We start from the raw sequence: 57,671 nt of genomic DNA, 5'->3' as shown, positions 1-57,671 counted from the left end.
TTTATAAACACGGGGATTCTAAGGACATTTTTCCGAGCAGAAACGGGAGTAGAAACCACTTATTGCATCACCTTTCCAGGTGCATTAATGACTGCCTACGCTTCTTTTATCACTGGAAAGCCAACTATTGAAAACATACAGGCTTTGGCACCAACAGACTTGCTTTTGATTCAAAAAAGAGACTTGGACTATTTATCGGCAACGAATCCCAACTGGAGCCAATTTCTGAGAATTATTGCTGAGCAGCAATATCTGGAATTGGAAAAGCGGGTTTTTCAATTTCAACAGGAGAAGGCGAAAAAAAGATACTTAGACTTATTAGAAAACCAATCGACTTACGTTCAACAAATCCCTTTACAATATCTGGCCTCCTATTTAGGGATTACGCCAAGGCACCTCAGTCGCCTGAGAAATGAAATTTCTTTATAGACATTTGTCCTAAAACGACCTCCTTGTTCCAACTACTTTTGTGAGATACCATTTCATAATCGTAAAAATGACCAAAATCCTCCTTATAAACGGACATCCTAATCCGGATAGTTTTAATCATGCACTAGCGAAAGCCTATTTTTCAGGTGCACAGAAAACAGGTGCGCAAATTAGCCAGATTAATATTGCAGAGCTCCAATTTAACCCAAACCTCGCTTTTGGGTATACTAAAAGAATGGAACTAGAGCCAGATCTCCTCCGTAGTTTAGAAATGATCAGATCTGCAGATCACCTGGTATGGATTCATCCGGTTTGGTGGGGAGGCTTACCTGCCATTATGAAAGGGTTTATCGATCGATTATTTCTTCCAGGCCTTACCTTCCAGTATCGAGAAAACTCCATTTTCTGGGATAAGTTATTGACCGGAAAAACAGCAAGAATCATTACCACTATAGATCAACCTGGTTGGTATTACCGTTTCGCTTATGGGAGTCCTAGCATTAGACAATTGAAAAAAAGCACACTGGAATTTTGTGGAGTAAGCCCTGTGAGGTTAAGTACCATTGGTATTATTAAGACAGCAACGGCAAAACAGCGACAAAAATGGCTCGACAAGATTCATCTTATGGGTCAACACCAAAAATAAGGTAGTCCGTTTTTATCTAAACCGCTTCATTAAGCCACAAAGTGTAGAGCATCTCTACAGTTTAAATTCGACACATTCTCATAATTGACTGAATATCAGCTGTGTGCCAAAAGTGAATCGCCATGGCATCATTATTAACCATTCCTAATCAGAATTAACAAGAATATTTAACAGTAACACAATAGATATGAAAAAGATCATTTTATCAGCAGCATTTTTAGCTTTCGCAGGAATCTCAGCAGCAAACGCAACAGAAGTAAAAAATCCAGTAGCTATTACAGTAAAACAAGATAGTACTACTAAAGTTCCTGTAGAATTGAAAGATTTACCTGAAGCAGTAAAAACAACTTTACAATCAGAGCCTGTTAAAGCATGGACGCCAACAGCTGCTTTCCTGGTTACTAATGCAGACAAGACACAATATTATCATATAGAAGTTAAGAAAGATGCAGAAACGGCGGCTATCAAAATCGGAGCTGATGGTAAAGTAATTCAATAATACGTATTCAAAAGTATAAGTGTATGTTTAAAAAGGGCTGGAGAAATCCGGCCCTTTTTCTTTTTTAGGCATTAAAATCAAAAACTGTACTTATAAAGGTGCCATATATAATGTAGCTTTGCCTGAAACATCATTATGGCGACAACACTTCAACAATTGACTCCTGGGAAATATTTATTTTTTGGAAGTCCTTCACAATTGGAAGGGCAAAACCACCTGGTTGTTGGATTTAGCGCGAAGGCGCTGGGTATCACCAAAAACGAATCCGGTATCCATGCTGCCATTCAACAGTTTGACATTAGTCCCCTGATCTCTAAAATATCAACACATATACTGGAAGAAAAGTCAATTGAAGCCCATAAATTGTATACCTGGCCGGCAAATCTTGGGGACCCTAAAGCCTGGGCATCCAGCAAACAACTATTTTTTGAGCAACATTTAATGAATCAGGCTATAGAAGTATTAAAAGTGTTGGAAGACCAGCAGATTTCCTGGAAATTTATACCTATTTCCTCCTTCCGAACTTTAGCAGAAGAGGCTCAAGCAGTTAACCTACTTTCTGATATTACTACCAATTTGTAATTCTTTTGAGTTTGACAGAAATGTTAAATTAATGCCATTTAACAGTTATAGGAATGCCATAACGCATTAATAGATGTTTAAACTCTTTGTTTAAACCTTAGGTTTGCGAAAACATCGGGATTTTCTATGAACAAATTTATACTACTAGGGCTTGTTTTAAGTGTTGGTTTGGGGAGCTGTAACCGTTTTGAATACAGCACAGATCAGTCATTCGACAGAAACTCTCCCAGAGATCTTAATGCCACCAATTTAAAAAAACTTGGAGAAGGCAAAAACGACAAAACTGTCCGATTTATTTTAACAGGTGATACGCAAAGGTCACGTGACGAAACGGTTAGTTTTGTTAAAAAAGTGAATGAAATGACAGACATTGACTTTGTGCTTGTTGCTGGTGATTTCACTGAATTTGGCGTATTAAAGGAAATGGAATGGATTGCCAGAAGTCTGGCGAAGTTAAATGTTCCTTACATGGGCGTTATTGGTAATCATGATATGACTGGTCGCGGAAAAAAAGTTTTCGAACGCATGTTTGGTGCTTTAAATTATTCATTCAGCTACGGTGGAACAAAATTCGTTTGCCATGACACCAACAGCAGAGAATATAGTTTTAATGGAATGATTCCTAATATCCCCTGGTTAAATTCAGAATTACAACCGGAAGAAGGCGTTAGTAATTATCTGGCTGTTTCTCATGTCTCTCCCATATCAACCGACTTTGACACGACTTTAGTTAAAGATTATACCGGAGTTTTTGCACAAACCCCTGGATTTTTAGCCTCTTTACATGCCCATTCTCATGTTTATGACCTTTTTTACCCTGACGATTCCAAAATCCCGTATGTCGTAACCAGTGCCATGGGTAATGAAGAGTTTTTATTAGTTGAAATCATTAATCATAAAATAAGTTTTGAACGGATATCATTTTAAACGCGCCTATATATCATTAGCAGTACTATTCATTTTTTCTGGGAAAGCATCTGCCCAAAAGCTAAATTTCTTGGTTCCAGATAATGCAATTGTACAGTTTGCAGGAAGCATCGGCTATTTCAGTGTTGGTGCAGGCTATGATCTTTTTAAGAATAAAAAAGGAATTCTAGATTTCAATTATGGTTATGTTCCCGCTTCGAAAGGCGGCGAACTACATATTGTTACCGCAAAATTTGCCTATAAATTTTATGAAATAAAGTTGAAAGACTGGGGGAAATTCTATCCATTTAATCCAGGATTCTTTGCGACCTATACTTTTCATCCGGAACTTTCTTTTGCTTTCGATAAGGAGCTTTATCCCGATAAATATTATTATTGGTCTGAAGCATTAAGGCCACACCTATCAATCGGCAATGAGCTGGAATTCGATATGAAAAAAATCTGGAAAGATTCTGGGGTCAAAGCCATCAGCATTTATTCAGAAATCAATACCAACGATTTTTACCTCATTAATTATTTCCAGAATACCTCTGCCCTTACCCTTGCAGATATATTTCAACTGGGAATAGGTTTACGGGTCAAGTTTTAACAAATCCATCCAAAGTTTGTAGTAAGAAAATTTCCTTTTTTTTAGATTTTTTTAAACTTGGCTAAACATTTTGAGAGTTTTATTGTAATACTATTATTAGGTATAAAAAATTGGTTCTGTGGTCATTTACAACCAAAATAACCTATAATAAAAAAGCATTAAAATTTATCCTACTCTAAAAAACGTTTACCATGAAAAGACAACTATTATTATTACTCCTGACCGCAGGGATGCTGTCAGCCTGCTCACCGTACAACTACTATGCAGTTGGTAGTAAACCGGTTGGAACCGATTTCAAAACCTATGCATGGCTTCCACCAGAGGATGGACAAACCAATAACATTTACAACAATGACATCGTTACTGATAAAATTGTACAGACTACAGAAACAGAACTGACTAAAAAGGGTTTAACAATAGATAACAAAAATCCTGATCTATTGATTCGTTATTCTGCCATTGTGAGTAAAGCCATGAAGGTCTATGATGAGCCAATCTATTATAATCAACCACCAATGCTAAGTCCTAGGGTTGCTTATTACAGAGGTCGTGCCAGGTTCTTCTATGTGTATGACAATCCATTTCCTGTATATGTAGGTAGCAGAGAGCGTAGAATGCCTATTAAAGAAGGCAATATTATGATCGATATCATCGAGCGTAGTAGTTCAAAGGTAATCTGGAGAGGTTGGGCTGAAGGTGAATTGACAGATCCACAAAAAGCAATTGATGAAATTCCAAAAATAGTAGAGAATATCTTCAAAAAATTGCCGTAATTTTTAGCATACTAAAAAAAAAAAAAAAGCCTCCTAGGGGGCTTTTTGTTTTTTATCAAAATATTGGCATGGATTTTAAAATTTTGTCTATATTATCCTTTACCTACAAATAACACGTTTAACTAATGAAAAACATTCTGAGAATCCTTATTTTGGGAGATCCAGCTAATGATAATAGTTTAATAAAAAACACTTTAGATCAGTCAGAGTTTAAATGTCAACAGCTAAAAACATCAGACCTATCTGATTTTAACCTTACTTTAAAAAGCTTCGTTCCCAATGTGGTACTTGGATTTTGTGATGGAGAACACTCCATTGGTCACCAGGCCTTAAACAGGCTGCAGGAGCTTGATCATCAAGCTGTTTTTATCTGTATCATCAAGCCAGCATTTGAAGAGGAAGCCCTTAAAATGCTGAGTTATGGTGCTGCTGACTACCTTTTCGAAGACCGCCTAAGAAGATTACCCAATGCCATTTCACAAGCTTTAGAACGATGCGCTTTGAATGATAGTTTCAAAAAAATTGCGGTACTTCAAGAAATCCCTTCTGCCATAGCCATCCTCAAGAAGCCTCAACATATTTTTACTTTTGTAAACACTTATTTTCAAAATAACATTGGAAATAATCTAATGATAGACAAAACTTTAAAGGAGGTTTATGGAGGTACTGACCTTGCTTTTTTAAATGAAAAAGCAGATCTGGTATATGAAACAGGAAAGACTTTTATCATTAAAGAAGTCAGCCCTTCCTTATCAAATGGTGCTTATTTTAATTTCACGATTCAAGCTTTACGCGATTCAAAGGGGCTGATCAATGGTCTACTCCTCTCCGGAATGGAAGTCACGGAACAAGTACAGTACAGAAAAGAAAAAGAGCAGGTAAGCCATGAAATTGAAAAATTATTGGATGCCGTAAATGAGGGGTTCTACCTAAAAGATATCCGCCAAAATAGGTACATGAAGTTGTCTGCGGGTTGTTCCAGGATTTATGGTTACAATTTAGAGGAATTCCATGAAAATCCTGATTTATGGTACGATGTGATTCACCCGGAAGACCGCCATATTGCCCTGCGTGATGGGGTGCTATTGGAAAAAGGGGAACAAACAAAAAGCCAGTATCGGATTATTGGAAAGGACAATAGCATTCGATGGATTGAGATAAAAGCAGTCCCACATTTTCTCGATGGGGGAATTCACACAGTAGATGGTGTAATCAGTGACATTACGCAATGGAAAGAAACTGAAAAGCGGATCAAACAGGCAGAAGCTGTCCTTTCTGAAGCACAAAAAATGGCGCAGATTGGGAATTGGAATTTCGACCTGATCAAGCAGGAATTAACCTGGTCCGACGGGTTAAAAGAGATTTATTGGGCAGATGAATCATTAGTTCCGATAAATGAATATTTTGATAACCTTATTCATCCGGAAGACAAACTCCGGGTAGCGTATGAAGTCGATAAATTGATCCGCTTAGGAAAAAACATGAAAACCAGCTTCCGCATTAAAAATGCGAAAGGAGAAGTGAAAATACTACAGGGAGAAAACCGGATTGAATTTAATAAAGATGGAGTCACTACCCGCCTGTATGGTACGCTTCAGGATGTGACTGCCGTAAAAGCTGCCGAGGATACGCTTAAAAAATCTGAAGCCAATCTCCGTACTTTATTAGACCATACTGACGCCGCTTACATTTTGGTGGATCAACAACTAAACATCATCTCCTACAGCCAAATGGCAAAAGAAATTGCAGAATTCCGTGGGCACTTTAAAGAACTGGAAGGGAATAGTATATTCGATTATTTTGCTAAAAACAAAAGAGGAAGACTTCAAAAGATTGTCGATGATGTGATCAAGGGGCAGAACATGTCCTATGAAACAAATGTCATTGAAAAAGATGGATCAGAAAAATGGTATGCTTTAAAGTGGATTGGAGTAAATGATGAAGACCAGCAATATTGGGGATTCATATTATCCATCAAAGACATTACCGAACAGAAAAATATTGCCAAAGCACAGCATGCCATGACTTCTGAATTGATTCGCAGAAACAAAGATCTGGAACAATTTACGTACGTGGTTTCACATAACCTACGTGCACCAGTTGCGAATATCATGGGGCTTAGTGATTTATTAAGTGATATGGAATCTGACCCATCTGCAGTTGCTGAACTTATGCGTGGATTACGTACTTCCATCAAAAACCTGGATACCGTAATCAAGGATCTTAACTATGTACTCACCGTAAAAAAAGATGCGCCAGAGCGCATGAAAGAGCTCGTAGAACTACAAGTTCTTGTGGAAGAAATCAAGGACAGCATCAATAATCTGATTGTAAGTGAAAATATGACTTTTGAATATCAACTGGAAGAAGAGAAGATTTTTACGGTCCGTGGTTACCTATACAGTATCTTTTATAACCTGATTCTGAACAGTATAAAATATAGGCAGCACCATACCTCCCCTAGAATGATCATTAAAACTTACCTCAGCGGAAAACATTTGAATATTGTATTTGAAGACAATGGGAAAGGGATTGACCTAAAGAAACATGGCAGTCAGCTATTTGGCCTTTATAAAAGGTTTGATGTAGCTGTTGATGGAAAAGGAATGGGTCTATTTATGGTTAAAACACAAGTAGAAGACCTTGGAGGCACGATCCAGGTGGAAAGTGAACCGGGAAAAGGGACTATATTTCATATCCTTCTCCCGATCCATGAGCCACCAACTGCCCTCTCCTTGAGGTAATAACTACCAGGGGGAATTATTTGATAATTTCCCCTGTATAATATTTAGACAGGAAAAAAGCCAGGTCTTCTTTATAACCTCTACCAGAAGCTTCAAATTTCCAGCTACCATTTCTCTTATAAAGCCTACCAAATTCGATCGCTGTTTCAATAGAGAAATCTTCATCTAACTCATATTTAGCCACTTCATCACCATTGGTATCGTCTACAATTCTTATGTATGAACTGCGTACTTGTCCGAAATTCTGTCTCCTGACTTGTGCTTCATGTATGGTCACTACAAACAGGATTTCTTGAATCCGTTCATCTACCAGAGAAAGGTCAACCTTAACAATTTCATCGTCACCAGTCGCACTATTACCACCTGTAGGATCGTCACCTGTATGGAACAATGCGCCATCAGGCGATTTATCATTTCCATAAAAAACGAAATATTCTTCAGCGGGAATCATTCTCGTTCCATCCACCATAAATGCAGAAGCATCCAGATCAAAGTCATGCCCTGTCCCTTCATTTGGATCCCAACCTAAGCCTACACTAATTTTTGTGAGACCAATGTTAATTTTTTCGCCTTTACGTAAGTTAATTGCCATAATTTCTTCATTTGAACTTTCTAAAGTTAGTTTGTTTTGCTACAATGGCAATTTTATTTTGATATCTTGGCAGAAATATTACAAGTGTCCTAAAAGACGCTTTTCAGGATTAAAATAAATCATGTCATTACTTCAAGATATTGCAGGGAACTACAAGAGATCGTTCTCAGGACTGAGTCGGGAAACCTGGATTTTGAGCATTGTGATGCTCATTAACCGCAGTGGTTATATGGCCGTTCCCTTTATGGGATTATATGTTACCCAATCTTTGCACCGCTCCCCTTCCGATGCCGGATTGGTCATTACGCTATTTGGCGTGGGTTCAATTATGGGATCTGCGGCGGGTGGTAAATTAACGGATATGATTGGTTTTAGGCCGGTTCAAATCCTTTCGGCTATCATCGGAGGTAGTTTTTTTCTTTTTTTTGCCAGCATTACACATTTTCATACACTTTGCATTCTGGCGGTCGTAATCAGTTTCTTCGCGGAAGCTTTTCGTCCGGCAAATTTCGCGGCCATCGCTGCTTATGCCAAGCCTGGTTTGGAAACAAGATCATACTCTTTGAACCGTTTGGCCACAAATATTGGCTGGGCCTTTGGAGTAAGTATGGGTGGTTTGATTGCGTCCTATAATTACAGACTATTATTTTATGTGGATGGTGCAGTAGGCATCTTTGCCGGATTGGCGATTTTATGGTTCCTGCCAAAAATCAAAGGTTACAGAAAGACCATTAAAGAAAAGGTGAAAGGCATCGTAGTGCGCAAACCATGGGAAGATGTGCTGTTTATCAAGTTTCTACTCCTGAGTACCATTTTTATCATCTGTTTTTTCCTGATGTTTAGGGTCGTTCCAGTGTTTTTTAAAGAATCCTGGAAGATTGATGAATTTATGATTGGTCTGATTTTAGGCCTTAATGGAGTGATTATTGCCCTTTTTGAAATGGTAATGATTCATAAAATTGAAGGAAAAAAATCTTCAGTATTTTTTATCACCATTGGCGTCCTATTAATTGCAGCTTCCTTTCTGGTATTGATGTTGCCTTTTGGATCACCCCTAGTATTAGGGGTGCTTTGCATCGTATTTTTCACTGTTGGTGAAATGTTTGCCCTACCCTTTGTCAATACGTTTGTAATGAGTAGGGCAAATGAATTTAACAGGGGACAATATGCAGCCGGATACATGTTAGTATGGTCTGTTGCACAAGTTGTAGGTCCATCTGCTGGATTTTATATCGCCGATCATCATGGTTACAACACCCTATGGTTGATCCTGACATGCCTGTTACTGGCTTGTGCTTATTTATACAAATTTATGAAGGCTGTAGACGAGCCTACTTCAAAAAATCTTCCCGAGCTGGACTAAAAGAATCTATCAGTGTTCCTGCCGCGATACATACACAACCGTGGATCGTATGCGGTGGGACATAAAACCCATCTCCTTTTACAAGTGTCTTTTTCTCTGTTCCAATGGTCATTTCAAAGATTCCGCTATCTACATAAGTCACCTGCGTATGATGATGTTCATGTAAGGTTCCTATTGCGCCAACCTCAAATTTAGCTTTAACCAACATGATCTGGTCATTGTAGCCAAACACCTGTCTTTTTATTCCATCGCCAAGGTCTTCCCAGGGCATTTCTGCTTCTATTTGAAACAATTCGCTTTGCATATCCATAGATTTAAACTCAAATATAACAAAAGCGCGGAATTGCCAAATACCAGAATGCTATTGCAATGAAGGTTTGAAAAAAATTACAAGAAACATAATATGGAAGAAGTGTAAAGGGGTGTTACCCCCTTTTGGGTATGATTTGAGTGCGTATAGATCTCTTTTAATTAAAATCCCTGATGCACCTCCATGCACCAGGAATCTTGTTTTATAGGGGGGATGGTCTAAAAGTAATCAAGGCTTTTATATTCACGAATTCTTTTACACCAAATACAGGTTTCACGTGGTGAATGATTGGATTTATGTGGTTAATGAAATAATTGCCTTTATAGTCAGTCTAAGCTAATTTATGAGTTATTTAAGTCCAGAATCCTGCAACCTATGCTCGAAATGTAGTTTTATCCCCAAATTTGATTTATCTTTACAGATCCTTAATAAATTTCATGTAACAAAAAAATGTATTACGTCAAATGTGGTTTTTACGTTGCGAATATATTTTTTGATTAGATTTATTAATAAGTATTTGAATTATAGGAGGAGATCAATGGATAAAAAATTAAACTGCGTCATTATTGACGATGAGAAGCATGCTGTAGAACTCCTGGCAGATTACATTGAAGCCATACCTAATCTACAGCTGCTAAAGTATTTTACTGATCCTTTACAGGCATTAATGGAAATTTCTGAGGAAGACAACATTGATATTGTCTTTATGGATATGGATATGCCTGGTATATCCGGATTAGATCTTTCCGTAGCGATTAGAGCGAAAACAAAATACCTGATTATCACCACAGGTCATTCCAAATATGCTTATGAAGCTTTCGGAGTACAAGCCAATGAGTATTTATTGAAGCCAATCTCGATGAGTAAATTTGCGCTAATGATCAAAAGACTAATGAGTTTGGAAAACACAAGTAAAACCATTGTCCCTGCCGATGATTTCTTCTTTATTAAAACAGATCAAATTCAGAAATACACAAAAATCAATATAAAAGATATCATTACCATTGAAGGTTTGAACAATTACGTAAAAATTCACACCAACACAGAAACGCATGTCGCTTATTTGACCATGAAAGAACTGGAATGCAAGTTACAAGACATCAACAATTTTGTGCGGGTACAACGCTCCTTCATTGTTGCTGTAAATTACATTCAAAAAGTAGAAGGAAATACAATTGTACTGAGTAACAAGATGGAGATTCCATTGGGTACAACATACAAGAAACAATTCCTGATGTTCCTAGCGGAGAAAACGATGAAATCTAACCGAAGTATCTCTGAATAGATTTCATCGTAAGGGCTGAATTATTCAGCATCTGAAATGAGAAATGTACAAGTATGGGATATTGCAGTTCCATTGGTTGGATCGGTTAAAGTTGGAAAAAGTCTTGATTTACTTTTTTTTGATTTGAATACAAATAATGTACTTTTTTTTAGATCGAACGAAACGATGTCTTTTTTCATAATAATAAGTTTTTTTATGAAAATTAGATCGGATCAATGGTCAATAAAAAAGTATTACGCTAACGCCTTTTTTTTTTACACGAAATGAATATTTTCCCTCCCTTCCTGATTAACTTCTTACGTAAATACAAGATCCATTTCATTGGATGGTTTATCTTTATTTTTTACGAAGTAGTCATCATGGGACTCATAAGAAAACAATTTGCTCCAGTTGGAGTATATGCTTTCTTTTATTTTTTTAATATTATTCTATTTTATTTTCACGCGCATTTTGTTATGCCTGCCGCAAAGATGAAGACCGTTCAAGCACTCTGGAGGCTACCTCTCTTCATCGCATTAGAAGTCGCAGTCTACGTTTACTTTACGCTGAATCTTACAGATTTCCTTCATCGAAATGGATTTTTAGTTTTTACCAATCCACCACAACTGAGTCTAGATGCTTACCTTGGAACTTCCTATCGCGTTGTGTATTTCATCCTTTTTTCCAGCGCCTATTATTATATCCTCCGCTATTTTGAAGAAAGAAAACGTGCTGAAGAAAAAGAAAAGGAAAGGCTGTTGATTATTATTGAGAATCAAAGAATTTATGCCGATCTGATCAAATCTCAACATGCACATTTAAAAGCACAAATCAATCCGCATTTTCTTTTTAACACTTTGAACTTCATTTACACAAGCACCAGGAAAGCAGCCCCAGATGCTGCAGAAGCTATTATTACGTTGTCAGAAATGATGAGGTATTCTATTGAGGAAGTGAGCCATTCCACCGGCCCTTTGATTGGAGAACTGGAACAAGTGGAAAATCTGATTAAACTGCATAAATTGAAATCACATCAGCAGCTTTTTATTAGCTTGGAATATGAAGATGAGGTTGCAGAACTCGAAATCATTCCACTTTTGGTAATGACCCTCACCGAAAACATGTTTAAACACGGTGACCTGCTCCAGGAAGCCCACCCTGCCTACCTTAATTTAAAATACGAGGAGGGTGTATTACGGGTGGAAACTAAAAACCTCATCAACAAAAACCAATTGCATCCGAGCCATCATATTGGCCTGGATAACATAAAAAAACGATTAAAAGCAGCGTATGGAGACCATGCAGCACTCCATACGTCCAAACAGGATGAGCAGTTTATCCTTTCCCTGGAAATCCACCTTGGCGCAAATTAGGGGAAGGTAATTTTAAATCGAGGTCGCCTTTTGCAGATCCATTTGCATTTGCTTGTATAAGAAACTATAAATGATGAGCTCATGTGCCCTTTGATGATCAGAAAATAGCCGGTTGATGTGCATATGAAACAGGCTACAGTACAAGCTTCGCCTTTGTCCCACCGCAGTAGCCTCAAGGGTACTCAGGAAAGACTGCTTAAGCTCCCTGAATTGCAATTCATTTTGAACTCCATTTTCTTGAGGCTGGGCTTTAAAATTAGTCCATTCCCGGTTCACCATTTTGAAATCTTCTGTTTTAAGGTGGTGCTCCTGCTCAAAAGCACGCTGCACCTTTCTGACAAATCCCAGTATTTCCTTCTTTTCCAACTGCAGAGCTTCCAGCGCGGCTTTCATCAGACTGATGCAATTTGTATAAATTGAAAAATCCTCTGGATGGTTTGCAAGAAGCTCCAGCGCATAAAGACTATCCCTACTGAAGTGCTGTTCTGTAAGTAGCATTTGAGGCCCACCATAACGGGCAAGCTCCCGGTAATAGGTTTTCAACTGGACATCTTTGATCAAGCCTTCCAGGAGATCTGGAGCAAACAGCTCCATGAGTTTAGTCATGTATATATATCCCGACTGTTGATCCTTCAGTTGAATCCTCAATCGAAGATGCGGGCTCGGATCATTATACCTGATAAAAAACCAAGTATGGAAAGCAGCACTATAGGTGTTGATAAACCCTCTGATCCGTTCTGATAAAAGGAAATTACTCCTGTCCGAATGACAATAAATCTCATAACACAACCAATCTTTCCCAGGCATGATGACCGGTTCAGTCAATGAATCACGGCTGACATCTCGGGAAATATAAGCCGGATACATTTCCTCCTGGTGACTTATTGCCAACAAAATCTGAGTAAAGTAAAACTTACCATACTCATCCTTAAACACCTGACTATCTACACCAATAACCTCTGTTATAACGAAATCGTCATATTGATTTAGGTAGTATTTAAAGAATGTAAGATCGATAGGATTAGCTTTGTCGAAACACAAAGTCTGATCTCCGGATCCAACAGAAAAGTAACGAGGCACCCCAATTTCATCCAGAGCCCCGACCGTACAACCTCCTTTCAGTCTCGCTCCTTTTACCCGCCATTTGGCGGCAGATAATACCAGATTTTCGTATTGAATTCTCGGGTAATAATCCAGCCCCGGTAACAGCTGCTGCACATCAAACAAGACCTGAGACTGGATTCCCTGATGCTGCAAATCACATAAAAACCGATACACAGACAGGTCTGATCTGCTGTAATTGTAGGCAGAAGCTAGTCTTGGAATCAATCTTTTTCCATATTTCTTTGAAAATAGAATAACTTCGTCACCTTGAACCCGTATTAAAATATCATCTAGGCCAATCAGCGCCTCGCTACAGGAGTAGTTGAGAATAGGTAATTCATAGGTATAAATCTGCTTTCTACGATTGATGTTATCTACTCTTCCTTCCGCCATATAAGCCATATCAAAGAAAATCACCGCTGGATTTGCTTCCGCCTCTGCTGCCGCGATTGTTTTACAATGTTGAGTACAAGATTCACTTGCCAGCGTAAAGCGCCCAGCCAAAGCATTTGCAGTGCAACCACCAATACTATCCAAGACGACTAAATCCCCTGCAAACCTCGCTAGTACACTAAAGCTATTTGCAGGTTTCACACTATTTTCCTCTTGCTGGGCAGGGATTAAATCTCTCAACTGCAACACCTCAGTCTGACCACGATCACCTTTAAGCATGGCTTTCATCAATGCCTTGGTTAAACCCGTCCAAGGGATTAAAGTTGAACTCTTTTTTTGGACATGCCCAGGCAGCTCCTGAGCCAAACCTACTTCCCTGGCCGCTGAAGTTAACTGCCCATAACCAATTCCTAACTCTGGATCAAGCGCATTCATCAAGGAAACCTCCTGCCCTTCATATCGTTTATAAAACTCCTTAACAAAAACACTAAAACCTTCATTTACTTTGTTTTGAGTTAAATCAAGTAAAGTAGTGATACAAGGAGATAAATACTTCAATGGGGCGCTAATCAGATCTCCGGACAATACTTTTCTTTCCGCTATCAAGTATGCTCCGGCTGCTTCCCCCTGAGACTGGTCAGTACGCGCAAAATACTCTGGCCCTATAATATTAGCATCTAAATCCGTAAACAACAACTGGGCCTCTACCATGGCTTTCAGCATCCCTAACAGCGTTTCTTCTTCAATTGCTTTAGCTACTGCAAATTCAAGAATCTGAGAATAGGACGCCTTTTCTGCACAAAAACTCAAGAGTTCCACAATCACCTTATTATGGTCAATTTCTGACAATTCAAACACCTGACCCGCTAAAGAAATGAAACGAATATGGTCAGCAACAGCATAATGGCTCGAATTTGAGTAATAGAAGCGATCTAAGGCTGTTAACTGGGATCTAGAGGTGTTGCAGACCTTATACTCCGACCAGTCCTTAAAACGGTGTAAATGCTGTGCCTTAGAGAAAATCAATGGTTCTTCACCAACTCCTAAGCTGGCCACAGCAAAACCAGCAAAACTCCCAAAAGGTGTACCCCGATATTTAGAGCGGTTAAAATATTTCCAAATGGTATACTGTGTCTTTGGGTCTAAATCAGTAATTCCAGCAGCAGGCAGACTCTTGATTTTATCATAGAAACCACTGGATGAATGTGAGATAGATTGCTTCAACTCTTCCCAAACTTCAGGTAAATCATCTGTTACAGAAAAGGCTGGGATCCTCAACAATAGCACAGGGCTGATATTTAATTTTATATTCATAACGAGCGATTTTTATCTTTTCTTCTGACAATTTCCTGTACATTTAGGAATGAACCTAATCTATTACACCAAATAGTGCTAAACCTACGTTAATACTTCAAATCCCTGATTTAAACCTTTTGGCTGATTAAGCGTCAATTAGTCAAAACAGAGAAATTTGGATAGTATGGACTATGTAGTAGCATCGTCATTTTAAAACAAAATATTAAAATAAATTCAGCTAAACACCAACTAATCAATACCTTTGTAAAAAAAACAACTGCTTATAGGGAGAATCCAACTTAAATAACAGATTAATTATTCATAGCACTAAAACCCATTTCTATGATGAAATACCTTTTTGGTGGAGCAGGCTTGATTACCATTACCTTAGCCCTCACCATGGTGAACCGAGAGACGGTAAGTACCCCCATTGCCTCGGCAATATCCGAAGTTAAGTTAACGCCCGACAGTATATACAACAGGCATGTAACGGAGTTGTATAAATCAGCACATCTTTCTGAAAGCGGATTAACTGAATCCGTATTTGAAAAAGCAGTCACAGGCTTCTATAACCTCAAAAAATCCGGACAGCTTTCGGCACACAAAGACATTTTAACGATCGCAGATTTTGATCAGAGCAGTACTAAAAAGCGACTGTGGATCATTGACCTCGATAAGAAAAAACTAATACTCAATACATGGGTTGCCCATGGACAACGCAGTGGAAATGATATAGCTACCCGTTTTTCAAACACCAATGAGTCTTTTCAAAGTAGTATTGGTTTCTATTTAACAGCCGAAGTTTACCGAGGACAACATGGTAAATCGTTGCGATTAGACGGAATGGATGAAGGCTTTAACTCTAATGCCAGAAAACGTTCTATCGTGGTCCATGGAGCGGATTATGTGAGCCAGGGTACAATTAATGCACTTGGAAGATTGGGACGCAGTCAGGGTTGTCCTGCAGTACCACCAGAATTAGCCAACCAGGTGATCAATTCTATTGAAGGCGGAACAGTTCTGTTTATCAATGTAAGTGACCCTTACTATACTTCCAGATACCTGAACACCCATGTCGCGGCAATGTATGCGACAAATGACATCGGTACTACCCCTCAAACGGAGGCAGCCGACACTTCTTTAAGCATCTAACATACAGCAACATAAAAAACAGCAGGTAATCTTTAAATTACCTGCTGTTTTTGTTTACATCTATACTGGGATTCCTATATTTGCCCTTATGTACCCTGTGCTCCTTCAACATATTCATCAATACCTCCCTTTAAATGAAACGGAAGAAAAAGCAATCGTTCAGCACTTTAAAGTACTGCAACTGAAAAAGAAATCCGTAATATTTGATGCCGGCCAAGTTTGCAAAGGGAATTATTTTGTCGCCAAAGGCTGCTTACGCATGTATTTTTTTGATGAGAAAGGCATAGAACATACTACCCAATTTGCAATTGAGAACTGGTGGATCAGTGATTATACCAGTTTGGCGCTCCATAAAAATTCAGATTTCTTCCTCCAGGCTGTAGAAGACAGCACGGTATTGGTACTGGAGCGTGCTGTTGAAGATGCATTGTTTGAGCAGGTTCCAAAACTGGAGCGCTACTTCCGCCTCCTGTTGCAACGCGCTTATGGCGCCAGCCAGCAGTTGGTAAAGTACAACCACACCTTATCTAAGGAAGCGCATTATCGCCATTTCAGCAAGTCTTTTCCTGATTTTGTACAGCGTATTCCGCAGTATATGCTGGCTTCCTTTCTTCGCTTTACACCCGAATTTTTGAGTAAAATCAGAGCAAAAAAAGACAAACCCATTTCTTAATCCAGATTAAGTTTTTTGAGCGATTTCTTATGCACCTTTGAATTAGAAATTTAATCAAAAATACATGAGCAATCACATGAATATGCAAGAAATCAATCCAAAGGCCTACCAGGCAATGTTTGCTTTAGAAGGCTTTATGGCAACCTGCTCCCTGAGTAAAAACTACAAAGAGCTGATAAAAATTCGTGCTTCACAAATCAATGGCTGTGCCTATTGCCTGGATATGCACACGAAAGATGCACTAAAGAATGGCGAAAGCCCACAAAGAATCTATACACTGAGTGCCTGGAGAGAAACTTCATTCTTTACTGAAGAAGAAATGGCCATACTAGCTTTTACAGAAGAACTTACCTTAATCCCATCTGGGATTTCTGAGACAACACAAGCGCGTGCTGCAGCTTTGTTCAGTGAAATAGAATTAACAGAAATTATCATGGCCATTGTCACCATCAACGCCTGGAACAGGATCGCGATCAGTACACACCTGAAGCCTATAATGGACCCAAAATAAGTCCTAAAAAAGAGGCTATCCCCGATCTTGCCAAACAAGTACCGAGGACAGCCTCTTTAAAAAATAAGACGAATTTTAAGACTTAGGATTCAATACGTTATTTACACGAACCAAAAGGTCTTGTAAATGGTATTTACTCAATCCTGTTGCTGTTGGGATCGCAGCGCGGATATCTTTAGCTAAAGCCGCCATATTAGCGCGACCGATACTAGATACATCAGAACTAGTTGGATCCAACACCCTCATTCCCGGGAAGCTAGCAGCAGCAGCCGGAGCTACCATCAGTTTACTTAAATAATCAACGTAGGCTTTCTGAAGGTTTCTTCTGTACACATCAATAGGCTTATGGCTGTAAAGCTCAGACCATACACCGCTTTTAAGATCAGCAAAAAGATGGTCAGCAGTATAAGCTTTGGCACCACTCATAACCTCTGCATTGATCAGCTTGCTAATTGTACCAGCGCTCAGTAACCTACTCAAGGTAGTTTTTTGAACTCCTTGAAAAACATCAACTGCGTTATAACCTGTACGCTCGATTAATTCCTTATTGATTAACCAACTCGGACTATTGAACAATTGAGCATTTAAGAATGTCATCGCTTCTTTTTGTTTGGCAAAAGGAACAGCAACATATACTGCGCCAGTTTGCTCCACTGTTTTCGGTGTGGTGTACACACCTCCCACATTTTTAGTAACGTGCCCCATGTAACGACCATATTGACTAATCACCTCCCCATAAAACATTCTTGCATTCTGGTAACCTTCATTAGGCTCCTTAGTCCATACCAGGAGGTTAGGAAGAATGCGTTTTAAGTTTTTAATCCCATAGGCAGATGCTAACATGGCATTATCACCTAAATCTTCATTCTGGTTACGTGGATCATTAGGATCAGATTCTGTACCAAACACTAAACGGTTATTGGCAGTGATTCTTTTCATAATCTCTTGATTAGAAGCAGTTAATTCCTCCTGTGGACCTTTAAACTCAGGCTTCCATTTGTACCCCCATTCGATCGCCCAAAGGTCATAGTCACCGATTCTTGGGAAAATTCCTTTGGAACTGATGTTATCTTCCGGTTGCGCCACATAGTTAAAACGAGCATAATCCATGATAGAAGGTGTATGACCATTTTTCTCTACCCATTGCTTGTTTCTCAAATTCTCCACTGGCACTGTTGCTGAAGAGCCAAAGTTATGGCGTAAACCAAGCGTATGACCGATCTCATGAGAAGAAACGAAACGAATCAACTCTCCCATCAGTTTATCATCAAACTTCATTTTACGGGCTTCAGGATCTACCGCTCCTGCTTGAATTAGGTACCAATTTCGTAGAATTAACATCACATTATGGTACCAGTTCACATGTGTTTCCAGAATTTCTCCACTACGCGGGTCATGAACGTGTGGTCCACTTGCATTTGGAATATCTGAAGGCTTGTAAACAATAACGTTATGTCTAGCATCATCAATACTCCATGATGGATCTGAAGGCGCTTCTTTAGCTACAATTGCATTTTTGAAACCTGCTTTTTCAAAAGCAGCTTGCCAGTCATTTACACCCAGCATTAAGTAAGGCACCCATTTCTTCGGCGTAGCCGGATCAATATAATAAACAATCTGGTTTTTAGGTTCTACCAGTTCTCCTCTTTTGTATTTCTCAATATCCTCTGCTTTTGGCTCTAACCGCCATCTGGTGATCAAAGCAAGGTTTTTAACGCCCTGTGGATTGGCATCAAAATCTACATATCCAGTAGCAAAATATCCTACACGAGGATCATAATACCTGGCTTTCATTTGATTTTCCGGTAGCAGCACCATGGAGCTGTTTAATTCATAAGTTGCTGGTGATGCACTTGGAGGAGCCCCTCCTGGCATTGGAGGCATAGCTTTAGTATAAGTTTTCAAGGTACGGATCTCAATGTTCATTGGATACGCTTTGATCTCTTTGATGTAACTTCTGTCTGGCACCAACCCTGTTAGGTTTAAAGCTTTCTTAACACTTGGATCAAAGAAAAGAATTTCATTATCACCATTCACGTAATCGGTAACATCAATCACCACGCCTTTCGCACCAGACACAGAATCCTTTGCCAGAGCTTTAATGTCAAACGAAGCCACTAAAGGCTGTAAATTTGAGTTCATCACGGATTTATACAAACCATGAGCAGTGGTATCCTGCGAACGCTCCGAATAAGAAATACTCTTTAGGAACAATTTGTTAGCCGGCCCTTTCTGAAATGAAATTACGTTATCTCCAATTTGGTCTCCACCATATCCCATCATTTGAGAACGATTTCCAGCAGCGGCTTTACTGATTCTGTTGACCACTAAAATATCTCTATCTAATAGAGAGTCAGGGATCTCAAAGAAGTAACGATCTTCAATTGTGTGTACTTTAAAAAGGCCTTTGTCGGTTTTAGCTTTGGCGGTTATCACCTCTTTATAAGGTTTAGGTCCAGTAGCTGCCGGTCGGTTTACCGGGGCTGGGTTCACTGGAGGCACTACGGCCCCTTTTTTAGGGTTTTTCTGTTGAGCAAAGCCCTGTACTCCGGCGCCTAATAGCACCAGTGTGATCAAACTTAATTGTTTCATTCTTAGTAATTGGTTTATATTTCTCTAAATTATCCTTTTTATAAGGTCATCTTTCATAGAAGACGGAGATTAACAGCAATTTTACCATCCAAACGAAATGTCCGTTTACTAAAATGATGACCTGCATCCACAGGCCATCATTTACGATTATTAACTATTAACCTATAATCTCAATTATTCATTGAAATTATTTAAGCCACTGTTGAGGAATTTAAGGTATTCCTCTGCATTATAATTTGCACCTGTAGGCTGCACCAGCAACTTTTCGTCGTGCCCTAAGAGCACATAATAAGGTTGTGAATTGGAGTGAAATTTAGCGGCTTGAAAGTCGCTCCATTTATTCCCTATCGTGTTGACGGCTTTGCCGCTAAACGTTGAGGTAAATTTTTCATGTTGTGCCAATTCCGTTTTATCATCTACATATAACTGGATGATCACAAAATCATTATTCAATCTGCTGTAGACCATTTTATCTGGCCATACATTGGCTTCCATCTGGCGGCAATTCACGCAAGCATGACCTGTAAAATCAATCATTACCGGCTTGTTTACCTTTTTAGCATAAGCCATTCCTTCTTCATAATCAAAAAAGACATTCAGGTTTAATGGTGCATGAAAAATATCTGCATATTTATGAGGTCCTTCTTCGTGTTTAACAGGAGTATTTGAAGTTCCACCTGTTAAGGTTGGAGTATATAGGTCAAAGTCTTGAGTCGCTTGTGGAGGCAGGAATGCTGAAATCGACTTTAAGGGTGCGCCCCATAGGCCTGGAACCATATAAATGGAAAAGGAAAGTACTATAATAGCGATCATTAATCTTGGAACAGAGATGAAATTAACTGGGCTATCATGAGAGAATTTCAGTTTTCCTAACAGGTATAAGCCCATTAATCCGAAGATCACAATCCATAAGACCAGGAATACCTCCCTGTCAAACCAGTTCCAATGATAAGCAAGATCAACATTACTCAGAAACTTCATTGCTAGTGCCAATTCCAGGAAGCCCAACACTACTTTTACACTGTTCAACCAACCACCCGACTTAGGCAGTGCGCTCAACCAGGACGGGAACAGCGCAAACAAAGCAAAAGGAATCGCCAAAGCAAAAGAGAAGCCGAACATTCCGATCGCGGGTCCTAATAATGCACCACTAGTGGCCGCTTGAACCAGTAAAGTGCCAATAATTGGCCCTGTACAAGAAAAAGAAACCAATGCGAGTGTTCCTGCCATGAAGAATAACCCGGCAAGGCCACCTTTATCTGAATTCGCATCCATTTTATTCACCCATGAAGAAGGCAATGTAATTTCGAATGCTCCTAAAAAAGAAATTGCAAAAATCAGTAGTAAAATAAAGAACAGGAAGTTAAAAATACCGTTGGTAGATAAGCTATTTAAAGCATCAGCACCAAAAATCACCGTTACCAAGAGACCCAACACTACATAAATTACGATGATAGACAAGCCATAAAACATGGCACGACTCACTGCCTTCCCTTTCGTCTGACTTCCTTTCGTAAAGAAACTTACGGTTAAAGGTAGCATTGGAAAAATGCAAGGCATCAACAAGGCTGCTAATCCACCGATAAACCCGGCTATAAAAATCCCTGTTAGGCCCTGTTGCTCTTGCTGTTTAGGCGCAACCAATTTGACATCTACTGCCTTAACACTGTCCTTTGCTGTAGTAACAATAGTGGCGGTAATGCTGTCTATTACCGGCACCTCTTCCTTGATTTCTGTAAACTCAAGGTCGTCAATTCCAGCATCAGCTTGCTGTGCAAGGGCGGTACCTACCGAACATAAAAGCAATAAGACTCCCAGGACGAGCGTTTTAACGCTCGTCAGAATGTATTTAAAAGTCATATTTTACGCTATTTTACTGGGATCGAAAACTGGATAGTTTCTGGAGGAAGACACTGTGATTCATCACAAACCATATATTCCAAGGTACCTTTAACAATGGCATTTGCGCCTGTTAACTTTATTTTCTGTTGAAAAATTGCCCCATTCTCGAAGTAACCCACATTCATATCAAATGCCTTCTCAAACTTAACAATAGGTTTTGGTTCTGTCGTTTTGCCCGCAAGCTTGTAAGTAGCTGCCGGAGTAAAAGTAAAAGATGTTTTTACAGGCCCCCCTTCAGGTATGTTTTGTGAATAGAGGTGCCATCCTTCATCAATTGTAGCCTTAATATATAAGATTGCTTCTGTTTTAGAAGTTCTTTTTGCAGCATAACTCCATTTTACGGGTTTTAAAATCTGGCTACTCGCTGTCAGACTGAAAAGTAAGACAACTGCGGATAAGAAGAGGTTTTTCATATGTTGTGTTTTATTGTGTTTATAAATCAATTTATTTAAAAGTATACAGCGATTACAATTTTTAACTTAGGTAATCAGCTGTTAATCCTGTCATTGCTTATTATATTTTACCTGGTTTTTCAGCTGACATTCCATAGGGCATCACGATGATCTTATTACCTTCCACTCTAAACTCAACGGATTTCGTAAGTTCCATGATCCGGAGTACTTGTGATAAATTCTTCATGCGGGAAACTTGTCCACCGAAACGAATATTGCGCACATCTCCTCTATATTCTACCTCTATATTATACCATCTTGAAAACTGACGCATAATACTATATATGTTCTCATCATTAAACCAGAATAATCCTTGTTTCCAATCTATTGCTGAATTCGCATCAACTTGGTTTATTTTAATGTCATTTAAAACCAACGATTGCTCCCCAGGTTTAAGCAAAGCCGATTTATTGGAAGGTAATTTCACTTTTACACTACCTTCAAGCAGCGTAGTTTTTACCCCTTGCTCATCATCATAGGCATTAATATTGAAGTGTGTACCTAAAACTTCGACCTCCTGCTCCTCTGTTTTTACCTTAAATGGCCTTTTTTTATCTTTAGCCACTTCAAAATAAGCTTCGCCCGTAAGTGCAACTAACCTGTCTTTTCCTGTAAAGGAAGAAGGAAACTTCAAAGAAGAAGCGGCATTGAGCCAAACCATGGTTCCATCAGGAAGAGCGATTTGATATTGTCCGCCCCTAGGCGTAGAAATGGTGTTAAAAGCGGGTTTTACATGTGCTAAGCCTTCACGTACACTATATAATAAGCGGCCATCCGCAGTCTTAGTAATTTTCACGCCTGATTCTTTGGCGATCTCTCCATTGGCCATCTCATCCAGCTCAATCTGAGAACCGTCAGACAAAGTAAGCACTGCTTTACTGCCTCCTGGAAGGATATGTTCTCCCTTATCATAACTGATAGGATCGCTCTGCAGAGTCGCAGGCATCGAACTCAGGTAATAACTCCCGATTCCAATCGCCAAGACTGCTACAGCTGCTGCAACCCAACGCATCGGACGGAAAGCAAGTACTTTAGCCTCACCAGTGTGTAATTTAACCTGTTCATAAACCAGGTCCAAGGTTTCTTTTCCTGCGGTTACCGGAAATTCTGGTGCAGACAGGTCTTCAGTAAATAAATTCTCCAGTTGTTCACGATAGGCCGGATCATGCAACAAAGCCATGAGCTGCTGTTGCTCCTCTGGACTTAAACTGTCCATTCGGTAACCTGATAAAAGTGATTTAAATGTCTCTGGTGTCATTACAATAATATAGACAGTGAAAATGAAATGTTGTGGGGGTATTATTTTATTTTTTTTAATTATACCTGGAAATCAGCCACAGCAACAGCAAATGGGTATAATGATTTTCAAGAAATTTACGAAGATTCTTGAGGGCATTGCTCATATGTTCTCTCACCATATCGTAAGAAATATTGAGTTGCGAAGCAATCTGTTTATGGCTCAACCCCTTTTCCCTGCTTAGGAGATAGATTTGCTGTTGCCTTGGCGAGAAGGTACTGATACCGATTTTAATCGCTTTTTCAAGCTCACGATAATCAATCTCGTTGCCCGTTGTAGTTTGATGGTGACCGCTATCTTCGGAAGAAATAGCTTCAAGAGATTCCATTGGAATCAGACTTTGGAGATCATTGATCAGTTGATTCCTGGAGATCGTGGTTAGCCATGCAGGAAAGCTGTTCAGGGTAGTCAGTTGCTCCCGGTTTTTCCAAACCTTCACAAAAACCTCCTGGACAGCATCCTGGGCCAAAAAGGGGGATTTAAGATAGTTCATACCCATGGTGTATACCTTCCCCGCATACTTTTCGTATAGCAGTTTGAATGCAGATTCGTTGCCCCCCGCAACTTTTTCCAGCAATTCCTGTTCAGTATAACCTTCAGGTTGGTTAAGAAACATAGCCTTTATAAAAGATGATAATAAGGGCCAATGTTAAATAATTAAAACATTAATTATACCATTATTAGGATAATTAATTATCGTTTATCCCATTTAAAATCTTAAAAACCTCCCCCTAAAGCACGGTAAAGTGCCACAGTAGCATGGAGTTCTGCAGTTTTAATGCTGGCCAATTCCAGCTCACTTTGCAAAGCGTTACTTTGGGCGGTAATGACTTCTAAATAGTTCGCCATCCCATTATTAAACAACAAACCCGCATTTTTGACCGCCTCTTTTAAGGTTTTCACCCGACGCTGGGCAATGGTTTCTTGCTGTTTTAGTTTTTCAATGCGCATCAATTCATCAGAAACTTCGCCTACTGCATTCAAAACCGATTGTCTGAATTGAAGCACTGCTTTTTCTCTTTCTATCTTTGCCACTTCAAATTGAGTTTTCAATTGTTTGCGTTGAAACAATGGCTGGGTGATTCCTCCAGCAACGACCCCAAATAGAGACGCTGGCACATTAAACCAATTACTTGCTTTAAAAGCATTTAAACCTGCTGTTGCAGTAATATTTAATGATGGATACATACTTGCTTTGGCAATTCCCACCTGGGCATTGGCAAGGTCTAATGAAAGTTCTGCAGAACGCACATCCGGTCTTTGTGCCAAAAGCGCCGAAGGAACTCCAGCGGATAATTGAGCAGGAAAATTGACCTTATCCAAACTTCCCTGGCGGATAATCGCAGCTGGCAACTGACCCGCCAGAATGCTCAACGCATTTTCCTGGATACTAACCTCCTGTTCTAAAGCCGGAACCAATTGAGCAGCTAACAATTGCTGCGCTTCTGCTTGTTGAATAGCCAAAGAGCTGACTTGTCCTGCATCAAACTGCATCTTAATCATTCTTAAAGTACTATCGTTCAGTGCAACATTTCTCTTAGCGATGGACATCTGAGTGTCCAACATCAACAATCGGTAATACCCTTGGGCAACATTAGCAATTAGTCTCATTTGAACAGCTTTCCTAGCTTCAGCGCTTTGCAGATAGCTGGCTAATGCGGCTTTCTTCTGACTTCCAATCTTCCCCCAGATGTCTGCCTCCCAGCTTATTCCAAGGTTTGCATTGTAATCCTCGATATGTTTGGTGCCCAGAAACTGGCCCGCACTCAGACCATTTAAGCTATTGTCCGAAGGTCTGCTACTATTCGCTGTGATGTTCAGGTTTACCTGAGGTAGATTTCCCAATTTCGACTGCTTGAATAACAATTCTGCTGCGGTCATATTTTTCATTGCGATTTGTAAATCGTAATTTCTCAACAAAGCTGTATCTATTAGATCACCTAAGGTGACGTCCAAAAAAAACTGTTTTACTGATAGTTGAGCAATACTGCTTGTACTATCCTTGGAGGCATTCCTGAAATTTTCAGGAATGCTTGTGACAGGTAAAATGATGTCTTTTGAAACTTTACAGCCTCCTAGGAATACCAGGAGCATCAATGCCGTAAGTTTATATATAGGTGTTTTCATTTGATTTTTCTATTAAAAGATTAAGAGTAAATAATCTCCGTATCTGGTTTAACGCTTACACCATGTTTTGTCTCCTCTGCCAATGGTGGTTTACCACTCACCTTTTCTTGTAAATATTGGAAGATGACAAACAATACCGGAATGATAAATAACCCTAGTATTACACCAGAAACCATTCCTCCTGCTGCACTAATACTGATCGAATGGTTACCCATTGCAGAGGGTCCAGTGGCACTCATCATCGGAATCAATCCTACAATAAAGGCCAGAGAAGTCATAATAATAGGACGTAGACGTAATTTAGCTGCTTCTAAAGCAGATGAGACCAAGGTCTTCCCTGTTTTCCTGCGCTGAACAGCATACTCTACAATCAGAATCGCATTCTTCGCCAAAAGCCCAATCAACATCACCAAAGCGACCTGAACATAAATGTTATTCTCAATTCCTGTTAGGCCAATAGCTACAAATACTCCAAACACACCCGTAGGGATAGAAAGTACTACTGCTAAAGGCAAGATATAACTCTCATATTGTGCAGATAACAAGAAGTAAACGAAAATCAGACACAACATAAAGATGATCGCCGACTGTCCGCCTGAAGAAATCTCTTCTTTTGTTAAGCCGGAGAACTCGAACGCATACCCAGCAGGAAGGTGTTTTTGTGCCACTTCTTCCACTGCTTTAATGGCATCACCAGAACTATACCCTGGTTTAGCAATGGCATTTACACCAATTGAATTAAATAAGTTATACCTTGATGCAGTTTCCGGTCCATATACCCTAGATAAGGTAGCTACCGTATTGATAGGAACCATCTCTCCTTGTTTGTTTTTAACATATACTGCGTCCATGGCAGAAGCATCTGCACGGTTCGCGATATCTGCCTGAACCATTACCCGGTAATATTTACCGAAACGATTGAAATCTGAAGCCTGTGCACTTCCAAAATACGCTTGCATAGTTTGCAGCACATCTTTTACGTTGATACCCAGCTGCTCCGCTTTCTCTTCATCAATTTTCAACTCCAACTGCGGATAATCTGCTTTAAACGTAGTAAAGGCAACAGCAATCTCCTTCCGTTTCATGAGTTCCCCAATGAAGTTATAACCGATACCACTGAATTTATCCAGCTTTCCACCTGTTTTATCCTGTAATACCAGGTCTAATCCATCCACATTACTGAAACCCGGAACCGTTGGGAAAGTAAACACAAAGAAACTAGCCCCTTTTATGCTACCCAATTTAACCCTGATATCGTTCATGATATCATTTATATTCTTCATTTTGCCACGTTCTTCTGTTGGTTTTAGCAGCACAAAAGCCACACCTGCAGAAGGACTGGTACTTTGAGTCATAATATTGAAACCAGAAAGCACATTCAGCAATCGATTAGATTCCAAAGGCGTCAGAATTTTCTCTGCTTCTTTTAAAGCTTCCGTTGTACGTTCTAAGGAGGCACCTGCAGGCATTGACAATGCAATTGCAATGAACCCCTGATCTTCAGAAGGAATAAATCCAGTTGGCGTTTTCTTTACCATCCATACTGTGGAGAGCGTTATTAACAATAGCCCAACCAATCCGATCCACTTAAATCGGATCAAGAACTTAAGGCTTCCAACGTACTTATTAGTCAAACTGTTAAACCCTGTATTGAATCCCAAAAAGAAACGCGCTGAGAAAGTTTTCTTAGTTCCTTCTTGTTGATTCGAATGGTTGTCTTTTAAAAACAAAGCACATAAAGCCGGACTTAAAGTCAAGGCATTTACCGCTGAAATTACAATGGCAATGGCCAAAGTGAAAGCGAACTGTCGGTAAAATACACCGGTTGAACCTTCCATAAAACCAACCGGTAAAAACACGGCTGACATCACCAAGGTGATCGAGATGATGGCGCCAGTAATTTCCTGCATCGCGGAAGTTGTAGCTTCTTTAGGAGGTAAATGTTGTTGTTCCATCTTCGCATGGACAGCTTCTACGACCACAATTGCATCATCCACTACAATACCAATGGCTAATATCAATGCGAATAAAGTCAGCAAATTGATAGAAAATCCAAACAACTGCATGAAGAAGAAGGTTCCGATAATTGCGACCGGCACCGCAATAGCAGGGATTAAAGTAGAGCGGAAATCCTGAAGAAAGATAAACACCACAATAAATACCAGGATAAAAGCCTCGATCAACGTATGTATCACCTGATCAATAGACTGATCCAATGATACTTTTGTATTATACATCACATCGTACTTTACCCCTTTTGGGAAGTCTTTCTCTGCTTTTTTTAGGAAATCCTGAATCTTGATCTGAATCTCATTCGCATTAGATCCTGCCAATTGCATAATCCCAATGTCAACTCCTGGTTTACCATTGATACGGGTTAAACTACCATAGGTATATGCACCGAATTCAACTCTTGCAACGTCTTTCAATCTCAAAATAGAACCATCCGCATTGGAACGGATCACCATATTTTCATAATCTTTAGGCTGATTCAACTTACCTTTATACTTAATCACATATTCAAAGGCATTTTTGCTGCTCTCGCCAAATTTACCTGGAGCAGCTTCTACATTTTTATTCTGAATGGCCGACATCACTTCATTAGGCATCAGGTTATAGCTGGCCATTTGAGCAGGATTCAACCAAATACGCATAGAGTAATCCTTACTTCCTCCAAAAACACTGGCAGAACCTACACCTGGAATCCTTTTGATTTCTGGAATCAAGTTGATCTGGGCATAATTCGCTAAGAAAGTCTGGTCATATTCTGATTCATTTTCAGTGTACATATCGAGTACCATGATCAAACTGTTTTGTTGTTTTGCAGTGGAGACACCTGCTTGAACTACCTCAGCTGGTAGTTGGCTGGTGGCTTGTGCTACCCTGTTCTGCACGTTTACTGCGGCTTGATCCGGGTTTGTCCCCAGCTTAAAGTAGACAGTGATCACTAGCGATCCATCATTACTCGCGGTAGAGCTCATGTAACTCATGCCTTCTACCCCATTGATTGATTCTTCCAGCGATGGCGCTACAGCCCTCAACACGGTCTCTGCATTTGCCCCCGGATATAGGGCGGTTACCTGAACTGCGGGCGGTGCAATATCGGGAAACTGTTGTAATGGTAATTTTGAAAGTCCCAGGATCCCGAAAATCACTAATAAAATAGAGATTACTGTGGCCAGGACCGGTCTTTGTATGAATATTTTAAACATGATTGAGATTAGTTAGCGGCAATTTTTGGTGTTTTTTCATTGGGTACTTCCGGAACAATCGCATCACCGTCTTTTAGGATTTCAAATCCTTTAGAAACGATACGGTCACCAGATTTCAATCCTTCTTTTATAAGGTAGTTTGTTCCACTTGTTCCGATAACTTTAATCGGCTGTTTGGCTACTTTGTTGTGCTGATCAACCGTGTACACGAATACCTTATCTTGAACTTCGACGGTAGCCGATTGCGGAACCAGCATCGCATCTTGGTGCTCGAGACTCAGCCTTACTTTTCCAGTATTTCCAGATCTCAACAATCCTGATGCATTAGGAAAGCTTGCTCTAAGCGTAATTGACCCTGTGTTTTTGTCAAATTGCCCATCAATCATATCGATTTTACCTTGCTGCGCATACACGCTATTGTCGGACAAAACCAATGACACAGGTGCTAAATTTTTAAGATTTCCAGCAGTTGCCGATGGATATTTTGCTTTAAAGTTGACAAAGTCTGCTTCGCCCAAAGAAAAGTATACGCGTATTTCATGAACATCCGACAGGTTAGTCAGCGGTAATGGGTCTGATGGAGAAACTAAGCTTCCTTGTTTTTTAGGCAAACGACCGATGTAGCCGCTCACAGGCGCTTTAATTAAAGTATATCCCATGTTAATTTGAGCAGTTCCAACACTCGCTTTTGCTTGAGCAACATTTGCCAGCGCAATTTGATGCGCAGTTTTAGCCGTTTTCAATTGAAAATCTGAAACCACTTTGTTTTGTACCAAAGGAATTAACTTGTCGACTTCCAATTGTGCGTTTAATACCGCCGCTTCTGCTGCACGCTGATTCGCTTTGGCATTGTTCAACTGCTCCATAAAAGGAAGTGAATTGATTTTAAATAAAGGTTGTCCGGCATGAACAAGCGCACCTTCATTTACCAATACCTGCTCCAGAGCACCAGATACCTGTGGACGAATTTCCAAATCCACCGCTCCTTGTAAGGATGCCGGGTATTCTAGAAAAGTTGTTTCTGCAGTTTGACTGATGGAAACTACGGGTAAAGTCGGCGCAGGAGCGGCAATTTCTGTTGCCGGCTCAGCAGCGCATCCGAATAAAAATACGACTGTAGAGAGTAAAAGTATAGATTTCATAATGTACTGATTTGAGGGGTTAATAATTGGCGACTGGCCAATTGCTCCAGACGCAGAAATTGAGGGAGGGAAATATTCCATGATGTATTTGATTTAGAGTTTAAAAAACAGGCTTAAGTAATTTAACAGTGTTAGATAGTATTGGGTAATCGGTAAGTGCTTCATATCGGTTCATAATTTTAGGTGTAAATAACAGGTATAAGTAATTTAACAGCGTTAAATGCTTAACAATAGCCGACACTTGTTCAATAATGTGCCATTTTCATGGACAAATAACGGGTGTAAGTGATTTAACAGTGTTAAGTGACTGTGGACAAAAAAACGGATTGAATTAAATCCGTTTTGTATTCTAGATTAATGTTTTATTGCCGAGATTTTAATCATTAATATATTTTATAATTCCTTTAAGCGCATCTCTAAGGATATGTTGATTCGTCATATTGTCTGTTCCTTTACGTACAAAGTTGATGGAAATTAAACCATGTACAACAGACCAAAAGGTAAAATATTTCCTACAGACCAGATCATCATTGATCGGATCAGCAGTCATCAGTTCTTTGATGGTATCACAGATGATATTTGTGGTTGCTTCTGCTTCCGGAAATGCTTTCATCACCTCGCAACAACTCATATCCACGCCATACATCAATTGGTACAGCTCTTTGTATTTAAAAGCAAAATCCCAATAAGCCATCCACATCGCCTCTAATTGATCCTGAGGGAGTTCATGTTGAACTTTAGCTGCTTTTAATTCCTGAAAGAGTATAATGTATCCTTTCCTGGTTAATTCCAGTAAAATCCCCTCTTTATTTGCAAAATACTCATAAATAATGGGTGCAGTATACTCAATCTTATCGGCAATTTTTCTCATGCTGAGCGACTGCCAACCATCTTCCTTCACAATTTCTAAGGCAGCATCCAATATATTGAGTCTTGTGTCCTCTTTTAACCGTTGTATGCGTTCTTTACTGCCCATGCTTTAAAAATAAAATAGTGTAAATAATCTAACACTGTTAAGCAAATGTAATTAGTTGTCTTGAGAATCGCATCATTAATTTGTCAAATACTGGAAATCCGGCTTTGAAAGGATTAAGAGCCGGATTTTTTTGATCAATTATTAAATAGAGTTTTTGTTTTATTTTGGATTCTTGGAGTAAACTCCAGCCTTGATTCTTTTTATTTAGCTGGAATTACCAAATGATTTGGCAAACCTGTCAAATCATTTGGTAGCTTATCGAATCATTTGAATAAATGCGTTGAGGTCTGGTCTTTGTAATTCTAGGTTTCCTCTTAATCTTGCAGTTCCATTCCCTGCTTGAGCTGCTGTAATTTCAAAATGTGTAAAAGGTGCGATCCAGCTATTTAATAAAGGAAACAGTTGCTGAACTTTAATCTCTTTTAAATCAGCGGAAGCAAAAAAGAAATTCTGATTACCCTCATTAGCCAAAGCAATTTTTGAGGAAGAACCGATTTCATTCTCCACCGTTGTAAGGCTTATGGGATCATTTTTCAGCGTACTCAGTTGCCAAATAGGATCTTGCTGACTGCTAAAGACCTGGTACAATGGAAATACTTCTTTATTCAACTGATCATCTACAAGAATGACTTGTCTTTCTCTCAAATAAGTCGTTAATTCTCCCGTTTTAGCTAATATGCTGACTTTCAAATGCGGTACAATCACCTTTTTCAATTGAACAGTAGGTACTTTTTCAAAGTCATCATTATACTCATAAGTAATCAGAGAATCAATTTGTGTAATACCAGGGCCTATTTCTACTGCAGCAAAGCCTAGATAGGATTTCAACAAAGTCGCTGATTGAAGGGAAATCCCATTTAGGGATAGCTCTCCCGTTGTTTTCGTTGTTCCTGCTGCAGCTATTCCTGATAGATTAGCCAGCCAAGACGGGCTAAAGCCTGCATTTATCCAGATGCTTATTAAAGAATTATCGGCAAATTTAATAGAAGAATGAGGTTGAGTAGGAATTTCTAGTCCCTCCGTTGGAAAAAGACCATCGATCTCAACACCTCCATCTTTAAAATTAACCTCACCGGTATATGCTGTTGTTGTCCAACTCAAATGACCTTTTGCCTTTTTCAGAGCCAGCATAAGCGGAGCCGCATCCTCCATCCTGTTTTTCTGATCCAGAATATCGTTCAATTCCTCCATTACTGATTCTCTTTTGAAAGAATATGCAATGGCTAAAATCTTTCTATCATAAGCAACTGTGATTTTACGATCTGCAGAAGTCCCGACAATCTGCTCTGCCCCCTCTTCTATTGCTGATTCTTGACGCCCACTTACTCCTGTACGATCTCCCTTAGTTGTTGCCCTGAAATCTTTGATCTTCAAAACCCGCTTTAAATAGGCGTTTAAGCCAGTGGTATCCCCTAAAGCCAAACTTGAGTAAAGACTGCTTGGAGCCCCGGTATTAAGCGAGTAGAAAAAGATGTTGGCCGGAATAGAGAAGCCGGGTCTGCGCACTCCTTTTTCATTATTTTTTAAATAATAGCCAGGGTTACCAATAAAATCAGTAGCCATGGTGCTCAGTAAACCATCCACGTTCAACTTAAAAACCACATGCGCATTTTTAGCAATAATCTGGTTATAAGAGTGGGACTCCCGAAATTTCAAGTACCCATAAACAGAAATCAGCAACAATAGAATTATTGTTGCTGATATTTTCATTATTAATTTCATTAGAATGCGATTACTTTTGAAGATCCTCTGTGATAGACATCAAGTATTTCAATGCATTTTTTTGACCCCTAGGAATGTCCATACTAATCTCAGCAGCAAACGTATTGCCTTTCATAGGGAAAGATCGGATATAAATATCACCCAATGCGCTTAGCGTTTTATTGGTTTTTTCCACTTGCGTTAATCTACCCAATGTTTCTGCTGGTATTTTACCAGACAATTTTTTAGGACTAAAATAAGCCGCATAATTATTTCCCAATAGCGCCTTCTTGTGTTTAGCACTCAATTTTGCGGTAAAAGTATTGTTCACAATCTGCTGTATCTCTTGTCCATTAGTAGTCAAAAAGATCACCCCATCTTTAATGGTAAAATAAAGTGCCATCGGACTTTTAGGAATAGAAACCTCATAGTAGTTATTGTGATTCTTTAGCAGTTCTTTCTTAACTCCATAGGCGATCAATTTGTCCATCAAACGGGTATCCTCAGTAGAAATCATCATCAGAAAGTCTGGCAAAGTTTCTTTCTTTGTTTTCATCACCTCTTTCGTCTCAAAGTTGTCCTCATTATAATCATAAGATTTATAAGCAACCTCTTTTTGTGATAAGCCGTTGAATACAAATATTCCGTCTCCTTTAATCACTTTTCCAATCGCTTCCTCATCTAATAGCAAAGAAAATAAATCAGTGGCCATGCCTATTTCATCTGAATAAACTGAGCCGTAAATTTTAGAAATCAGTTTAGGATATTCCTGTAAATAGGCTTTTGTATCCATCGCATAAGCCATGTAACCGATCATTTGATCCTCATTTACATATTTCATGAATTTCTTATTCAGCTTTCTTTTGTGAACTTTTCTCAGCACGTTACCCATATCTTCACTAAAAGTCATCGCTGAACTCATACGGATGGATTGGTCTTCCAGGAAAAGCTTGGCATTAGCCGCACCATAACCGCCCATGAAATTAACCCCTTTGAAGTAATCTAAAGGTAAATAAGCACTTGTTAACTTTTCCAATCCAGAAATCCAGATCGTCGCTTCAGCTTTATGATCAACGCTTTTATTAAAGTCTGCATTATTTAGAATAGAGCCTTGGTTTTTACCCGCAAAAAAATCAGCACTCATTTTTGCTGTCCATTTTGCCATTATTGCCCTTTTTATTCTCAAATCGCTGAAGAAAGGACTATTTGAATTATCATTGTTATCAGCATAAGCCGTATCTACAACCACGGTGTCTGAAGACATATCTGATTCAAAAGTTGCAGGTGCTTCCTCCGAAGTTGACACTTCCATTTCGGCGGTTTCTTCTTTCGGTAGGGCTACTTTCTTTTTTGTCAGGTTCTTTTTTCCTACTTTCTTCTTACTGTTTTTTCCTGCTGATTTCTTTCCTTTCAGCTTCGTTTTTTTTGATCTATGCTTAACAGCAGTTGATTTTTTTTGTTTAACCGGTTTTGCAACTACAAGTTCTTCTTGTTCATCAACAACTTCCATAGCCTCTGTTACATCCACAGCGGCAGAGTCTGCCATCACTGCATCATTGGCATTTTCCGGAGCATACAGGTTGCTCTCTTCCTCAGTAGATAAACCAAGGCGTTCACGCACTTCAGGGCGCTTGAAATAAGCAGATTTTTCAATAGGAATTACAGACAATAACATCTCAGCATTCCAGTGAACAGCTTCCGTAGAATCTACATTGAAATAAGATCTTACCTGATCTTTAACAGTAAATATCTTCCCGCGTTTTGAAAAGAAAAGATCTATTTTCGCCGCGTCCTTAACAGGTAATAAGAAACAGTTATAACTTACACTGTCGCTACTTTGATTGTAATAAAAGAAATCCGAAGACAGGTTAAAACCGAAGTCTTCCATGCCTGGAAAATCAGCTATATGATCTTTAGCAAGTCCTTCCAACATTTTTTTTCCAAGAAAACTCTGGTTAAATTCACTTACAGACATTAATTCGGTTAAGTTTCCTCCTCTGAGTGTAGCTACAGCAAGTGCATCAGCAGGGATTTTACGGGAAAGGTCTTGCGCATTTACTGCAATCGAACCCAATAAGAAAGATCCGGCAATTGCAGATTTAAAATAGTAATTCATGTTTTGTATAGGTGTTTTTAATAGATAGTAGATGTAAGATAAGTCAAATCATTATTTAGCCAGGCTGATTTGATTGGTGATATTGGTTTTTCCATTGATTAGACCCATTATCCCTACATTTAACATCACTGCTTTTTTTGTCTTTGACACTTTAGCTAGTGGGTTTACGCTGCTTTCAACTGGTTTTTCAAAGCGATAGATACTCGTGTAACTGGCTTCTTTGAACACGTTTTTAACTTCCGGTTTCAACTTATTATACTCGATTAAGGCTTCTTTTGTATGGGTATAACGGCGTTGAAAAATGCCAGTTTCGGGATTAAAACTATAAGAAGAATTGTTGATCGCTTTAATTTTCATCTTCTTCAACACGTTTTGATTGACGTTATTGATATTAGCTATGTTTTTAAAAGCAAAGCTTATGGTGGCTATGTAATTCTCAAAATCTAATGTCTTTTTCACATTGCTAATTCCTGGAGCGGATCTCAAATAAACCACAGCCTCTTCCATTTCTTTCTGAATGGTCTGTTTACTGGGAACTTTATAACCATTTACGCTATCCAAAAGCATCAAAGAAGCTACCTTAGTTTTGCTGGCACTTAGATTCACAGTCAAGTTAACGGTGCCTGAGCCATTATTCGCCACATTTATCTCTTCAATAATCTGAAAACAGGAGGAAAAAACACATAAAACGAGTATTAATAAAAAGTATCGCGCCTTTCTCTTTAACATATCTCCAGCAAGCATAATTAAATATATAATTTCCCAAAGATATAATTTACTGGGAACAATCCGGTCTATTGACGAGGAATGAGCTGGTCAAACACTAAAAAATCACAGAATAAGCCAATCATTTAAATGATTTGAGTACTTCATTTAAAAGGTACTCTTTTGGGTCTGAGGCATATTCCCAAAACATGACACCAGCCATACGATGCGCATTCACATAGTTACATTTTTCCCGTACTGACCATTCATCGTCATAAGTAATTAAGGTTTGAGTATCTGAATTGTACAGATAAGATGCCTTGGCATCATTATCCTTATAAGCAACAAAGCCCTTCTTATTGGTCAGACTGTCTTTGATCTTTGTATACCCACTTCCAAATTCTCCTTTAATATAAGTCGCGCCCAATCCTGTAGCACTTCCCTCCGCTACCTTGCTATTTCTGCCATAAAACGCAATGCCCATCACCAATTTCGAAATAGGAACGCCTGCATCAACAAAAGCTTTAATTGCTTTGTCTGCGGAATTATCCGATTGGTAAAGCTTGGAAGGATATAAATTAGTATGATGACCAGCTATTTTACCAGAATAGTAATCATAAGTCATCAGGTTCACATAGTCCAGATACTTTGCTGCCTGATCCATTTCAGTATGCAATAAGAAATCTGAAAATCCCCCCACAGCGGTGGTCAATAATTTCTTTTGATTAGTTTCCCTTTCCAGGATGTCCAGTTCTTTTCTGAGTGCTGCAAACATTAACGTGAAATTGCGCTTATCTTCAGGTCGATAAACATTGCCAACCTCTCCTGGCCTTCCTGGATATTCCCAATCTATATCTACCCCATCCAATCGGTATTTTCTTATGATATTTACTGCACTCGAGGCAAATTCAGCTCTGGAAGTATCCGTCAATACCGCATCTGAAAAGTTCTTACTCCAGGCCCATCCGCCAATGGAAATAAGAATTTTAAGCGAAGGGTTTTTCCTTTTTAACAATAACAGCTTTCTGAAATTTACCGTATCCGTTTTTTCATTGGTCAAAAAAGCACGGTTTCCCTGAACATCCACAAAAGCATAATTGATATGGGTTAACTTTTCAGGAGAGATTCCATCCGTATTCACCAAACCCCTAAATCCACCAACATAACCGATCACCACCTTTCCAGGATCAGTTTTTTGATATTCAATTTTCATAGAACCGAAAAACAAAACCAATAAGAATAAACCGAGCGCTTTTTTCATTTGAATACAATTAAATGATTTCTTATTATAAAGATATTAAAGATCAGGGGAAAAATAGAATGGTCAAAATAATCCAGCGGAAAAGAATCACCGTCTTGCGGATAAATAAAAAAAGATTCCCTTATCTCCTCTAATAATCGCATTTTAGCCTTTATATATAAATTGGTATGAACAACAGTATCACATTGAGGGATATTGCAAGGGCCCTGAACCTCTCAACTTCCACCATTTCTAAGGCTTTAAATGACAGCTATGAAATTGGGGAAGAAACTAAAAAAAAGGTGATTGCTTATGCAACCGAACACCATTATGTTCCAAATCGGATGGCCAAAGGCCTAAAGCAAGGAAAAAGCAGATCAATTGGTGTGGTGGTGTGTTCCTTAGACAATAACTTTGTGGCGCAAATGCTAGATGGGATCGATAAGGTTAGTACAGACAAATCGTATCAAATCATCATTATGCAAAGCAAGGAATCCCAAAAACAGGAAATAGCCTGTATCGACCTGCTTTATTCTGGTGGAATAGACGGCCTACTCATTTCTCCAGCTTGTGAAACTACCGACTTTAGTTACCTTAAAAACCTACAGGAATCAGGTCTTCCGATGGTATTATTCGACCGCCTAACCGACCAGATTGACACGCATAAAGTAGGCGCGGATAACTTTAAAGGTGCGTATGATGCCACCATGCACCTCATAAATAACGGTTATAAAAGAATTGCACACCTCAATACCAACACCAAACTCAGCATATCTACGGATAGATTAAATGGCTACAAACAAGCGCTATCAGATCAAATGATATCATTTAATCCAACCTATCTTCGTTCCTGCGATTATACCGATTCTCATAAACTAAATGAGGATCTTGAAGAGGCAATTCAATATTACATGTCGCTACCAGAACCGCCAGATGCCATTTTTACGGCTACCGATCAGATTACGACCAGATGCCTTTCTTTGTTAAATAAACTCGGTTACCATATCCCTAAAGACTTGGCTTTGATTGGATTCACCAATACAGAACTGGCCGATGCAATGAACCCTTCGTTGAGTACTATACACCAGCCAGCCTTTGAAATCGGACAGCTTGCTGCCGAAAAATTAATATCCTTGATAGAACAGAAACATAAAGAAGTAGATTTTGAAACCATCAAACTGGAGACACAAATTCTGGTTCGTGCCTCTACTCAAACAGTACCCACTTCCAACTGAAAAACTAATAGTTCCCAGTAATTCCGAGTTCCAATCCGCGTAATTCTGCTAGTCCACGTAAGCGGCCAATGGCAGAATAACCGGGATTCGTGTGTCTGGCCAAATCATCCAACATCTGGTGACCATGGTCAGGGCGAAAAGGAATTGGCAATGCTCTTAAAGCATTCTCTGCCACAATTGCCTTCATTACTTCATACATATTTACATCCCCGCCAAGATGGTCTGCTTCAAAGAAATTACCTTCCTCATCTTTGGTCACATTCCTCAAGTGTAGGAAATGAACTCTCGATTTTACTGCTTCAAAGATCTCTGGCAGATTGTTGTTTAGTCCTGCCCCCAAAGAACCGGTACAAAAACAAATCCCATTGAAGTCCAAATTTACACTATCAATAATATATACCAGGTCTTCTTTCGTGCTCGCAATACGTGGTAAACCAAGAATTGGATATGGTGGATCATCTGGATGAATGGTCATTTTGATTCCTTCCGACTCACATACTTCCGAAATCCCCTTTAAAAACCAGATCAGATTTTCTTTCAATCCCTCTGTACCAATCTCTTTATACTCGTCAATGCTATTCTGCAAAGCCTCCAGCTCAATTTCTTTCTCATTAGGGATGCCCATCAAGACATTAATCCTCAATAATTCTAATGCTGATGCAGTCATTTCAGAATGCCTTAACGTAGCTCTTTCTCTAATTTTTTCTGGATAATCTCCTGCAGCACCTTCCCTTTTCAAAATAAAGAGGTCAAATACAGCAAGGTCTGTCCAGTTAAAATAAAGCGCTTTTGAACCATCCGTCATGGTCAGGTCCAACTGTGTGCGCGTCCAGTCTAACACCGGCATAAAATTGTAGCACACTGTTTTAATCCCACAAGAAGCCAGATTTCTCAGGGTCTCGTTGTAATTAGCAAGGTATACATCTGCATCTTTACGTCTTGTTTTTATCGCCTCATGAACAGGTACACTCTCCACTACGGCCCAATGTAAGCCTGAAGCTTCAATAATTGATTTTCTTTCCAGAATATCGGCTACCGGCCATACTGCTCCATGAGGAATGTGGTGTAAAGCGGTAACGATTCCCGTGGCTCCTGCTTGTTTTACATCCGATAAGCTTACCGGATCTGATGGCCCATACCAGCGCCAAGTTTGCAATAATTTATGATTATTTTTATCCATTTTTTATACGCCGCTATAGGCATTAAATCCACCATCTACTAATATAGTCTCTCCATTTACAAAGGCAGAAGCATCACTCAATAAATAGATCAAGGTTCCGTTCAATTCTTCCGGATTCCCTAATCTACCAAAAGGAGTATGATTTACAAAGCGCTGAGCACGATCTGTATAGGAACCATCAGGATTGGTGAGTAAGGAACGATTCTGCTCCGTCAGAAACACCCCTGGCGCAAGTGCATTCACCCTAACACGGTCGCCATAACGTTGTGCCAGCTCAACTGCCATCCATTTTGTATACCCTTCTATTGCATTTTTCCCCAAGGTATAACCTAAAACTCTGGTCAAAGGGCGTTGTGCCGCTAAAGAGGAGATATTAACAATAGAGCCTTTTCCCTTTTCCGCGATCACCCTACCAAATACATGTGTAGGTAATACCGTACCAAAAAGATTCAATTCTACTGCTTTCTGTGTATCTGCAATATTGGTATCAAATATGTTTTGATCGGGCCCAATCGTTGCACCAGGAATATTACCACCTGCAGCATTTACCAATCCATCTATCGTGCCCCATGCATTAAGAATTTGTGTTCTTGCGGAAATCAATGCTTTTTCATCCAATACATCGGTGATGACCGCCATGGCTTCCCCACCATTTATGGTGATCGCTTTCACGCGCTCGTTTGCTTTTTCTTCATTTCTACCTAAAATAGCAACTTTCGCCCCTGCAGCAGCCACAGCTAACGCAAATGACTCGCCCAAAACACCGGTTGCACCGGTAATTACAATCACCTTATTTTCTAATGAAAACAGATCTTTGCCCTTCATACTTTATGATTATATAGGTTAAATACTAGAATCAATGTTAAGGAAATTAAACATTGAATGCCGCCGAATATCTTTAAATATTTACGATAACGATTGCGTTTTTAGGCAACCAGAGCAATTAGTTCGGGAATACGAATAAAAATGTGGCACGTAAAAAAGAAAACTTAAAAACTAATGGTGAAAGTATGTTGACCAGCTCCATAGGCATAAGTCATGCTAAAACCATAAAGGTTGCAAATTTGCCGGGAGATGGCCAGGCCCAGCCCCAGCCCATCAGAAGAGGCTGTTTTATTGAAGCGTTCAAAAGTTCTGGCTCCATCTAAAGCCATTGTTATTCCGGTATTCTTGAAAACCAATTGACTGGCGTTCAGGATGACCTCTATATGGCCAGGTTTGACGTTGTGACGGATAGCGTTACTAATCAAATTGTTAAACAGAATATCAGCAAGATACTTACTCATCAACACTTCCTTATCAGTCAACTGTGTGGAGACCATAATCTCCGCAGACTGCAATAACTCCTGAAACTGTCTCAACTTCTGTTCGATCAATGGTTTTAAATGAATTGGTTCTTCATTCTTGATCATATTGTTTTCGATCTTCGCCAATAATAACAAAGAATGATTTAATCGAGAGAGTCTCCCGACTGCCATATAAATATCTTCTATCAACTCTCCTTGTTGGTCACTAAACCCTTCTGTTTGCAGCAAGGTATCTAATTTAGAATTGATCACTGCGAGTGGCGTCATCATCTCATGAGCCGCATTATCTGTAAAAGATTTCAATTCCTTATAATCTTCTTTTACACGCTGCGACATTAACAATACAGCCTGATTCAATTCTACAAACTCATCAATCTTACTTTGCTCCACTTTCACCTCATTTCTACCAGTCAGGTTAAAAGCTTTCATTTGATCCAGGATATGATAAAATGGCTTCCATAAGCTGTTTAACAAAAACCTATTCACCAGAAAAAGTGTCAGTAACAATAAGATGATAATCAGCAAACTGATCAGAAAAATAATGCGTACCAGGTCTTCTGCTTCCAGCCTAGATTTAGTCACACTCACCTCAAAGACCTGATCGTTCACTTTCATAAACGTCGTCAGACTTCTTCCGGGCTCTTTTTCATGTTCTTTTTCATTCAGATAAACACTATTCCCAAAACTCCTACCCGTTGTATCTGATGGATTCACCAACCGGTAACTCACCTTTTGATCGTGAAAATCTCCGGCCAAGGGGAGCTTATGGTACTTTTCTGCATAGGCTCGGATTTCCTCTTCTTCAATTCGAAGATCCCGATCCAGTTTCTCCGTCAAAATAAAATGGATAACCACATAATAAATTACTCCGGTAGATAATAAAACCAAGAGTGACACCAATATATTTACCCGATTATACCGACTGGAGAGTTTCATATGTTCTCAAACTTATAGCCCACACCATACATAGACTTGATATAATCTTTGCACCCTGCTTCAACCAGTTTTTTCCGTAGATTCTTAATGTGCGTATAAATAAAATCAAAATCATCCGACAAATCAATTTCATCCCCCCACAAATGCTCAGCTATAGCATTCTTGGTCACGACCTTGCGCTGATTAGCTGTAAAATACACCAGCAAATCAAACTCCTTTTTGGTTAAGTTCAGCATCCGGTCTTTTACCGTCACTTTCATAGCGATGGTATCAATACTAATTTCATTAAAAATAATGGTACTATTGCCATCAAAACTTTTCCTACGCACAATGGCGGTCACACGTGCCTGTAGTTCGGATAAATGGAAAGGTTTCACCAGATAATCATCAGCCCCTAGATTTAAACCATCCACTTTATCATCCAGCGAATGTCTGGCAGAGATGATCAATACCCCATCTTTCTTATTCAATTTCTTTAGTGCACGTAGAATTTCCATCCCTTCTCCACCAGGTAAAGTTAGGTCTAATAAAATGCAGTCATATTGGTAAAGGCTAATCTTCTCCATTGCAGATTGAAAATCTACAGCCAGTTCACAGATATTTCCTTCTGCACTAAAATAAGTAAGGATACTTTCACGGAGCGACTGCTCATCTTCAATTAATAGTAATTTCATTAAATAAGGTATGCTAGATGGCTTTTAAGTTAATAATTATTATTGATGAAGTCCGCCGTTCTTAAAAAGATCATAAGCAGTCTGATAATTTGCAATGGCTTCTTTTACCACATTTCCAGAGAAGTTTTTTGGAATCTGCTCGTTTTTCTGTTGGTTATATCGGTAGGTTTCTACCTTTTGCTGAGGGCTTAAAATTACTAAGCTGTCCTTTTTAAGATAAGCCAACTTTTGATAAGTTCCCAAAAACGTTCTTGGCACGTAAGATTTATCTAATACATCTTTTCCGAAGATATTACTTTCATAACTCCAGCCCATTAAATTAAATAATGTCGGATAAAGATCTATTTGAGAACATAAAGGAGTAATTTCATTACCCTTTGCCGCTGATAAATCCATTTTTCCAAGCAAGTTTGCGCTTCCTTTGAGCTTCTGGCTTTTCAGTTTATCAACGGGTAAATTCAGCACGATACAAGGTATATGATATTTACTGATGTCGATTTCATTCGTTCCAGCACTACTTGCACAGTGGTCAGCTACAATAATCACAACAGTATTTTTGAACCAGGGTTTAGTGCTCGCTACGCGCAGAAATTTCCCAATGGCATAATCTGTATACCTCAACGCTCCATTTCTACCTGTCCCTGAAGGAATATCAATTTCTCCACTTGGATAGGTAAATGGACGATGATTTGAAGTGGTCATCACGAAGCTATAAAATGGTTTTCCTTCTTTAAACTGGCGATCAGAGCCATTAATCACTGCGGAGTACAAGTCCTCATCGCTAATACCCCAGGCATTTTCAAAATGCACTTGATCATCGGTAATGATGGTTCGCTTGGTTAAGTAATTATCCCCGGCCATCACCTTTCTGCCACGGTCAATAATGTCATAACCATTACTCCCAAAATACTGATTCATATTGTCAAAATAACCATCCCCACCATAGTAGAAGCTCCGATGATATCCTGCTTTTTCAAAAATATTCCCTATAGTAGTTAAACTGTCATTATTCGGGCGTCTCACAATGCTACTGCCGGGAGTTGGTGGAATTGCCAATGAAAGTGCTTCCATCCCTCTTACCGTTCTAGTTCCAGTGGAATACATATTGGTAAACAATAAATTCGTATCCGCTAAAGAATCGAGAATTGGTGTTAGGCCTTCCTTATTCCCAAAATGCGCCATAAAATCAGCGCTTAAACTCTCCACCGTAATCATGATGACATTCGGCTTATATGGCGTTCCATTTCCACTAATTTCTCTTTTTATACTCGCCCCAGGCGCCAGGAAAAGACTGTTATTTTCCTGAAGTGATGACCTGATGATGCGATATGCTTCCGGTTCATCTAACATTTTATAGAAATGATTATAATTCAGCTCATTGTTCTTAAAAGCAGAAAATATCGAATAAATTCCTGCTTTCGCCAGCTCATTGTGGTAACGATTTGCCCCTTCTTCCGCCCAGGAATTGGGAACAAAAAAACCGTAAAAAAGGCAGGTTAGCAAAATCATCGAAGATATAACCCCTCTCTTTTTAAAAGAAGTATCTGACTGAAAATGAATTTTAAATGCACCCAATTTAACAAAACCAAACAACAACAATAGACTAATCAATACCACCCCACCAATTAACAACGGTAAAGGATAAGATTCATTGATATTGTGGATCACCTCGTACGTATAAACCAGATAATCTACGGCGATAAAATTAAAGCGACTTTCAAATTCTTGCCAAAAAGTAAGTTCTGCAAAAAATGAGAACATGGCAATCACAGTCATTAAAAATAAAACCGAATAGCTAAGAAAAACATTAAACCAGGATTTGATCCAACGTTGAGGCAAAAAGCATAAATAAAGGGCGTAGAACAACACCAGAAACATGGCCACCCCAAAGTCGTAGACTAAACCCTGACCCAGGATACGAAGGATAGAAAGAACAGTAAAATTTGTTTTTTCTAATGTAGCAACCATCAATCCAAGACGAATCAGGAACGACCCGGCAATAAAGGTTGCTACATAAGAAAAAAGCACACTGTACCTTGATTTAAACAGAAAGGAAAGGCTCATAAAAACTATAAAGTATAGTCAAAGATATGCCCTTATTCTGTAGTAAAACTGAAGATAAAACAGGAAGTATCAGTGTCTTTAACCTCCCCCAGAAAAGACCAACATTAACCAAAACAAATGACTAATAATCAGCGATTTAAAAAGAAAATAAAGACACCGAAGCTTACAGACTCTCTAAAGATTAAGCATTTTTATTGCGCTGATCTTCTTTATCATATAAATCAATCAGTTTACTTTGCAAACGGATCACAGAACTCTCCAATTGACTGATTTTCTCTTTCAATTGTTCGATAATCTGGATGTGTTCACTTACACCTTCTTCCCCAACATCAAGAAACTCTCTTAAGCTCAATCCGTGTACTTCAGCGATCTGATTGATGCGGCTAAAGTTCGGATCAGTAATACTGGTTTCCAATTTTGAGTATGCTGGAATTGAGATATCCAACAGATCGGCCATCGCTTTTTGGTTGACCCCTTTTTTTTGACGTAAAATTCTAAATTTCTCCCCTAATGTTTTCATAATGAATATTATTATTTTTTAATAACCCCTAATTGAAATAAATTTAAGAAATATTAAATATAATATTATCATATTATTACAAAATTTTGAAATTAATAATTGAAACCGCTTTTCGATACTAAAAATATTAGTAAAAAACCCACATAAAAGAGGTTAGTTTTCCGATGTTTTTTTACGCTTTAAAGGGCAAAAAAACATCGGAAAAACACTTGGCAACAGCCAGGTAAATCACTGCTCATTAGCAAGATAAGGCGGTTTACTTTTTAGTCTGTCTAAAGATAAAAGCACCCAACATTAATGCTACTGCCAAGCCTGATAAGCCGGGAAAAAGAATAAATAAATAAAATACCCCAGCAACGACAGCTAAAGCCACAATGAATAGAAATCCTTGTAAAAAAGACTCCATTTTAAAAGCTGCGATCAAAGCGAACAACAAAAACGTTAAAGCAAGAATGGTTAAAAACATATACAAAGATGCGTTTCCAATGTTAAGTTAACGTTAAGAAAATCGTTTTCCTTGCTTTTTTTTGTCAAAAAAAAGGAGCAGATATGAAAAATAACACTGCTCCTTTTATGAAAATATGAAGATTGAGGGTTTAGCAATTCCGGAGAATTTTGAGACTAAATTAATTCAGCTTCAAAATCCCCCAAAAGGACTGCTAAAATTCAATAAGATTAATAATCGTCGTTTAATGCGAAAATTGGTTTTCTGGTCATCCAGCTTCCACTGGTAAAATCAGGGAAATCAACAGTTTCATTTCCTAATTCTATAGACTGCTCACTTAATGGCGTAATTGCGCTCCATGCTGCTGCATCATAAACATCCATTGGGGTAGGCTCGTTTCTTTTTGCTGCTTCAATGAAAGCATGAATTACGAAGAAGTCCATACCACCATGTCCGGCACCTTGGGCATCATTACCATATTTTTTCCAAAGTGGGTGATCATATTTATCTAACCAGGCTGCAGCAGGATCCCATTGGTGAGGCTTGCTTACACCTTCTACATATACGCTCTTGTTAACATCCATCCACAGACCTTTAGTTCCCTGAACTCTGAAACCAATAGAATATGGTCTAGGAAGGTTAGTATCATGTTGCAGGATGATCGTCTCACCGTTTGCACAGTCAATTGTAGTTGTCACGATATCTCCTAAACGGAAGTTTACTTTTGCATTTGGATGGTTCTCGCCACCTTTCTCCACAATATAATTATGTAGACCTCTTGATTTAGTTGCAAAAGAGTTCAGTTTTAGGAATTTATTACCTCTGTTGATGTTGATACAATGAGCAACCGGACCAATACCGTGTGTTGGGTATAAGTCACCATTACGGTGTACCGAATGATTGGTTCTCCATTTTGCTTCAGAGAAACCTTTCTCATTAAACTCTACACCACCACCATATGGTTTTTTACCATCGTTAAATTTAACCTCTCTAAGGTCATGTTGGTATCCACCTTGTAAATGCATGATTTCACCAAACACCCCTTGACGTACCATATTTAAAGCAGCTAAAACATCTCTTCTGTAACAAACGTTTTCTAACATCATCACATGAGCATTGTGTTTTTCTGCCGCTTGTACTACATCCCAGTGGTCCTGAAGGGTAATACCTAACATGACTTCAGTAGCTACATATTTAATACCAGCTTCCATAGATTTAATGATCATTGGCTTGTGTAATTCCCATGGCGTAGAAATCACAACAGCTTTTAGTCCTTTTGTTTCCAAAAGTTTCTTCCAGGCATTTTCATCACCAGTATAAATCTTAGGCATCGCTTTACCTGATTTTGCAATCAGTGCTTTTGCAGAATTTAACATAACGTCATCTACATCACAGATCGCAACTAAATCTACATCATCTCTCTTTAATAAAAGATCAAGGTGATTTTGGCCTCTCATTCCCACTCCAATCATTGCTACCTTAATCTTTTCACCCTTGGTGCTCGCAAAAATTGATTGCTCAGGTAAAACCGTTATAGCCGCGGCAGTGATGCCGCTATTTCTAACAAATTGTCTTCTATTCATAATATTCAGTTCATTATATATGTTCGGTTCAAAAGTATCGCTTTTATGGCATACCACACGCGATTTATCGATTACAAGGTATAGACTATATCCAAAACCCTCGCAGATTAAGCTTCAAAAACTACACGCAAACGTTTGATATTTGGATTTTTTATACCTTATAAATAAGATACCCACATAAAACCTGACCTTTTCAGTATTTGTAACAATTTCATGATCGTTACAACAAAGAATTACGACATGATTTAACAAAACACCCGCATTAGGCCCGATAAAATGGGATTTTCATCAAACAAACACCCCTTAAAACACAAAATCAGGCTTATATTTCCAAACAAACGTTTGCGCATATTTTAGACCTAAGCGTCAAACAATTGGGTTTTATGCGAATTGTTTTTTCAAAATAATTGAAGGTTATTGAAAGTTTATGCCAATATTTGAACATCATGTCTGATAAACCAACCACGATAAAAGAAATAGCCAAAATACTTAAGATTTCGGTTTCTACCGTTTCAAGGGCTTTAAATGACCATTCCAGTATCGGTTTAACAACAAAGATGAGGGTCAAAAAGCTAGCGACAGAGCTAAATTATGAACCGAATCAGAAAGCCATCCAATTTTTACAGGGAAAGTCACATATTATAGGTGTGATTTTACCAGAATTATCTGAATCTTTCTTTTCTACTGCCATTAGTGGCATTGAAGATGTTGCCTACAAAAGAAACTATACCGTACTACTTGCACAATCGCACGATGATGCGGACCGCGAGAAACTATTGGTTGAAAAAATGAAAACTCAACGTGTGGATGGATTATTGGTTTCTGTTTCTAAAACAACCAGTACCTACGAACATTTTGAAGTGTTTAAGAAACTGAATATTCCTGTTGTATTCTTTGACCGTATCCCCCCCATTAAAGACATTCACTATGTGGCTTCTAACTTGGAAAACGGCACCTATGAAGCCGTGAACTTTTTGTTAAAGAAAGGACACCGCACCATTGGAATGATCAATGGCCCTACCACACTGGTAGCCAGTCATGAGAGAAAAGAGGGATATATCAAAGCTATGATCTCTAACCGCCTAAAATTCGACCCCTCTTTAATTGTCAGCTGTGACCTTTCCGAAAGCGGCACAATTGAAGTGATGAACACCATGCTCAACCACAGACGTAAACCGACTGCCATCGTTACCTTTAACGATTATGTCGCTTTATTTGCCATGAGATATACACGATCACTGGAATTGGAAGGAATCGACTTTGTCAGCTACGCCAATCTGCCGATCATTAATTACATGGATTATACGCCTATTGCCTCTGTAGAACAGTTTCCTTATAAACAAGGTAAGAAAGCAGCAGATATCCTCATCGACCTGATCAACAGACCAAAAAATGAAACTGGCACCGAACAGGCTTACTTTAACGTAGTTGTGGAATCTGAACTGATTATTCCGAATCCTAAGTAATTTTGCGCAAACGTTTGCTCAATGGTTTTGATCACATAAATAATTACGTTTGAATTTGTAACCAATTTTGAAAAGACGCATGTTCGAAAATATTTTACCATTGTATGGCCTGAATTCTGATGACACAACTGTTAACCTATTTGGCGATGGCCTCATAAACCATACTTGGAAAGTAACTGCCGCTGAGCAAAGCTATATCCTGCAAAAGGTAAATACAGATGTATTTAAAGAGCCATCAAATATTGATAAAAACTTAAGTCTGTTAAAAGACTTTTTAAATAAGAAAGACCCGGAATACCTATTTGTATCGCCTGTAAAGGCTTTGTCTGGCGAATCTCTACTAGATACACCATCCGGATACTTCCGCATGACGCCATTTGTAGAAGGCTCAATTTCTTTAAATGCCCTGACTAAAAGAGAAGAAGCTTATGAAGCAGCCAAACAATTTGGAAAATTCTCTGGTCTGTTGGCAGATTTTGACGCTTCCACATTAAACATCACCATCCCTGACTTCCATAACCTGAGCTTAAGGTATGAGCAGTTCAAAACTGCCTGTGCCAATGCAAATCCAGAACGTTTGGAGCAAGCAAAAGAGTATGTTGATTTCATCAATGAGCATAAAAGCATTGTGAATACCTATTTGGATATTGTAGCCAATGACGAAGTTCCTTTGAGGGTGATTCACCACGATACAAAGATCAACAACGTACTTTTTGATGCCAATAACAAAGGAATCTGTGTTATTGACCTGGATACCGTAATGCCAGGCTATTTCATCAGTGATGTGGGTGATATGATGAGAACCTATTTATGTGCTGCAAGTGAAGAAGAAACTGATTTGACAAAAATTAGCATTAGAAAAGACTTCTTTAAGGCCATTTATGAAGGATATATGGAAGAAATGGCTGCTGTATTGAGTGAGACTGAAAAACAGTATTTTACTTATGCAGGAAAGTTCATTATCTACATGCAGGCGATTCGCTTCCTGGCAGATCACCTACAGAATGACATCTATTATGGTGCTAAATATGAAGGTCATAATTTTAACAGAGCAATTAATCAAATCGCCCTGTTAAAAGAATATTTAAAAATGGAAGAAGAGTTTACAACTCCCCTTTCTTCAATGAAAGAACAGCATAATCAACCGCACGCGCTGTAAGTGCCATATAAGTTAATGATGGGTTTTGTGTTGACGTAGAAGTCATGCAAGCCCCATCAGTAACGAATACATTCTTGCAATCGTGTAGTTGATTCCATTTGTTTAATACAGAAGTCTTAGGATCATGTCCCATTCTTGCCCCCCCCATCTCATGGATGTCTAATCCTGGAGCTTGTCCAGCATCATCTGCCTTGATGTTTTTAAATCCAGCTTCCGTAAACATTTCAGTCATCTGCTCCAGATAATCCTTTTTCATTTTTGCATCATTGTCGTCGTACTCAACAGAGATTCTTAACAGTGGAATTCCCCAGGCATCTTTTTTCTCCGTGTCCAACTTCACATAATTGCTCTCTTTAGGAATGGTTTCTCCCATCATATGGGAACCTACCTGCCAGGGACCTAGATTCTTGCTGAGCAACTGCGCTTTTAGGTCAGCCCCCATACCAGAAGTATCTCTTTCCGTACTTCTGTAGGCCTGAAATCCAGCCGCATAACCACGTTTAAAGTTGGTTTCCTGCTTTAATAGATTTCTAAATCTAGGAATGTAACCTCCACCAGCAGGGTTCCTACCGTCGGTAGAAAACTCTTTCAACCCATCGTATTCCGCATTAATTCTTGCACTATAATTGTGGAAAGCCACATATTTACCTAGCGTTCCACTATCATTCCCAAGACCATTTGGAAAACGGGAAGAGATAGAATTCAATAAGATCAAGTTGGTGTTGATCGCAGCAGCATTTACAAAAATCACTTTCGCATAATATTCAGTTACCTCCTTAGTATTGGTATCAATGACACGTACCCCGGAGGCTTTACCTAATTTTTCATCATAAATCACTGATTCTACTACAGAAAATGGCTTTAGTGTTAGGTTTCCTGTTTTTTGTGCCCAAGGTAAAGTAGAAGAGTTGCTACTGAAATAACCGCCAAAAGGACAACCCCGCTGACATAAATTACGGTTCTGACACTTTCCTCTACCCTGATCAAAATGCACCTGTTTGGGTTGAGATAAGTGTGCACATCTGGCACTGATTACATGACGTCCTTCATACTTTTCCCTCATGGTATTTTTGAAGTAATCTTCTACCGCATTCAGTGGAAAAGCAGGCAGAAAATCGCCATCTGGCAAAGAAACTAAACCATCTTTGTTACCTGAGATCCCCGCAAACTGTTCAACGTAAGTGTACCAGGAATCAAGGTCTTTGTGCCTAATTGGCCAGTCCACCGCAAAACCATCGCGCTTTGGACCTTCAAAATCAAGATCGCTCCAACGTTGGGTTTGTCTGGCCCAAAGTAGTGATTTCCCACCCACCTGGTACCCACGAATCCAGTCGAAAGGCTTCTCTTGTACATAAGGGTGTTCCTTGTCTTTCACGAAAAAGTGCATGGCATCTTCCCGGAAAGCATAACATTTGCTCACCACCGGATTGTCCTTCTTAATGGCCAAAGTCAATTCTCCACGATGTTCAAATTCATAAGGATATTTATTGGTTGTCGGATAATCAACAATGTGTTTCACATCTTTCCCTCGTTCCAGCACCAAGGTTTTCAACCCCTTTTCTGTAAATTCTTTGGCTGCCCAGCCACCGCTAATCCCTGAGCCAATGACAATGGCATCATAGCTACGTTCTTTTATACTATCTATATTCAGATTTGACATGTGCGCTGTTAATTAAGCTGATTTAACCCGAAAATAACCATTGTACCTACCTGGAACGAGTTCCCAAATCAGGAGGTTACTCATCACATACTTCGAATTCAGATACCCACCGATTGTTCTTGACTTCATGATGTTGTAGAATTTGGAGACCTCTTCCGAGATTCCAGATTTTCCAGTATTCGCATCCGATACCAATTGGGCGAGCCCTTTGCCCTCATGGCCTTCAAAAGTTTTCAGTCCTGCAAGAAATTGCTGCTGATCGACCGGTTCATAACAATCGTCCAGCATCTTTAATACAAAAAGGTGGAGATTTAGGTCTTTTGCCCCTGAGGTGTCAGTTTTAGGAATAATCAGCTCGGCAATCTCGGCCAGCAGTTTTTCCTGTGTGGCAGAAATATCGAGGTTTTTAAGCGGAATGGAGACTTTCCCTTCCTCTCTTAAACAAGAAGGCAATAATGCCATTCCCCCTGCAAATATCAATACCTGTTTTATGGCTAATCGTCTATTCATGGTTCATTTTGTGGCGCTAAAATAATCCAAAATTTGGAACTCTCCTAAGCCTATTTATAAGGTGGTTAATTTCAATTGATCCGCTTAATTCACCAGGAAATGAGCAATCCGGCAAGCATTTCCTTTACTATTTTCATTTTTTGTTTTGCTGATTTTCAATTTAACTTGGTGCTTGCCATCTTTTAAATCACTACCCAGTAAAAGATACCAAGGTAAATGAAGCGATTTGCTCCATTGCGTATATAAATCAATTTGTTTTTCTGAACCACCATCTATTGAATAATTCAGAATCCCTGCATCTGGTCCAGAAACGATCGAAATTCCAATGGCATTTCCTTTAAAATCGAGACTTAATTCCGCGTCTGATTCAGTGCTCAATAACATAGGAATATGTACAAAGCCCTTCCGGGTACTTTTCCCATCTTCGGGTTTCCAATCCTGCACCAATGACCAGCCGCTCATGATCTTTGAATTCTCAATACCTACATAATGTCCATTTGAAAAACTTCCACTAATCAATTGAGCTGGTAACTTGCTTTTAGTTTTTTTATTCCTGCTGGCATCGTCTAGCATTCGTTGTATAGCTTTAAAGTAAAGTTCCTGCCCAAATTCCGAAGGATGTAAATCTTTAAAGTCCTTTTCCCAGCTAAATTCCTGATTGGCTATTCGATCTCTCACCGCTTTTGCAAGGTTAATAGAAGGCAATCCATAATGTGCAGCCACCAATTCATGGTTACTTACAGATACCGGAATTCCCCCTTCATTATACCGCTTTGTTTTATCAGGATCCGCAAAAGACATGAGGACGATATCCATTTGCGGATAACTTAATTTAGCCTGCCTAACGATCCCCTCCAATGAACGAACCTGCGTTAGGCTATCTGTGCCGTTGACCTCATCATTTACAGCTGCCTCCAGAAATAACAGGTCTACCTTTCCGGAATCCAGCACATCATGTTTCAATCGAAAAGCATGAGGCAAGCTGCCTAATGATGGAATCCCTGCTGCAATAAAATGGAACTTTGTTTTTGGAAAACGGCTTTGTAAATCGGCCTCGACTTTATTTCTCCAGCCATGATTGTAGGTAATTGATCCGCCCAAAAAAGCGACTGTTGCGATTTTCTGCTCCTGAAATGCTTTAAGCGCATTACCTATACCGGCTCTTTGCTGAATGAAGTTTCCATCATCCAATACCTTTACCTGAGCATATCCCATTACGATACTGCACAGCAAACTGCTGCAAAAACAAAAAAACGCTTTACTCATAAATTTTCAGGAATTATTCCGCTATTAAGATAGGAATTTAATGACTTGGATCATACTGATAAACAACCTGGTATGGAGTACTTTTTAATTTCGCAGAAATTGTTCCAATCGGAAGGTCTTCTTTCTGAGGAGTAGGCTCGCATACTGAATACAACTTGCCATTATATAAAATCGCATCCCCTATTGGCTGGCTAAACTGCACCCCCATAGTGATATGGGTCGGATAAAGCATCGCGATCATAGGCAAATTATAAATTTCTTTGACCAGGTAGAAAAACAACGCCACACGGTCATCACAATCGCTATGGCTGGCAAATAAGGTCTCCTCCGGTGAGAGCCGTTTCTCTGCCCCAAAATTATCTTCATCATCCTGATAAAGAAAAGCATAGCGTGTGAATCTCATTAAGTAATCCACCCCTTTTTTTTGACTCATCCCCTGGGTGTTTTTTTTCAGCAAGGGAATTAATGAACTATAAGTCTCTTTGCTCAAAGGAATATTAAAATAAGTTTCAAAATTTACTCCTGGATAATTGGCAAAAATGGCTTCTACATCTTTACTCAACTTCACATTAAAATGATATGCTTTATGTTTATAAACAAACTCCAGTTTCTTTTCCTCATAGTTCTCCGGCTTGAAATCAGGTAATTTTGTGACTTTGTAAGAGAAAGATTTTGTGGCTTCCGGCACAATAATCTGTACTGGGACCGGAGGATCAAGGTTGAGGTCTGCTTTAGGATAATCATGATAATTTAAACACATGAATTTCCTTTGATCAACCATGAAAAATGGAATATCGGAAATATCTTCATCATTGAACACGTAAAAGATGATCCTATCCCGACTTAACGCCAAACGGGCATCATAACCTGATTTCGCTAACAAAAACCATTTGTAGAGGGTATAACGGCTGTAATTGATTGCTTTTGGACTCAGCTCCTCTGCTGTTTTCCGAATCAACTGGTAGTACAACCAATCGTTAAGCTCCTCTTTTTTTTTGTATGCTAAAAGAGAATCCAGGACAGGTTGATAAGCTCCGGAGTTTAAACATAGATAAGCTTGTTTAATCGCAGCGGCTGAAAGGACCGGTGCAGGTACGACAATAGAAGTATCGAATATCGTATAGAATACTCCTCCATAAAATTCAAATGAAACAGCACGCTTGTGCTGGCCATAACTGGTACTTAGTGTCAATAGCAGTAATAAAGTTCCGAATATTCTTAAGAGATGGCCCATAACTAAGGATTGCTTCCTATTAAATATACGTAAATTTTATGTTAAATCATTATACATTTTTCAGCAACTACTCCTTGTAAAATTTGACCGGAATCCAACAGCAAGTAGCGCACTACCCGAAGCATACTTTCCGGTCAAACCAACAGATGCCTATTTCTTTGTTTTTGGAAAAGAATAAGTATCTAGTAATGTGCCATTCATATTTAGTACGGAAATTTTCAATTCCTTAGCTGTAGCTTCTCCTTTAATATAGGTTGCAAACTCCTCACCTTCCAGTTTTGGCCCGCCACCAATCAGTTGTGGAATCGCAGCAGTCACCTTCGTTTTCTTCTCCCAATCCATCCATTCTGAAGAATCAGTGAGCTCACCTGGCTTCACAAATTCATAAGTGTGTGTATGTCCGGAAATCAACAGGTCTACCTTATGTTTCTTAAGAATTTCCAACCATTTGTTTCTGGAATCAGGGGAATCCCAACCACTTCTACTGAACAAAGGAATATGCAAAAGCACAACATTAAAAGCGGCCTTTTTCATGGCTTTTCTACTCAACACCTCATCCAACCAAAGGGCCTGTGCATCACGATAAGGCTCAAAACGTGTTCTACCCTTACAATATTTATGCTGATCAGGTTTATCCTCCCCCGTGTCCAAAACGGTAAAAGCAACAGGTCCATGAATAAAATGATAGTAATAAGAACCCTTTGGAATAGACAGGTACCTGCTGAGTTGTGAAGCCCAATTTCCTCTGGTGTCATGATTTCCACAAACATAAACCAATGGCGTACCGCTCGTGAAGTACTCCTTCGTAGGGTTTAATATGGCTGTTGTAATTTGTTTTTCTGAAGAAGGATCATTAATCTGATCTCCATTCCAGCATAAGAAATCCGGTTTAAAATCTTTGTTAATCTGTTGAATTTTATCTAGGACAGCCTGATTTTCATGGGTATCATTAATGATTCCAAAACTGATCTTTTCAGCTTGAGCATTTAGTGTTGTAAATTGCTGAACGGCTGTTTTCACCACCGGTCTGACCTCCTGAGCCAATGGGCTTTCAATACAAGTTCTATAAAAATATGTAGTTCCTGGTTGAAGACCGGTCAGGGTCACTTTATGCACCTGGAAAAATTCTGCCAGGCCATTCTGCTGCGTTTCTGCACGTTGATTACAGTTCTGGTCGGTACCGTATTCCACCCAGCCAACAGCAGGCTGGTCAGTTTGCCAAACAACAGCAATGGTATCTTCGTAAGGAGACATTACCGTTGGAAATCCAACCAATTTCACTTCATTAACGGCAATAATAGCTTCATTATTGGTTTCTTTAGACTCCTCAACAGCCTTAACCTCAGGAACTGCAGCCAAAGCCTCCCCCGAGCTTCCAATGTGTAGTAATGCGGCAGCGGTAATGCCGGATTTCAAAAAGTTTCTTCTTTTCATGTGTGGTTTATGGAGGATTGTACTCCTTCCCACAAACTAGCCAGAATTTCCAATTCGGTCTTCAGTAAAACCTATCAAATTTCACACAAACGTTTGCATGAGATCCTTAGCTAAACAAAGCTAGAAGGTCCTTTTTCGACAAAGATTTAAAGATGGAAGCATCTGTTTTAATGAGGTCTTTAACCAGGTCCTTTTTGGAGGACTGCAGTTTCATGATTTTCTCTTCAATGGTATCAGGGCAGATCAGGCGTACAGCAATTACATTTTTCTGTTGCCCGATGCGGTAGGTACGGTCAATTGCTTGGTTTTCAACTGCCGGATTCCACCAGGGATCAACCAGATATACATAATCAGCTTGAGTGAGGTTCAATCCCACACCACCAGCTTTTAAGCTGATCAGAAATACCCTGATCTCCGCGTTGTTCTGGAAGGAATCTACTACTGCCGCTCTGTTTTTTGTTTGTCCGGTTAAATAAGCAAAGTCAATTCCACGGGCCTTCAATTCTTTTCTAATCAGGTCCAACATTCCCACAAATTGAGAGAAAACCAAAATCTTATGATTGGATGCTTTGTTCTCAATCTGTTCCAACAAGACATCCATCTTTGCTGATGAGCTGCCATAGAACTCATCTTCACTAAGTAAGGCAGGTGAATTACAAATCTGTCGCAATTTGGTGATCCCTTTCAATACATTCATGGTATTGCTCGCCACCTCCTCGTCCGTTTGATTGGTCAGGTAGTCTCTGATTTCCTTTTCATAACCATCATATACTTTACGCTGATCTTCCTCCATCTCACAATAGATCACCATTTCGGTCTTATCCGGCAATTCTTTAGCCACCTGCTCTTTCGTTCTGCGTAATAAGAATGGACTGATGCGTTGTTGTAATTGGATCGCCGCCCTTCGGTCTTTAAATTGATCAATAGGTGTAGAATAGATCTCTCTGAAATGCTGTTTGCTTCCCAATAAGCCCGGGCAAGCGAAGGACAGTTGTCCATACAAATCAAAAGTATTGTTCTCTATTGGTGTACCAGTGAGCACCACTTTATTCCTGGATTGCAATAAACGAACAGATTTATACCGTTGGGATTCCGGATTCTTTATGGTCTGCGATTCATCTAAAAAGATATAATTAAACCTATACTCTTTTAAGAACCTGACATCAGTGAGTAAGGTGCCATAAGAAGTCAATACCACTTCATATTGATCAAAATCTTTATGGCTTTTAATCCGGTCGGCACCATAAATTGTCATCACTTTGATGGAAGGAGCAAACTTTTGAAGTTCCTGCTGCCAGTTAAAGATCAATGAAGCTGGAACTACGATTAAATTGGTATTGTGGTGCCCTTTTTCTCGTTGTGCCAGAATAAAAGCGATAATCTGTATGGTTTTCCCAAGCCCCATATCGTCTGCCAGACAAGCGCCAAAATTAAACTCATCCAAAAAGCTGAGCCAGTTTAAGCCTTCTTTTTGGTACTGTCTTAAAGTGGCGTTAAGTCCTTCAGGGACTTTGATATCGGTAATGGTAGCCGCAGAGCCAGAAAGCTTTTGCTTATACATCGCCAGTTGGTCTTTTACGGATTCGTCCAGTAATTGCGATTCGTACAATTCTTCAATCGCCGTAAAATTTATTGTTGGCGTGTGAATATATTCTTCAACCACTTCACCGGCATTGAAATATTGACTAAACTTCTCGATCCACTCATCAGGAAGAATCCCCATCGTCCCATCATCCAGCTTTACAAACTTATTCTTGTTCCTGATCGACTTGTGGAGATGTCTTAAAGAGACAACCTGATTGCCATATTTCAGCTTAACCGCGGTTTTAAACCAATCAATGCCACTCATCACATGGATCGAAATGTTGGCTTTATGGGGATTAAGGTTATTTTGTTTTAGTTCATTAAAACCCAGGATACTTATGCCTTTATTTCTCCATGCTTCAAAAGCATGAAGAAACCAACTATCTTCTAATAGCCTGGTTTTATGCAGATAGAAGCAGTCATTGCTCTCCATTTGCTCCTCGAAGTAAGGATGTTGCCTCATCATATTAGAAATGAACTGAAGCTCAGTCTCGGTATCTCTGTTTAAGGTAAATAAATTACCGTTTCTATCCCGGGATTGGATTTGTTTTCGGGACATCACTGGAATCTCCAGGTTTCCATACCTGATCACAGGGGTAAGCAACACAAAGTCATCAGATTCAGAAAGGTAAATGATTTGCTCATTTTCCAGGTCAAAACCCTTCTCTTCAATTTGTTTCTTTGTAGCAGGCTTCAGATAATCATAAGTCACCTTGATCTTGTTTTCCAATT

General features: G+C 39.2%; 46 protein-coding genes (2 of these 46 cut by a window edge). 17 read left to right on the top strand and 29 right to left on the bottom strand.

The annotated features are described in order from the left end of the window. The 8 genes from GM920_RS02445 to GM920_RS02410 all read left to right on the top strand — a co-directional run. On the top strand, positions 1 to 429 hold the 3' portion of the coding sequence (locus tag GM920_RS02445; protein WP_182953087.1) for a Crp/Fnr family transcriptional regulator. 138 nt of this gene lie to the left of the window's left edge; only the last 429 of its 567 coding nucleotides appear in the window; the start codon falls outside the window, past its left edge; its stop codon occupies positions 427 to 429. Positions 430 to 496: 67 nt separating this feature from the next. After that, positions 497 to 1,075: an NAD(P)H-dependent oxidoreductase gene (locus GM920_RS02440; protein ID WP_182953086.1), complete on the top strand. Its 579-nt coding sequence runs from the start codon at positions 497 to 499 to the stop codon at positions 1,073 to 1,075. Between the two features lie 187 nt (positions 1,076 to 1,262). Beyond that, a complete protein-coding gene (locus tag GM920_RS02435) occupies positions 1,263 to 1,574 on the top strand; it encodes a hypothetical protein (protein WP_182953084.1) in 312 nt (103 codons plus the stop codon). Between the two features lie 135 nt (positions 1,575 to 1,709). Then, the gene (locus GM920_RS02430; protein WP_182953082.1) at positions 1,710 to 2,156 is read left to right on the top strand and encodes a hypothetical protein; all 447 of its coding nucleotides are present in this window, start codon (positions 1,710 to 1,712) and stop codon (positions 2,154 to 2,156) included. 126 nt (positions 2,157 to 2,282) lie between these two features. Continuing rightward, on the top strand, positions 2,283 to 3,083 hold the full coding sequence (locus GM920_RS02425; RefSeq protein WP_182953080.1) for a metallophosphoesterase family protein: 801 nt from the start codon (positions 2,283 to 2,285) through the stop codon (positions 3,081 to 3,083). Positions 3,084 to 3,153: 70 nt separating this feature from the next. Beyond that, positions 3,154 to 3,672 carry a hypothetical protein gene (locus GM920_RS02420; RefSeq protein ID WP_202986019.1) on the top strand — a complete coding sequence of 173 codons (519 nt, stop codon included), beginning with the start codon at positions 3,154 to 3,156 and terminating at the stop codon, positions 3,670 to 3,672. A 191-nt stretch (positions 3,673 to 3,863) separates the two neighbouring features. Beyond that, positions 3,864 to 4,445, top strand: coding sequence for a DUF4136 domain-containing protein (locus GM920_RS02415; protein WP_182953078.1), 582 nt, complete (start codon positions 3,864 to 3,866; stop codon positions 4,443 to 4,445). Positions 4,446 to 4,570: 125 nt separating this feature from the next. Beyond that, a complete protein-coding gene (locus GM920_RS02410; RefSeq protein WP_182953076.1) occupies positions 4,571 to 7,189 on the top strand; it encodes a PAS domain-containing protein in 2,619 nt (872 codons plus the stop codon). 16 nt (positions 7,190 to 7,205) lie between these two features. Here the strand turns inward: GM920_RS02410 and GM920_RS02405 are convergent, their stop codons facing one another. Then, positions 7,206 to 7,781: a TerD family protein gene (locus tag GM920_RS02405; RefSeq protein WP_182953075.1), complete on the bottom strand. Its 576-nt coding sequence runs from the start codon at positions 7,779 to 7,781 to the stop codon at positions 7,206 to 7,208. Positions 7,782 to 7,902: 121 nt separating this feature from the next. Between GM920_RS02405 and GM920_RS02400 the strand changes: the two genes are divergently transcribed. Next, positions 7,903 to 9,144: an MFS transporter gene (locus tag GM920_RS02400; protein WP_182953073.1), complete on the top strand. Its 1,242-nt coding sequence runs from the start codon at positions 7,903 to 7,905 to the stop codon at positions 9,142 to 9,144. Here GM920_RS02400 and GM920_RS02395 read toward each other — a convergent pair. Next, positions 9,113 to 9,448 carry a cupin domain-containing protein gene (locus tag GM920_RS02395; protein WP_182955314.1) on the bottom strand — a complete coding sequence of 112 codons (336 nt, stop codon included), beginning with the start codon at positions 9,446 to 9,448 and terminating at the stop codon, positions 9,113 to 9,115. The two genes, GM920_RS02400 and GM920_RS02395, sit on opposite strands and share 32 nt — an antisense overlap. Before the next feature lie 544 nt (positions 9,449 to 9,992). Here GM920_RS02395 and GM920_RS02390 point away from each other — a divergent pair. Together GM920_RS02390 and GM920_RS02385 are read left to right on the top strand one after the other, a co-directional pair. After that, the gene (locus GM920_RS02390) at positions 9,993 to 10,739 is read left to right on the top strand and encodes a LytR/AlgR family response regulator transcription factor (protein WP_182953071.1); all 747 of its coding nucleotides are present in this window, start codon (positions 9,993 to 9,995) and stop codon (positions 10,737 to 10,739) included. A gap of 470 nt (positions 10,740 to 11,209) precedes the next feature. Further along, positions 11,210 to 12,091, top strand: coding sequence for a sensor histidine kinase (locus tag GM920_RS02385; protein ID WP_182953069.1), 882 nt, complete (start codon positions 11,210 to 11,212; stop codon positions 12,089 to 12,091). A 12-nt stretch (positions 12,092 to 12,103) separates the two neighbouring features. Here the strand turns inward: GM920_RS02385 and GM920_RS02380 are convergent, their stop codons facing one another. Next, positions 12,104 to 14,902 carry a lantibiotic dehydratase gene (locus tag GM920_RS02380; protein ID WP_182953067.1) on the bottom strand — a complete coding sequence of 933 codons (2,799 nt, stop codon included), beginning with the start codon at positions 14,900 to 14,902 and terminating at the stop codon, positions 12,104 to 12,106. A 324-nt stretch (positions 14,903 to 15,226) separates the two neighbouring features. Between GM920_RS02380 and GM920_RS02375 the strand changes: the two genes are divergently transcribed. From GM920_RS02375 to GM920_RS02365, 3 genes are all read left to right on the top strand, one after another. Then, positions 15,227 to 16,036: a murein L,D-transpeptidase catalytic domain family protein gene (locus GM920_RS02375; RefSeq protein WP_182953066.1), complete on the top strand. Its 810-nt coding sequence runs from the start codon at positions 15,227 to 15,229 to the stop codon at positions 16,034 to 16,036. An 88-nt stretch (positions 16,037 to 16,124) separates the two neighbouring features. After that, positions 16,125 to 16,709 carry a Crp/Fnr family transcriptional regulator gene (locus GM920_RS02370; protein ID WP_182953064.1) on the top strand — a complete coding sequence of 195 codons (585 nt, stop codon included), beginning with the start codon at positions 16,125 to 16,127 and terminating at the stop codon, positions 16,707 to 16,709. 64 nt (positions 16,710 to 16,773) lie between these two features. Beyond that, the gene (locus GM920_RS02365; protein WP_182953062.1) at positions 16,774 to 17,220 is read left to right on the top strand and encodes a carboxymuconolactone decarboxylase family protein; all 447 of its coding nucleotides are present in this window, start codon (positions 16,774 to 16,776) and stop codon (positions 17,218 to 17,220) included. Positions 17,221 to 17,295: 75 nt separating this feature from the next. Here GM920_RS02365 and GM920_RS02360 read toward each other — a convergent pair whose 3' ends face one another. The 13 genes from GM920_RS02360 to GM920_RS02300 form a co-directional block, all read right to left on the bottom strand. Next, the gene (locus GM920_RS02360; protein WP_182953060.1) at positions 17,296 to 19,812 is read right to left on the bottom strand and encodes a zinc-dependent metalloprotease; all 2,517 of its coding nucleotides are present in this window, start codon (positions 19,810 to 19,812) and stop codon (positions 17,296 to 17,298) included. A 174-nt stretch (positions 19,813 to 19,986) separates the two neighbouring features. After that, positions 19,987 to 21,672 carry a protein-disulfide reductase DsbD family protein gene (locus tag GM920_RS02355; RefSeq protein ID WP_182953058.1) on the bottom strand — a complete coding sequence of 562 codons (1,686 nt, stop codon included), beginning with the start codon at positions 21,670 to 21,672 and terminating at the stop codon, positions 19,987 to 19,989. A gap of 8 nt (positions 21,673 to 21,680) precedes the next feature. After that, complete coding sequence (locus GM920_RS02350; protein ID WP_182953056.1) at positions 21,681 to 22,127, bottom strand: protein-disulfide reductase DsbD N-terminal domain-containing protein; 447 nt, start codon at positions 22,125 to 22,127, stop codon at positions 21,681 to 21,683. A 100-nt stretch (positions 22,128 to 22,227) separates the two neighbouring features. Beyond that, positions 22,228 to 23,424: a FecR family protein gene (locus GM920_RS02345; protein WP_235964411.1), complete on the bottom strand. Its 1,197-nt coding sequence runs from the start codon at positions 23,422 to 23,424 to the stop codon at positions 22,228 to 22,230. Between the two features lie 55 nt (positions 23,425 to 23,479). Beyond that, complete coding sequence (locus tag GM920_RS02340; RefSeq protein WP_182953053.1) at positions 23,480 to 24,079, bottom strand: RNA polymerase sigma factor; 600 nt, start codon at positions 24,077 to 24,079, stop codon at positions 23,480 to 23,482. 101 nt (positions 24,080 to 24,180) lie between these two features. Continuing rightward, positions 24,181 to 25,590, bottom strand: a complete 1,410-nt coding sequence (locus tag GM920_RS02335; protein WP_182953051.1) for a TolC family protein — start codon at positions 25,588 to 25,590, stop codon at positions 24,181 to 24,183. Positions 25,591 to 25,610: 20 nt separating this feature from the next. Continuing rightward, complete coding sequence (locus tag GM920_RS02330) at positions 25,611 to 28,802, bottom strand: efflux RND transporter permease subunit (protein ID WP_182953049.1); 3,192 nt, start codon at positions 28,800 to 28,802, stop codon at positions 25,611 to 25,613. Between the two features lie 8 nt (positions 28,803 to 28,810). Beyond that, on the bottom strand, positions 28,811 to 29,944 hold the full coding sequence (locus GM920_RS02325) for an efflux RND transporter periplasmic adaptor subunit (RefSeq protein WP_182953048.1): 1,134 nt from the start codon (positions 29,942 to 29,944) through the stop codon (positions 28,811 to 28,813). Positions 29,945 to 30,320: 376 nt separating this feature from the next. Next, positions 30,321 to 30,920 carry a TetR/AcrR family transcriptional regulator gene (locus tag GM920_RS02320; RefSeq protein WP_182953046.1) on the bottom strand — a complete coding sequence of 200 codons (600 nt, stop codon included), beginning with the start codon at positions 30,918 to 30,920 and terminating at the stop codon, positions 30,321 to 30,323. A 255-nt stretch (positions 30,921 to 31,175) separates the two neighbouring features. Further along, the gene (locus tag GM920_RS02315; RefSeq protein ID WP_182953044.1) at positions 31,176 to 32,630 is read right to left on the bottom strand and encodes a hypothetical protein; all 1,455 of its coding nucleotides are present in this window, start codon (positions 32,628 to 32,630) and stop codon (positions 31,176 to 31,178) included. A gap of 22 nt (positions 32,631 to 32,652) precedes the next feature. After that, positions 32,653 to 34,737 carry a hypothetical protein gene (locus GM920_RS02310; protein WP_182953042.1) on the bottom strand — a complete coding sequence of 695 codons (2,085 nt, stop codon included), beginning with the start codon at positions 34,735 to 34,737 and terminating at the stop codon, positions 32,653 to 32,655. Positions 34,738 to 34,788: 51 nt separating this feature from the next. After that, positions 34,789 to 35,466, bottom strand: coding sequence for a hypothetical protein (locus tag GM920_RS02305; RefSeq protein WP_182953040.1), 678 nt, complete (start codon positions 35,464 to 35,466; stop codon positions 34,789 to 34,791). A gap of 118 nt (positions 35,467 to 35,584) precedes the next feature. Further along, positions 35,585 to 36,703 (bottom strand): glycoside hydrolase family 18 protein, encoded by a 1,119-nt coding sequence (locus GM920_RS02300; protein WP_182953038.1) that lies wholly within the window; start codon positions 36,701 to 36,703, stop codon positions 35,585 to 35,587. 167 nt (positions 36,704 to 36,870) lie between these two features. Here GM920_RS02300 and GM920_RS02295 point away from each other — a divergent pair, with 167 nt between their 5' ends. Continuing rightward, positions 36,871 to 37,917: a LacI family DNA-binding transcriptional regulator gene (locus GM920_RS02295; protein ID WP_182953036.1), complete on the top strand. Its 1,047-nt coding sequence runs from the start codon at positions 36,871 to 36,873 to the stop codon at positions 37,915 to 37,917. A 4-nt stretch (positions 37,918 to 37,921) separates the two neighbouring features. Here GM920_RS02295 and uxuA read toward each other — a convergent pair whose 3' ends face one another. From uxuA to GM920_RS02260, 7 genes are all read right to left on the bottom strand, one after another. Continuing rightward, entirely contained in the window at positions 37,922 to 39,097 is a 1,176-nt protein-coding gene (gene uxuA, locus GM920_RS02290; RefSeq protein ID WP_182953035.1) for a mannonate dehydratase, read from the bottom strand. A 3-nt stretch (positions 39,098 to 39,100) separates the two neighbouring features. Continuing rightward, positions 39,101 to 39,922, bottom strand: coding sequence for an SDR family oxidoreductase (locus tag GM920_RS02285; protein WP_182953033.1), 822 nt, complete (start codon positions 39,920 to 39,922; stop codon positions 39,101 to 39,103). A 164-nt stretch (positions 39,923 to 40,086) separates the two neighbouring features. Then, positions 40,087 to 41,340, bottom strand: a complete 1,254-nt coding sequence (locus GM920_RS02280; RefSeq protein ID WP_182953031.1) for a sensor histidine kinase — start codon at positions 41,338 to 41,340, stop codon at positions 40,087 to 40,089. Next, complete coding sequence (locus GM920_RS02275) at positions 41,337 to 42,014, bottom strand: response regulator transcription factor (RefSeq protein WP_182953029.1); 678 nt, start codon at positions 42,012 to 42,014, stop codon at positions 41,337 to 41,339. Before GM920_RS02275 ends, GM920_RS02280 begins: the two co-directional genes overlap by 4 nt. Positions 42,015 to 42,053: 39 nt before the next feature. Next, complete coding sequence (locus GM920_RS02270; RefSeq protein ID WP_182953027.1) at positions 42,054 to 44,078, bottom strand: LTA synthase family protein; 2,025 nt, start codon at positions 44,076 to 44,078, stop codon at positions 42,054 to 42,056. 181 nt (positions 44,079 to 44,259) lie between these two features. Beyond that, a complete protein-coding gene (locus GM920_RS02265) occupies positions 44,260 to 44,598 on the bottom strand; it encodes a helix-turn-helix domain-containing protein (protein ID WP_062548871.1) in 339 nt (112 codons plus the stop codon). 675 nt (positions 44,599 to 45,273) lie between these two features. Beyond that, positions 45,274 to 46,626: a Gfo/Idh/MocA family protein gene (locus tag GM920_RS02260; RefSeq protein WP_182953025.1), complete on the bottom strand. Its 1,353-nt coding sequence runs from the start codon at positions 46,624 to 46,626 to the stop codon at positions 45,274 to 45,276. Between the two features lie 446 nt (positions 46,627 to 47,072). On the opposite strand from GM920_RS02260, the gene GM920_RS02255 reads away from it, so the two are divergent. Both GM920_RS02255 and GM920_RS02250 read left to right on the top strand, forming a co-directional pair. Next, positions 47,073 to 48,092, top strand: a complete 1,020-nt coding sequence (locus GM920_RS02255; protein WP_182953023.1) for a LacI family DNA-binding transcriptional regulator — start codon at positions 47,073 to 47,075, stop codon at positions 48,090 to 48,092. Positions 48,093 to 48,171: 79 nt separating this feature from the next. After that, the gene (locus GM920_RS02250) at positions 48,172 to 49,251 is read left to right on the top strand and encodes a phosphotransferase enzyme family protein (RefSeq protein WP_182953021.1); all 1,080 of its coding nucleotides are present in this window, start codon (positions 48,172 to 48,174) and stop codon (positions 49,249 to 49,251) included. Here the strand turns inward: GM920_RS02250 and GM920_RS02245 are convergent. From GM920_RS02245 to GM920_RS02220, 6 genes are all read right to left on the bottom strand, one after another. Beyond that, positions 49,196 to 50,911, bottom strand: coding sequence for a GMC oxidoreductase (locus GM920_RS02245; protein WP_182953020.1), 1,716 nt, complete (start codon positions 50,909 to 50,911; stop codon positions 49,196 to 49,198). The two genes, GM920_RS02250 and GM920_RS02245, sit on opposite strands and share 56 nt — an antisense overlap. Before the next feature lie 12 nt (positions 50,912 to 50,923). Further along, positions 50,924 to 51,421, bottom strand: a complete 498-nt coding sequence (locus tag GM920_RS02240; RefSeq protein WP_182953019.1) for a gluconate 2-dehydrogenase subunit 3 family protein — start codon at positions 51,419 to 51,421, stop codon at positions 50,924 to 50,926. An 84-nt stretch (positions 51,422 to 51,505) separates the two neighbouring features. Continuing rightward, complete coding sequence (locus GM920_RS02235; protein ID WP_182953017.1) at positions 51,506 to 52,687, bottom strand: SGNH/GDSL hydrolase family protein; 1,182 nt, start codon at positions 52,685 to 52,687, stop codon at positions 51,506 to 51,508. Positions 52,688 to 52,724: 37 nt separating this feature from the next. Further along, positions 52,725 to 53,921 (bottom strand): hypothetical protein, encoded by a 1,197-nt coding sequence (locus tag GM920_RS02230; RefSeq protein WP_182953015.1) that lies wholly within the window; start codon positions 53,919 to 53,921, stop codon positions 52,725 to 52,727. A gap of 150 nt (positions 53,922 to 54,071) precedes the next feature. After that, on the bottom strand, positions 54,072 to 55,355 hold the full coding sequence (locus GM920_RS02225; RefSeq protein WP_182953013.1) for a purple acid phosphatase family protein: 1,284 nt from the start codon (positions 55,353 to 55,355) through the stop codon (positions 54,072 to 54,074). Between the two features lie 106 nt (positions 55,356 to 55,461). Further along, positions 55,462 to 57,671 carry the 3' portion of a DEAD/DEAH box helicase gene (locus tag GM920_RS02220; protein ID WP_182953011.1) on the bottom strand. Its footprint extends 1,153 nt past the window's final position, so the window shows 2,210 of its 3,363 coding nt (coding positions 1,154-3,363); its start codon lies off the right edge, out of view; it ends in the stop codon at positions 55,462 to 55,464.

This window comes from Pedobacter gandavensis (assembly GCF_014172405.1).
GTDB lineage: Bacteria > Bacteroidota > Bacteroidia > Sphingobacteriales > Sphingobacteriaceae > Pedobacter > Pedobacter gandavensis.
Note: the sequence above shows the minus strand (reverse complement) of the source record. Positions and strands in the feature narration are given on the sequence as shown.

Bases quoted from the DNA above. Each gene is read 5' to 3' on its own strand.
- GM920_RS02440 (WP_182953086.1), top strand. From the start codon at position 497: ATGACCAAAATCCTCCTTATAAACGGACATCCTAATCCGGATAGTTTT.
- GM920_RS02435 (WP_182953084.1), top strand. From the start codon at position 1,263: ATGAAAAAGATCATTTTATCAGCAGCATTTTTAGCTTTCGCAGGAATC.
- GM920_RS02430 (WP_182953082.1), top strand. From the start codon at position 1,710: ATGGCGACAACACTTCAACAATTGACTCCTGGGAAATATTTATTTTTT.
- GM920_RS02425 (WP_182953080.1), top strand. From the start codon at position 2,283: ATGAACAAATTTATACTACTAGGGCTTGTTTTAAGTGTTGGTTTGGGG.
- GM920_RS02415 (WP_182953078.1), top strand. From the start codon at position 3,864: ATGAAAAGACAACTATTATTATTACTCCTGACCGCAGGGATGCTGTCA.
- GM920_RS02410 (WP_182953076.1), top strand. From the start codon at position 4,571: ATGAAAAACATTCTGAGAATCCTTATTTTGGGAGATCCAGCTAATGAT.
- GM920_RS02405 (WP_182953075.1), bottom strand. From the start codon at position 7,781: ATGGCAATTAACTTACGTAAAGGCGAAAAAATTAACATTGGTCTCACA.
- GM920_RS02400 (WP_182953073.1), top strand. From the start codon at position 7,903: ATGTCATTACTTCAAGATATTGCAGGGAACTACAAGAGATCGTTCTCA.
- GM920_RS02395 (WP_182955314.1), bottom strand. From the start codon at position 9,448: ATGCAAAGCGAATTGTTTCAAATAGAAGCAGAAATGCCCTGGGAAGAC.
- GM920_RS02390 (WP_182953071.1), top strand. From the start codon at position 9,993: ATGGATAAAAAATTAAACTGCGTCATTATTGACGATGAGAAGCATGCT.
- GM920_RS02385 (WP_182953069.1), top strand. From the start codon at position 11,210: ATGAAGACCGTTCAAGCACTCTGGAGGCTACCTCTCTTCATCGCATTA.
- GM920_RS02380 (WP_182953067.1), bottom strand. From the start codon at position 14,902: ATGAATATAAAATTAAATATCAGCCCTGTGCTATTGTTGAGGATCCCA.
- GM920_RS02375 (WP_182953066.1), top strand. From the start codon at position 15,227: ATGATGAAATACCTTTTTGGTGGAGCAGGCTTGATTACCATTACCTTA.
- GM920_RS02370 (WP_182953064.1), top strand. From the start codon at position 16,125: ATGTACCCTGTGCTCCTTCAACATATTCATCAATACCTCCCTTTAAAT.
- GM920_RS02365 (WP_182953062.1), top strand. From the start codon at position 16,774: ATGAGCAATCACATGAATATGCAAGAAATCAATCCAAAGGCCTACCAG.
- GM920_RS02360 (WP_182953060.1), bottom strand. From the start codon at position 19,812: ATGAAACAATTAAGTTTGATCACACTGGTGCTATTAGGCGCCGGAGTA.
- GM920_RS02355 (WP_182953058.1), bottom strand. From the start codon at position 21,672: ATGACTTTTAAATACATTCTGACGAGCGTTAAAACGCTCGTCCTGGGA.
- GM920_RS02350 (WP_182953056.1), bottom strand. From the start codon at position 22,127: ATGAAAAACCTCTTCTTATCCGCAGTTGTCTTACTTTTCAGTCTGACA.
- GM920_RS02345 (WP_235964411.1), bottom strand. From the start codon at position 23,424: ATGACACCAGAGACATTTAAATCACTTTTATCAGGTTACCGAATGGAC.
- GM920_RS02340 (WP_182953053.1), bottom strand. From the start codon at position 24,079: ATGTTTCTTAACCAACCTGAAGGTTATACTGAACAGGAATTGCTGGAA.
- GM920_RS02335 (WP_182953051.1), bottom strand. From the start codon at position 25,590: ATGAAAACACCTATATATAAACTTACGGCATTGATGCTCCTGGTATTC.
- GM920_RS02330 (WP_182953049.1), bottom strand. From the start codon at position 28,802: ATGTTTAAAATATTCATACAAAGACCGGTCCTGGCCACAGTAATCTCT.
- GM920_RS02325 (WP_182953048.1), bottom strand. From the start codon at position 29,944: ATGAAATCTATACTTTTACTCTCTACAGTCGTATTTTTATTCGGATGC.
- GM920_RS02320 (WP_182953046.1), bottom strand. From the start codon at position 30,920: ATGGGCAGTAAAGAACGCATACAACGGTTAAAAGAGGACACAAGACTC.
- GM920_RS02315 (WP_182953044.1), bottom strand. From the start codon at position 32,630: ATGAAAATATCAGCAACAATAATTCTATTGTTGCTGATTTCTGTTTAT.
- GM920_RS02310 (WP_182953042.1), bottom strand. From the start codon at position 34,737: ATGAATTACTATTTTAAATCTGCAATTGCCGGATCTTTCTTATTGGGT.
- GM920_RS02305 (WP_182953040.1), bottom strand. From the start codon at position 35,466: ATGTTAAAGAGAAAGGCGCGATACTTTTTATTAATACTCGTTTTATGT.
- GM920_RS02300 (WP_182953038.1), bottom strand. From the start codon at position 36,703: ATGAAAAAAGCGCTCGGTTTATTCTTATTGGTTTTGTTTTTCGGTTCT.
- GM920_RS02295 (WP_182953036.1), top strand. From the start codon at position 36,871: ATGAACAACAGTATCACATTGAGGGATATTGCAAGGGCCCTGAACCTC.
- uxuA (WP_182953035.1), bottom strand. From the start codon at position 39,097: ATGGATAAAAATAATCATAAATTATTGCAAACTTGGCGCTGGTATGGG.
- GM920_RS02285 (WP_182953033.1), bottom strand. From the start codon at position 39,922: ATGAAGGGCAAAGATCTGTTTTCATTAGAAAATAAGGTGATTGTAATT.
- GM920_RS02280 (WP_182953031.1), bottom strand. From the start codon at position 41,340: ATGAAACTCTCCAGTCGGTATAATCGGGTAAATATATTGGTGTCACTC.
- GM920_RS02275 (WP_182953029.1), bottom strand. From the start codon at position 42,014: ATGAAATTACTATTAATTGAAGATGAGCAGTCGCTCCGTGAAAGTATC.
- GM920_RS02270 (WP_182953027.1), bottom strand. From the start codon at position 44,078: ATGAGCCTTTCCTTTCTGTTTAAATCAAGGTACAGTGTGCTTTTTTCT.
- GM920_RS02265 (WP_062548871.1), bottom strand. From the start codon at position 44,598: ATGAAAACATTAGGGGAGAAATTTAGAATTTTACGTCAAAAAAAAGGG.
- GM920_RS02260 (WP_182953025.1), bottom strand. From the start codon at position 46,626: ATGAATAGAAGACAATTTGTTAGAAATAGCGGCATCACTGCCGCGGCT.
- GM920_RS02255 (WP_182953023.1), top strand. From the start codon at position 47,073: ATGTCTGATAAACCAACCACGATAAAAGAAATAGCCAAAATACTTAAG.
- GM920_RS02250 (WP_182953021.1), top strand. From the start codon at position 48,172: ATGTTCGAAAATATTTTACCATTGTATGGCCTGAATTCTGATGACACA.
- GM920_RS02245 (WP_182953020.1), bottom strand. From the start codon at position 50,911: ATGTCAAATCTGAATATAGATAGTATAAAAGAACGTAGCTATGATGCC.
- GM920_RS02240 (WP_182953019.1), bottom strand. From the start codon at position 51,421: ATGAATAGACGATTAGCCATAAAACAGGTATTGATATTTGCAGGGGGA.
- GM920_RS02235 (WP_182953017.1), bottom strand. From the start codon at position 52,687: ATGAGTAAAGCGTTTTTTTGTTTTTGCAGCAGTTTGCTGTGCAGTATC.
- GM920_RS02230 (WP_182953015.1), bottom strand. From the start codon at position 53,921: ATGGGCCATCTCTTAAGAATATTCGGAACTTTATTACTGCTATTGACA.
- GM920_RS02225 (WP_182953013.1), bottom strand. From the start codon at position 55,355: ATGAAAAGAAGAAACTTTTTGAAATCCGGCATTACCGCTGCCGCATTA.